At 52.2% G+C, this 57671-nt stretch carries 53 protein-coding genes (2 of these 53 only partly in view); 31 read left to right on the top strand and 22 right to left on the bottom strand.

Annotation, left to right across the window (positions count from 1 at the left end):
* The 3 genes from NDQ72_20200 to nhaD all read left to right on the top strand — a co-directional run.
* Positions 1–434: the 3' portion of an FAD:protein FMN transferase gene (locus NDQ72_20200; protein ID WKD28333.1), read on the top strand. Its footprint begins 667 nt before the window's first position; 434 of the gene's 1101 nt are visible here — the last part of the coding sequence; its start codon lies beyond the left edge, outside the window; its stop codon occupies positions 432–434.
* Between the two features lie 19 nt (positions 435–453).
* On the top strand, positions 454–1818 hold the full coding sequence (gene glmU / locus NDQ72_20195) for a bifunctional UDP-N-acetylglucosamine diphosphorylase/glucosamine-1-phosphate N-acetyltransferase GlmU (protein WKD28332.1): 1365 nt from the start codon (positions 454–456) through the stop codon (positions 1816–1818).
* Positions 1819–1973: 155 nt separating this feature from the next.
* Complete coding sequence (nhaD, locus tag NDQ72_20190; GenBank protein ID WKD28331.1) at positions 1974–3440, top strand: sodium:proton antiporter NhaD; 1467 nt, start codon at positions 1974–1976, stop codon at positions 3438–3440.
* Between the two features lie 102 nt (positions 3441–3542).
* On the opposite strand, the gene NDQ72_20185 is transcribed toward nhaD, so the two are convergent.
* From NDQ72_20185 to NDQ72_20175, 3 genes are all read right to left on the bottom strand, one after another.
* Positions 3543–4160: a CBS domain-containing protein gene (locus NDQ72_20185; GenBank protein WKD28330.1), complete on the bottom strand. Its 618-nt coding sequence runs from the start codon at positions 4158–4160 to the stop codon at positions 3543–3545.
* 102 nt (positions 4161–4262) lie between these two features.
* A complete protein-coding gene (locus tag NDQ72_20180) occupies positions 4263–5675 on the bottom strand; it encodes an ATP-binding protein (protein WKD28329.1) in 1413 nt (470 codons plus the stop codon).
* Positions 5676–5700: 25 nt separating this feature from the next.
* Positions 5701–6360 carry a response regulator transcription factor gene (locus NDQ72_20175; GenBank protein WKD28328.1) on the bottom strand — a complete coding sequence of 220 codons (660 nt, stop codon included), beginning with the start codon at positions 6358–6360 and terminating at the stop codon, positions 5701–5703.
* Positions 6361–6409: 49 nt separating this feature from the next.
* Here NDQ72_20175 and NDQ72_20170 point away from each other — a divergent pair, with 49 nt between their 5' ends.
* Both NDQ72_20170 and NDQ72_20165 read left to right on the top strand, forming a co-directional pair.
* Positions 6410–7324, top strand: coding sequence for a GNAT family N-acetyltransferase (locus NDQ72_20170; protein WKD28327.1), 915 nt, complete (start codon positions 6410–6412; stop codon positions 7322–7324).
* Between the two features lie 223 nt (positions 7325–7547).
* A complete protein-coding gene (locus tag NDQ72_20165) occupies positions 7548–8393 on the top strand; it encodes a c-type cytochrome (protein WKD28326.1) in 846 nt (281 codons plus the stop codon).
* Positions 8394–8493: 100 nt separating this feature from the next.
* Here NDQ72_20165 and rep read toward each other — a convergent pair whose 3' ends face one another.
* Positions 8494–10563, bottom strand: coding sequence for a DNA helicase Rep (gene rep, locus NDQ72_20160; protein WKD28325.1), 2070 nt, complete (start codon positions 10561–10563; stop codon positions 8494–8496).
* A 96-nt stretch (positions 10564–10659) separates the two neighbouring features.
* On the opposite strand from rep, the gene NDQ72_20155 reads away from it, so the two are divergent.
* Positions 10660–11136 carry a tRNA (cytidine(34)-2'-O)-methyltransferase gene (locus NDQ72_20155; GenBank protein ID WKD28324.1) on the top strand — a complete coding sequence of 159 codons (477 nt, stop codon included), beginning with the start codon at positions 10660–10662 and terminating at the stop codon, positions 11134–11136.
* 2 nt (positions 11137–11138) lie between these two features.
* Here NDQ72_20155 and pyrE read toward each other — a convergent pair whose 3' ends face one another.
* Positions 11139–11810 carry an orotate phosphoribosyltransferase gene (gene pyrE / locus NDQ72_20150; GenBank protein WKD28323.1) on the bottom strand — a complete coding sequence of 224 codons (672 nt, stop codon included), beginning with the start codon at positions 11808–11810 and terminating at the stop codon, positions 11139–11141.
* A gap of 152 nt (positions 11811–11962) precedes the next feature.
* On the opposite strand from pyrE, the gene NDQ72_20145 reads away from it, so the two are divergent.
* The gene (locus NDQ72_20145) at positions 11963–12730 is read left to right on the top strand and encodes an exodeoxyribonuclease III (GenBank protein ID WKD28322.1); all 768 of its coding nucleotides are present in this window, start codon (positions 11963–11965) and stop codon (positions 12728–12730) included.
* Positions 12731–12829: 99 nt separating this feature from the next.
* Here the strand turns inward: NDQ72_20145 and rph are convergent, their stop codons facing one another.
* Entirely contained in the window at positions 12830–13567 is a 738-nt protein-coding gene (gene rph, locus NDQ72_20140) for a ribonuclease PH (GenBank protein WKD28321.1), read from the bottom strand.
* Positions 13568–13710: 143 nt separating this feature from the next.
* Between rph and NDQ72_20135 the strand changes: the two genes are divergently transcribed.
* Positions 13711–14589: a YicC family protein gene (locus tag NDQ72_20135; protein WKD28320.1), complete on the top strand. Its 879-nt coding sequence runs from the start codon at positions 13711–13713 to the stop codon at positions 14587–14589.
* Positions 14590–14763: 174 nt separating this feature from the next.
* Here NDQ72_20135 and NDQ72_20130 read toward each other — a convergent pair whose 3' ends face one another.
* The 8 genes from NDQ72_20130 to NDQ72_20095 form a co-directional block, all read right to left on the bottom strand.
* Positions 14764–17298, bottom strand: coding sequence for a restriction endonuclease-like protein (locus NDQ72_20130; GenBank protein WKD28319.1), 2535 nt, complete (start codon positions 17296–17298; stop codon positions 14764–14766).
* Positions 17299–17352: 54 nt separating this feature from the next.
* The gene (locus NDQ72_20125) at positions 17353–19380 is read right to left on the bottom strand and encodes a hypothetical protein (protein WKD28318.1); all 2028 of its coding nucleotides are present in this window, start codon (positions 19378–19380) and stop codon (positions 17353–17355) included.
* Complete coding sequence (gene dcm, locus NDQ72_20120) at positions 19377–20597, bottom strand: DNA (cytosine-5-)-methyltransferase (protein WKD28317.1); 1221 nt, start codon at positions 20595–20597, stop codon at positions 19377–19379. Before dcm ends, NDQ72_20125 begins: the two co-directional genes overlap by 4 nt.
* The gene (locus NDQ72_20115; protein ID WKD28316.1) at positions 20584–20916 is read right to left on the bottom strand and encodes a MarR family transcriptional regulator; all 333 of its coding nucleotides are present in this window, start codon (positions 20914–20916) and stop codon (positions 20584–20586) included. Before NDQ72_20115 ends, dcm begins: the two co-directional genes overlap by 14 nt.
* A 464-nt stretch (positions 20917–21380) precedes the next feature.
* Positions 21381–21704: a DUF1016 N-terminal domain-containing protein gene (locus NDQ72_20110; GenBank protein WKD28315.1), complete on the bottom strand. Its 324-nt coding sequence runs from the start codon at positions 21702–21704 to the stop codon at positions 21381–21383.
* 444 nt (positions 21705–22148) lie between these two features.
* Complete coding sequence (locus tag NDQ72_20105) at positions 22149–23435, bottom strand: type II toxin-antitoxin system HipA family toxin (GenBank protein WKD28314.1); 1287 nt, start codon at positions 23433–23435, stop codon at positions 22149–22151.
* Positions 23425–23718, bottom strand: coding sequence for a helix-turn-helix domain-containing protein (locus NDQ72_20100; GenBank protein WKD28313.1), 294 nt, complete (start codon positions 23716–23718; stop codon positions 23425–23427). The genes NDQ72_20105 and NDQ72_20100 overlap by 11 nt, the downstream gene beginning before the upstream one ends.
* 188 nt (positions 23719–23906) lie before the next feature.
* A complete protein-coding gene (locus NDQ72_20095; GenBank protein WKD28312.1) occupies positions 23907–24386 on the bottom strand; it encodes an Lrp/AsnC family transcriptional regulator in 480 nt (159 codons plus the stop codon).
* Between the two features lie 136 nt (positions 24387–24522).
* On the opposite strand from NDQ72_20095, the gene NDQ72_20090 reads away from it, so the two are divergent.
* The 7 genes from NDQ72_20090 to aqpZ all read left to right on the top strand — a co-directional run bounded on the left by NDQ72_20090 (position 24523) and on the right by aqpZ (position 32829).
* Positions 24523–25563 (top strand): zinc-dependent alcohol dehydrogenase family protein, encoded by a 1041-nt coding sequence (locus NDQ72_20090; GenBank protein WKD28311.1) that lies wholly within the window; start codon positions 24523–24525, stop codon positions 25561–25563.
* Between the two features lie 139 nt (positions 25564–25702).
* Positions 25703–26212, top strand: a complete 510-nt coding sequence (locus NDQ72_20085) for a sigma-70 family RNA polymerase sigma factor (protein WKD28310.1) — start codon at positions 25703–25705, stop codon at positions 26210–26212.
* Between the two features lie 9 nt (positions 26213–26221).
* Complete coding sequence (locus tag NDQ72_20080) at positions 26222–27232, top strand: FecR domain-containing protein (protein ID WKD28309.1); 1011 nt, start codon at positions 26222–26224, stop codon at positions 27230–27232.
* A 142-nt stretch (positions 27233–27374) separates the two neighbouring features.
* On the top strand, positions 27375–29825 hold the full coding sequence (locus tag NDQ72_20075; protein WKD28308.1) for a TonB-dependent siderophore receptor: 2451 nt from the start codon (positions 27375–27377) through the stop codon (positions 29823–29825).
* Positions 29826–29829: 4 nt separating this feature from the next.
* Entirely contained in the window at positions 29830–31074 is a 1245-nt protein-coding gene (locus tag NDQ72_20070; protein ID WKD28307.1) for an MFS transporter, read from the top strand.
* 2 nt (positions 31075–31076) lie between these two features.
* Positions 31077–31520 carry a hypothetical protein gene (locus NDQ72_20065; protein ID WKD28306.1) on the top strand — a complete coding sequence of 148 codons (444 nt, stop codon included), beginning with the start codon at positions 31077–31079 and terminating at the stop codon, positions 31518–31520.
* A gap of 559 nt (positions 31521–32079) precedes the next feature.
* Positions 32080–32829, top strand: a complete 750-nt coding sequence (gene aqpZ, locus NDQ72_20060) for an aquaporin Z (GenBank protein ID WKD28305.1) — start codon at positions 32080–32082, stop codon at positions 32827–32829.
* Here aqpZ and NDQ72_20055 read toward each other — a convergent pair.
* Complete coding sequence (locus NDQ72_20055; protein ID WKD28304.1) at positions 32826–33437, bottom strand: DNA-3-methyladenine glycosylase 2 family protein; 612 nt, start codon at positions 33435–33437, stop codon at positions 32826–32828. The two genes, aqpZ and NDQ72_20055, sit on opposite strands and share 4 nt — an antisense overlap.
* Positions 33438–33637: 200 nt before the next feature.
* Between NDQ72_20055 and NDQ72_20050 the strand changes: the two genes are divergently transcribed.
* Entirely contained in the window at positions 33638–34837 is a 1200-nt protein-coding gene (locus tag NDQ72_20050; protein ID WKD28303.1) for an MFS transporter, read from the top strand.
* A gap of 7 nt (positions 34838–34844) precedes the next feature.
* Here NDQ72_20050 and NDQ72_20045 read toward each other — a convergent pair whose 3' ends face one another.
* Positions 34845–35540 carry an extensin family protein gene (locus NDQ72_20045; GenBank protein WKD28302.1) on the bottom strand — a complete coding sequence of 232 codons (696 nt, stop codon included), beginning with the start codon at positions 35538–35540 and terminating at the stop codon, positions 34845–34847.
* Positions 35541–35728: 188 nt separating this feature from the next.
* Here NDQ72_20045 and gmk point away from each other — a divergent pair, with 188 nt between their 5' ends.
* The 4 genes from gmk (at position 35729) to NDQ72_20025 (ending at position 39415) form a co-directional block, all read left to right on the top strand.
* Positions 35729–36361 carry a guanylate kinase gene (gene gmk / locus NDQ72_20040; GenBank protein WKD28301.1) on the top strand — a complete coding sequence of 211 codons (633 nt, stop codon included), beginning with the start codon at positions 35729–35731 and terminating at the stop codon, positions 36359–36361.
* Between the two features lie 89 nt (positions 36362–36450).
* Positions 36451–36711 (top strand): DNA-directed RNA polymerase subunit omega, encoded by a 261-nt coding sequence (gene rpoZ, locus NDQ72_20035; GenBank protein WKD28300.1) that lies wholly within the window; start codon positions 36451–36453, stop codon positions 36709–36711.
* Between the two features lie 44 nt (positions 36712–36755).
* On the top strand, positions 36756–38888 hold the full coding sequence (locus NDQ72_20030; protein ID WKD28299.1) for a RelA/SpoT family protein: 2133 nt from the start codon (positions 36756–36758) through the stop codon (positions 38886–38888).
* Positions 38889–39025: 137 nt separating this feature from the next.
* The gene (locus NDQ72_20025; GenBank protein WKD28298.1) at positions 39026–39415 is read left to right on the top strand and encodes a RidA family protein; all 390 of its coding nucleotides are present in this window, start codon (positions 39026–39028) and stop codon (positions 39413–39415) included.
* A 123-nt stretch (positions 39416–39538) separates the two neighbouring features.
* On the opposite strand, the gene NDQ72_20020 is transcribed toward NDQ72_20025, so the two are convergent.
* Positions 39539–40414 (bottom strand): SDR family oxidoreductase, encoded by an 876-nt coding sequence (locus tag NDQ72_20020; protein ID WKD28297.1) that lies wholly within the window; start codon positions 40412–40414, stop codon positions 39539–39541.
* 149 nt (positions 40415–40563) lie between these two features.
* On the opposite strand from NDQ72_20020, the gene NDQ72_20015 reads away from it, so the two are divergent.
* Positions 40564–41493: a hydrogen peroxide-inducible genes activator gene (locus NDQ72_20015; protein WKD28296.1), complete on the top strand. Its 930-nt coding sequence runs from the start codon at positions 40564–40566 to the stop codon at positions 41491–41493.
* Positions 41490–43568: an ATP-dependent DNA helicase RecG gene (gene recG, locus NDQ72_20010; protein ID WKD28295.1), complete on the top strand. Its 2079-nt coding sequence runs from the start codon at positions 41490–41492 to the stop codon at positions 43566–43568. The genes NDQ72_20015 and recG overlap by 4 nt, the downstream gene beginning before the upstream one ends.
* A 15-nt stretch (positions 43569–43583) precedes the next feature.
* Here the strand turns inward: recG and yccS are convergent, their stop codons facing one another.
* Positions 43584–45815 (bottom strand): YccS family putative transporter, encoded by a 2232-nt coding sequence (gene yccS / locus NDQ72_20005; protein ID WKD28294.1) that lies wholly within the window; start codon positions 45813–45815, stop codon positions 43584–43586.
* 232 nt (positions 45816–46047) lie between these two features.
* Between yccS and NDQ72_20000 the strand changes: the two genes are divergently transcribed.
* From NDQ72_20000 to NDQ72_19980, 5 genes are all read left to right on the top strand, one after another.
* Complete coding sequence (locus tag NDQ72_20000; protein WKD28293.1) at positions 46048–46866, top strand: DUF3100 domain-containing protein; 819 nt, start codon at positions 46048–46050, stop codon at positions 46864–46866.
* On the top strand, positions 46853–47347 hold the full coding sequence (locus tag NDQ72_19995) for a hypothetical protein (GenBank protein ID WKD28292.1): 495 nt from the start codon (positions 46853–46855) through the stop codon (positions 47345–47347). Before NDQ72_20000 ends, NDQ72_19995 begins: the two co-directional genes overlap by 14 nt.
* A gap of 10 nt (positions 47348–47357) precedes the next feature.
* On the top strand, positions 47358–48515 hold the full coding sequence (locus NDQ72_19990) for a M20 family metallopeptidase (protein WKD28291.1): 1158 nt from the start codon (positions 47358–47360) through the stop codon (positions 48513–48515).
* Positions 48516–48636: 121 nt separating this feature from the next.
* Entirely contained in the window at positions 48637–49557 is a 921-nt protein-coding gene (locus tag NDQ72_19985) for an NAD(P)-dependent oxidoreductase (protein WKD28290.1), read from the top strand.
* Positions 49554–51104 carry an aldehyde dehydrogenase family protein gene (locus tag NDQ72_19980; GenBank protein WKD28289.1) on the top strand — a complete coding sequence of 517 codons (1551 nt, stop codon included), beginning with the start codon at positions 49554–49556 and terminating at the stop codon, positions 51102–51104. The genes NDQ72_19985 and NDQ72_19980 overlap by 4 nt, the downstream gene beginning before the upstream one ends.
* Here NDQ72_19980 and NDQ72_19975 read toward each other — a convergent pair.
* The 4 genes from NDQ72_19975 to NDQ72_19960 all read right to left on the bottom strand — a co-directional run bounded on the left by NDQ72_19975 (position 51083) and on the right by NDQ72_19960 (position 54045).
* Positions 51083–52030, bottom strand: coding sequence for a LysR family transcriptional regulator (locus tag NDQ72_19975; GenBank protein ID WKD28288.1), 948 nt, complete (start codon positions 52028–52030; stop codon positions 51083–51085). The genes NDQ72_19980 and NDQ72_19975 overlap by 22 nt on opposite strands.
* 91 nt (positions 52031–52121) lie before the next feature.
* Entirely contained in the window at positions 52122–52478 is a 357-nt protein-coding gene (locus NDQ72_19970) for a hypothetical protein (GenBank protein ID WKD28287.1), read from the bottom strand.
* Positions 52478–52750, bottom strand: coding sequence for an HU family DNA-binding protein (locus tag NDQ72_19965; protein ID WKD28286.1), 273 nt, complete (start codon positions 52748–52750; stop codon positions 52478–52480). The genes NDQ72_19970 and NDQ72_19965 overlap by 1 nt, the downstream gene beginning before the upstream one ends.
* Positions 52751–52854: 104 nt before the next feature.
* Positions 52855–54045 (bottom strand): FAD-dependent oxidoreductase, encoded by a 1191-nt coding sequence (locus NDQ72_19960; GenBank protein WKD28285.1) that lies wholly within the window; start codon positions 54043–54045, stop codon positions 52855–52857.
* Positions 54046–54135: 90 nt separating this feature from the next.
* On the opposite strand from NDQ72_19960, the gene NDQ72_19955 reads away from it, so the two are divergent.
* The 4 genes from NDQ72_19955 to phoR form a co-directional block, all read left to right on the top strand.
* Entirely contained in the window at positions 54136–54714 is a 579-nt protein-coding gene (locus tag NDQ72_19955; GenBank protein ID WKD30450.1) for a chorismate lyase, read from the top strand.
* A gap of 34 nt (positions 54715–54748) precedes the next feature.
* Positions 54749–55639 (top strand): 4-hydroxybenzoate octaprenyltransferase, encoded by an 891-nt coding sequence (ubiA, locus tag NDQ72_19950; GenBank protein ID WKD28284.1) that lies wholly within the window; start codon positions 54749–54751, stop codon positions 55637–55639.
* 120 nt (positions 55640–55759) lie between these two features.
* Positions 55760–56449, top strand: a complete 690-nt coding sequence (gene phoB / locus NDQ72_19945) for a phosphate regulon transcriptional regulator PhoB (protein ID WKD28283.1) — start codon at positions 55760–55762, stop codon at positions 56447–56449.
* Between the two features lie 2 nt (positions 56450–56451).
* Positions 56452–57671, top strand: partial view of a phosphate regulon sensor histidine kinase PhoR gene (gene phoR / locus NDQ72_19940; GenBank protein WKD28282.1) — the 5' portion only. Its footprint extends 97 nt past the window's final position; only the first 1220 of its 1317 coding nucleotides appear in the window; it begins with the start codon at positions 56452–56454; its stop codon lies beyond the right edge, outside the window.

The following is a 57671-nucleotide window of genomic DNA, read 5'->3' as shown; positions in this document are numbered from 1 at the left end:
AACAAAGCCCTTGGCGTGTCGGGATTGAGGTACCACATAACGGCGTGCCAGAAGCACAGCATGTAATTCCTCTTGAAAATATGTCGGTTGCAACATCGGGGGATTATCGCAACTATTTTGAAGTCGATGGTGAGCGTTTCTCCCACACTATCGATCCTCGCACCGGTCGGCCGGTTAAGCATCAGTTAGCGTCTGTGTCGGTTTTTCACCCCTCTAATGCATGGGCCGATGCGTGGTCCACGGCTATCTCAGTCGCAGGTAGCGAAGAAGGGATGCAGATGGCAATTGAGAATAACCTCAATGTATTGATGTTAGTGAAAGAGAATGATCATTGGCGAAGCGTGGCCAGTCCCGCCTTCGTGGAATACTTCGATGAAGCGCTTATAGATGAACTGGGCATTGAAGCCTTGGAAGCTCCCGCCGCCAACCGCTAAACCGTTACAGGTGACTAAAATGCAAGACCTTGATGTCGTTATCCTTGCCGCTGGAAAAGGCACACGTATGCGCTCACAAACACCCAAAGTGCTGCATACGCTGGCAGGCAAATCGATGGTGCAACATGTGTTAGATACTGCCAATGGTCTTACGCCTACTCGCACGCATGTCGTGATTGGCCACGGTGCTGACCAACTACGCGAAGCGCTAGCAGAGAGCAATGTAACGTTTGCGGTTCAGGAAGAGCAAAAAGGTACTGGCCATGCGGTTGCCCAAGCGCAGTCTCAATTAGGTAATGGGAACGTGTTGGTTCTGTATGGTGATGTTCCTATGATCCGCCGTGAATCACTGATGGAACTTCTCAGCCACGTTGATGAGCAGCACATGGGGCTGCTAACCGTTACGTTGGAAGATCCGTCTGGTTACGGACGTATTGTGCGCAATGATGACGGTGAGGCAGTGGCTATTATTGAGCAAAAAGATGCCAGTGCCGACCAGCTTGCCATTACCGAATGCAATACCGGCATCATGGCGATGACCAGTGCTCAGCTTAAACGGTGGCTACCACAGCTTTCTGCCGAAAATGCCCAGGGCGAGTACTACTTGACTGATGTGATTGCGATGGCGGCAAATGAAGGCATCAAAGTGTGTACTGCCCAGCCAGCCAGTGCAGTAGAAGTTGAAGGCGTGAATAACCGTTCACAAATGGCTCGTTTAGAGCGCGCCTATCAACTGCAGCAAGCTGAGACGTTAATGGCCCAAGGCGTTGCATTGGCCGACCCAGAAAGAATTGATATACGCGGTAAGCTCACCTGTGGTCATGATGTGTTTATCGACGTGGGCTGCGTGTTTGAAGGTGACGTAGAGCTGGGTGAAGGGGTGCGGGTTGGACCTTACTGTGTGATTAAAAACAGCACGATTGGCGCTGAAAGCGTTATCGACAGCCATAGTGTGATCGACACAACCGTCGCTGCTGGTTTGAACCAAGTTGGCCCCTTTGCACGGCTACGCCCTGGCACACGCCTAGCAGTCAAAGCCAAGGTAGGAAACTTTGTTGAAACCAAGAATGCTGATGTTGGTGAAGGAAGTAAAATCAATCACTTAAGCTATGTTGGTGATGCCCATTTAGGTCGTGATGTGAATGTTGGTGCAGGCACCATTACGTGTAATTATGACGGTGTAAATAAACACCGCACCGAGATTGGTGATAACGCCTTTATTGGTTCCAACAGCGCCTTAGTGGCCCCCGTCACGGTGGGTAAGGGAGCGACTATTGGTGCGGGCTCAACCATTTGCAAAGATGTAGCGGAGCATGCATTGGCGGTTACTCGCAGCAAGCAACTAGAAAAAGCAGGGTGGCCGCGCCCCGTTAAAAAAAGCTAACTAGGTTAGTTTCTAACTGAATTGTGAGCTTCTAACAGTGCTTTACAAGATGCGGCTATTTGCCGCATCTTTACCTTGATCGCTGCGTTGCAGCACGTAATTAGTGTGCTTATCATCGTGGCGGTCTTTCTTAACCCTGCCAGGATCACTTTACTATGAAACCACCTAACGTCCTTGCAATGCGGCAGTCTACTTGCCGGTTTGCTTGGTTGTTGATCGCGCTATGTTTGTTTGCTTTTCCCACCCTCTCCTATGCCTCTTCTGGTTCTTTAGATCTTACCGCTTCGTTTGCAGGTATTGCCTCTGTTGTCATCTTCGTTCTTGCCTATGCCTTGGTAATGAGCGAAGAACTGATTCATATGCGCAAATCTAAACCAGTCCTGGTGGCCGCTGGGCTTATCTGGGCCCTGGTGGCGTGGGTCTATGTACAAGCAGGCATGCCTCATGAAGCGGAAGCTGCTTTTAAAGAAACGCTGCTTGAATATACCGAACTCTTGCTGTTCTTACTGGTAGCGATGACCTATATCAACGCCATGGAAGAGCGCCGTATCTTTGATGCCCTGCGGGCATGGCTTGTTCGCAAAGGCTTTAGTTACCGTAGCTTATTTTGGATTACGGGCTGTCTTGCCTTTGGTATTTCTGCCATTGCCAACAACATGACCACGGCGATGTTGATGTGCGCGGTTGTGTTGAAGGTGGCTGAAGGTGATAAAAAGTTTATTAGTCTGTGCTGTGTCAACGTAGTGGTAGCATCAAATGCAGGCGGCGCGTTCAGCCCGTTTGGTGATATCACCACGTTGATGGTGTGGCAGGCGGGTCAGGTACCATTTGGTGGTTTCTTTGCACTATTGATGCCTGCCATCGTCAACTTTATGGTACCTGCGGTGATCATGAATTTCTTTATCGTTAATCGCCAGCCTGCATCGCTCAAAGAGAATGTTTGGCTCAAACGTGGGGCGCGGCGCATTATCGTACTGTTTTTGATTACTGTGGCGATCTCAGTGCTGTGTCACTCAGTGCTTTATTTGCCTCCGGCGATGGGCATGATGTTTGGCCTTGGCCTACTGCAGTTCTTTGGTTACTACCTACGCCGCAGTTTGCCACGTTCCCTGGAGCGCAAGCGTGAGCGTTACTCACGTCGCGGTGACTGGAAGAAGCTTGAGCAACTGGGAAGTGTCGTTCCTTTTGATATCTTCAGCCGTATTGCTCGTTCAGAGTGGGACACGTTGTTATTCTTCTATGGGGTCGTGATGTGTGTTGGCGGCCTGGGTTTCATGGGCTATTTAAGTCTATTGTCAGAAACCCTTTACGGTAGTTGGAACCCGGTGTGGGCCAACGTGGTGCTGGGGATGATTTCAGCGGTCGTCGATAACATCCCAGTGATGTTTGCGGTGCTTTCCATGGCACCAGATATGTCGGAAGGCAACTGGCTGCTGATTACCTTAACTGCCGGTGTGGGCGGTAGTCTGCTTTCGATGGGATCGGCAGCGGGTGTGGCGTTAATGGGCCAAGCACGGGGTATTTATACCTTTATGGGGCACATACGCTGGGCACCCGCTATTTTGCTGGGCTATGCCGCCAGTATTATGGTTCATCTATGGGTTAATGCAGCGCTGTTTTAAATTAGCGGCTAATGCAGATAGGTAAAACAAACGCCCCTTATCAATTGATAAGGGGCGTTTTGGTAAAGGCTAGCGGGAGACTTGGCCAGTTTGTCTTCGAGACTATAAATCGTGCCCGGTAATGACTTTGCAAATATCGGCAAAGCTACTGGCCGTTGGCACTGCTGAAGAGGTGACCTGCATCGCGGTTTTATTACCCATGGCGTGTTGTATATCGGTAGCAGAAATAATACCGCGTACGCTTAATGGTTGATTTTGTTTATGCTCAGTAATCAACAAGTGCTGTTCTGTAAAACGCTCCATGGAAAGCACAAGGTCTTCAATCGTTAATGAGTTAAGTTGCTCAAAAGGCATCGCACTAAGTTTTTGCCAGGGCGTCATAATCATATCGGCTGTAATTTCCGTACGATCAAGGTTTCTCTGCTGCATCGCCAAGTTAATGCGCCGTGTTCCGATGACTTCTTTGGCGGTGAGTACGCCAATGCAGTGGTTTGCTTTGTCGAGAACAAACAATAGGCGAACACCGCCATGGCGCATTTTTAAATGGGCATCGTCGATGGGCGTATCAGCGGACACTGACTGAGGCGTGACTTGAGTAAAATCTGTTAGCACCGATAACGCAGGGCTTTCAGGTGTTAACTGTTTTGCTGTTGGCGTAATAAGCAGTGGCGTTTCACCAAACTGGATAAGTGGTTTGGGTGAGTGGACGAGCATATTCATTCAGGGAATCTCCGTTATGTGAATAGATAGGTCGTTAATGGCATTGCCTATCTTGTACTTTCACACTTGCACGGAATTCTTATGGGAATCTTAACAGCTCTCTTATGGCCGATTATTTTTTGGCTGACGCTGTGTTAGGGAGTTCCTGCTCAAGGTTACTCGCACGCGAAGCCCACCGCTAGGGGCATGATCGAGCTGTAAGACGCCTTGGTGGCGTTTGACCAAGCGCTCGACAATGGATAGCCCCAACCCCGCGCCAGCACTAGTCCCTGCACGTTGGAAGCGCTCCATCACCCGGCTGCGTTGCGCTGTAGGGATACCGGGTCCTTGATCATCAACAGTGACGATAACGTCTGTTGTCGATGCCTCAAGCGTGACCGTGATAGCACCTTGCGCAGGCGAGTGTTGAATGGCGTTACCGACTAGATTTTGCACTAGTGTTTCGATAGCGCCGGGTTCTTCTTCTATTGCCCAGTTAGCTGAGTCATCCGCGTCCAGTAACAGCTGTTGATGTCGCTCTGCGGCTAGCGGAGAGAGCTTTGCCAACGTTTCGCGCGTTTCATGTAATACATCGGAACAGCGATACTCGGGTAATGGTTCTTCTTCGGGGTCTAGGCGTGCCAGGGTTAATAGCTGTGAGACTAGCCGCGTTGAACGGGCTACTCCATTGCGTAAGTGGTGCAGGGCTTCCTCTCGGTCATCGGCGTTATCAGCAGTGAGCGCATTTTGCGCATGCAAATCAAGTACTGCCAAGGGAGTGCGTAGCTCATGAGCCGCATCGGCAATAAAGCGTTTTTCGCGAATACGCAGTTGGCGGAGCCGTTCCAACAGCCGGTTTATGGCGCCAGAAATGGTCTCCAGCTCTAGGGGAAGAGGATGAAGCGTCAGCGGTTTTAGGTGGTGGGGATCGCGGGCGCGGATTTGCTCTGCCATTCGCGATAAAGGAGCGAGTCCCCAGCCGATCGACCACCACAGTAATAGTGTCAGTAACGGTAGGCCAATAAGATCAGGTAATAAGGTGCGTAGTGCCACTGCACTGATCAGTTCACTCCGCGCGTCCTCTCGCTCGCCCACCACCACACGTTTGTCTGTGCCAGTGATTTCCAGGACGTAAATACGCCAGTCATGCTGGTTCACCGACAGCGTTGAATAACCTGGTGGTTGCTGGGTAAGCGGTGTGTCGGGGGCGCTGGCGGAACGCAGCAAAAGGCGGTCGCCTTCCCAAAGCTGAAACGCCAGCTTGCTTTCATAGCGATGGCCTGCAAAACGGTTATCGGATTGCTCGGCACGTAGCAGCGCGCCCTCCACGCTATTTAATAAAAGCGTACGATCGCTATCAGGCAGTGGTGCCTGTAGTAGCCCTTCTAGCAAACGGGCATTTTGTGCCAGGCTGGCATCATGAAGTTCTTCAATCTCATGGGCAGCATAGCGATAGCTAATAAAGCCAATCACTAGCATGCTCGCGCCAAACACAAGCAGCGCAAGCCCCAAGGTGCGCTGACGAATAGAACTCATAGGCTTGCCTGGTGCAGTTTAATCATCACGATTTATCCATGACATAGCCGATCCCTCTTACGGTGCGGATGACCTCAGGAAACAGCTTTCGCCGTAAATGGTGGATATGCACTTCGATAGCGTTGCTTTCGACATCTTCCTCCCAGCCGTAGACTAATCGCGTTAAGGTATCGCGGGTGAACACGCGACCTGGGTGGCTCATAAACTCCTGCAGTAGCGTTAGCTCACGGCGCGAAAGTGTGATCACTTGATGTTGATAACTCACCTGTAAGGTCTGCGGATCCAGGCTAATCCCGCGACAGCTGAGCAAGCCGCTGGCTTGTCCTTGGCTACGGCGCAACAAAGCACGCAGACGCGCTTTTAATTCTGCTACTTCGAAAGGTTTAGTGAGGTAGTCATCGGCACCCGCATCCAATCCTTCTATACGGTTATCCATCGCATCGCGGGCGGTCAGAACCAAAATCGGCAGTTGGCTGCCATGCTGCCGAATAGCGCGCAGCACTTCCATTCCATCAATCGTCGGCAAACCAAGGTCTAGGATGACCGCATCAAAGGGTTCATTTTTAAGCGCGTGGAGCGCGTTATTGCCATCGGCTAAATGATCTACCGTATAGTGCTCAGGTTTTAGCGCCATACGAATCCCTAACGCCAAACTCGGGTCGTCCTCAACCAGTAAAATGCGCATATCGATGGATGACTCCTTTCATTCACGGCGGGCTACTCAGGAACGTAACATGACACGTCATTCTTCTTTCGGCCACCGCTCCTTAGCCTGCGCAGTAAAGCAGTGCCCACCTGAACAACGGCGTGAAGCATTACTGCATTTAGCTGCGGTGCATGATCCTACGCAGCAGCCTGCATTACAGCATGCCTTATCAACGATAAAAGCTGGCTCTGACGCTGTTTGGCAGGGCCTTTGGATAGCCACCCAAGCGGGCCATATCGAAGCTGCCGCCTGGGTACAGCCATTGGCTAATCAAACGGCACAGCTTTGGCTGCCCAGGCAACATAATTCGGCAACTGATGCGCTGTTGAAAGCCTTGCAGGGCTGGGTAAACGAGCAGCCGATAGCGCTATGTCATGTGGCGTTAGCCGACGATGCGACCCACTGGGAAACGCCACTAGTCGCCCACAACATGCGGGTACTTGCCATCCTGGAGCACCTAATATGGCCGTGCCAAACCGTTCAGTCGCTCGCTAACCTGCTAACGCTAAGCCCCTTTGCTGAATTGTCTCCCGCGCAACAGAGGGCGCTGGTAGCGGACGTTAGTGAAGGCTCGTTAGACTGCCCAGGGCTTCGCGAAGCGCTCACCATTGACACCTTGCTTGCTGGATTTTATGACCAAGCGCCGCAGGCACCACAGCATTGGTATCAAGTGCGGCATCAAGGGCAAACCGTCGGCGTGCTGTTACTGGCGCCTAACCCTATGACCCAGCGCTGGTCATTGCAGTTGATGGGGTTGTTGCCTGAGTGGCGTGGCGGGGGAATGGGCAAGGCAATGATTCAACAAGCGCAGGCGTTGGCTAGCCAGTCGGGAGCCAGTGACATCACGCTGACCGTTGATGCGCAGAATATCCCCGCAAAGCGTGTATATGCTCAGGCAGGGTTTACGCGTTATGCTCAGCAGCGTTTACTGGCTTGGTGTTAACTAGGTGATCGTTAGCATCTTTTTTAAACTGCTGAATAAAGCACAGAGTACGGCATAGGTTGAATTGCCGCGCTTAGTAGCATTTTCTTACGCTTAGCGTTCTCGGTATACTAATGCGATATGCACGTCTTGGCGTCTCGGTTGCCGCAGGTTGATGATGTCGCTGCCGCGCGCAGGGGTTAAGCACAAAACGTTTTATGACAAAACTCAAGAGGTGGTGAGAGTGAAATCTAAGCTGATCATGAGCGGGCTGGCGGCCCTAGGCGTCATGGCAGGCACATCCGGTGCTTATGCCCAAGACGCAGCACGTGACGCAATCGCTGAGCGCCTAGCGCCGGTCGGTCAACTTTGCTTGCAAGGTCAAGACTGTGGTACCGCAGCAGCACCGGCCGCCGCTAGTGGCGGTGGTGAGATCGATGGCGCTGGTATCTATAACCGTATTTGTATGGCGTGCCACGAAACTGGCGCTGCTGGCGCTCCGGTGCGTGCTGATGAAGCCGCATGGGCTGAACGTACTGAGCAAGGCTTTGCCACGTTATTAGAGCATGCCATCAACGGTATTGGTGCAATGCCTGCTCGAGGCGGCAACCCCAACCTTTCTGACGAAGAGATGGAAGCGGCGGTGGCTTACATGGTTGAGCCTGTCATGGAAGTTCCCGAGCTAGGGGGCGGTGAAGAAGAAGCATCTGCTGAGGCGACTGAAGAGGGCGCCAGCGACGATACGGCTGTGGCAGAGGATAGCGGTGCCGGTGAAGAGACAACTGACGCTGCAGCTAGTGAAGAAGAAGCAGTCGCCAGTGAAGAAGAAGCTTCTAGTGGTGGCAGCGGTTTAGATGGTGAAGCGCTTTATGCCAGTGCTGGTTGTGTGGCTTGCCATGCTGCCGGTGTCGCTGGCGCGCCCAAGCTAGGTGATGCCGAAGCGTGGGGCCCGCGTATCGAGCAGGGTACCGATGCGCTCTACCAAAGTGTATTTAACGGCAAAGGCGTGATGCCGCCACGCGGTGGCAGCAGTGCCTCTGACGAAGAGATCATGGCCGTTGTCGATTACATGGTCTCAGCAGTGCAATAAACAGTTTTGTAATAATGGCTGTTAAATTTATCCACAGGTGGGTTTTGAAACCCCCTGTGGATATTTTTTTGTGTTTTGTTTTTTCTTTTCTTACTTGCCGTTAACCCAACAGAGAACGTAGCCCGGCAATCGCGTCTTGCCCGCGTGCCTGCTTTTTCTCGGGGTCTTCCTTATCGGCGCGTCCCTCCCACTCCAAATCATCAGCGGGCAGTTCGTCTAAAAAGCGGCTGGGCTGGCAATCCATCAGTTCACCATACGCTTTACGCTGGCGGGCTAGCGTCAGCGTTAACGTGCGTCTTGCCCGGGTGATGCCGACATAAGCCAAGCGGCGCTCTTCTTCTACCGTCTCCATTTCAATAGCGTTACGGTGGGGCAGCAAGTCTTCCTCTAAGCCCATCAAATACACATGGGGAAACTCCAGCCCTTTCGAGGCATGCATAGTGAGTAGTTGCACACGATCGGAGTCGTCTTCTTCGGCCTGTTGCTCAAGAATATCTCGAAGCACTAAGCGCGAAATAGCAGCTTCGACGCCATCGGTTTCCGTCGCAGTGGAATCATCAGCATCTTCGGGGTCGCGGTTTAGCGACTTTTCTAGCTGATCAATCAAAATCCATACGTTGGCCATGCGCCGTTCAGCGACAGTCGGGGCACTGGCGTTTTGGTACAGCCAGGCTTCGTAATCCATATCGCGTAGCATATCGCGAATGGCCGCGATGGCATCGTCTTGATCCATACGCTTGCGCACGCCATCAATAAAGTGAGTAAAGCGAGAAAGCCGCTCCACGGCCCGAGTTGGCAGCGTTTGTTCTAACCCCAGCTCGTGGCAGGCAGCAAACAGCGAGATAGAGCGTTCTGTTGCATAGTTGGCCAGCTTTTCCAGCGTGCCTGGGCCGATTTCACGGCGGGGCACGTTCACAATGCGTAAAAAGGCATTGTCATCGGCGGGATTAATTAACAGCCGCAGATAGGCCATGGTGTCCTTGATCTCGTTGCGAGAGAAAAACGACGTTCCACCGGAAAGCTTGTAGGGAATTTGGTAATGCTGCAGCTTGAGCTCTAATAAACGTGCCTGAAAATTACCCCGATAGAGCACCGCAAAATCTCGCCATTCTGCCTTCTCTTTGATGCGCCGAGTCAGCATCTCGCTGGCTACCCGCTCTGACTCCGCCTCTTCATGGCGGTTGACGATGACCCGGATAGGCGCGCCATCGCCCATATCCGACCATAGGGTTTTATCGTAAACGTGTGGGTTATTGGCAATTAACGTATTGGCCGCACGCAGAATAGTGCCGGTCGAGCGGTAGTTCTGCTCCAGCTTAACCACTTTCAGGCGTGGAAAGTCTTCGCCAAGGGTCACCAGGTTTTCAGGCCGTGCGCCGCGCCACGCGTAGATCGACTGATCGTCGTCGCCGACCACGGTAAAGGTAGCCCGCTCCGCCATTAGCAGTTTCACCAACAGGTACTGGGAAACGTTAGTGTCCTGGTACTCATCCACTAGCATGTAGTGGATTTTGTTCCGCCAGCGGGCCAGTGCCTCTGGATCGCGTTGTAGAAGTACCACTGGCAGTAGAATCAGGTCGTCGAAATCCACCGCGTTATAGGCTTTCAAGTGGCGTACGTAAGCTTCATAAACCCGTGCGGCAAAGTGCTCGTCATCATCCGCGGCAAACGAAAGCGCATCACTGGGCAGCACTAAATCGTTCTTCCACGTGGATATTTTGGCTTGCACGGCGTTGATCTGCTCAGCGTCTACCTGAGCGTCTTTGTTCATCAAATCGCGCAGCAGTGCTTTGGCATCTTCCGGGTCGAACAACGAAAAGCCCGGCTTGTAGCCCAGCGTTTTTAGCTCGCCGCGAATAATATTCAGGCCCAGATTGTGAAACGTCGATACCGTTAGCCCGTGGCCCTCTTTGCCCTTCAGCATTTGCCCAACGCGCTCTTTCATCTCCCGGGCGGCCTTATTGGTAAAGGTAACCGCCGCTATTTTGCGCGCGCTCATGCCGCACTCTTGCACCAGATAGGCAATTTTGGTGGTAATAACGCTGGTTTTACCAGACCCTGCGCCCGCCAAGACCAAACAGGGGCCATCGATATAGCGCACCGCTTCCTGCTGGCGCGGGTTTAGCCCTTTAATGCGGCTAAGAATGCTCTTTGGCGGTTGGGGCGTCATGGTGAAGGGTGACCTCTACAAGTGTTTCTTGGCAAATTCCATTACAATCAGCGGCGCTGGGCGAACGCACAATGAGTTAATAATAGGCAGGTGGTAATGTTTGAAGTAGCGCTATTTGAACCGCGTATGGCACCCAACACGGGTAACATTATGCGCCTGGTGGCTAACAATGGCTGCCGATTACATTTAATTGAACCGCTGGGCTTTGATCTCGAAGAGAAAAAGCTGCGGCGCGCCGGGCTAGATTACCGCGATCTCAACAATGTTACCCGCCATGCCGATTTTACGGCGTTTCAAGCGGCGATGCAGGGGCGCACACTATGGGCGATTACTACCAAAGGTACCCGTGCTCACAGTGACGCGACCTTCGCTCCGGGCGACGTATTGCTGTTCGGTTCAGAAACCGCAGGGCTTTCACCCCAGGTGCACGCTGCGCTGCCTGAAGAACACAAGCTGCGCATCCCCATGCAGCCCAATAACCGTAGTTTGAACCTTTCCAACGCGGTGGCCATCGTTAGCTATGAAGCGTGGCGCCAGCAAGGCTATGCTGGCGCATTAGGCAGTGAACAATAGGTTCAGCGACTACCCGTGATGCCATAGCGATCGCGATAAGCGCGCACGGCCTCGGCGTAAGCCAGCATTTCGCCGCCAGCATGCTCTTCAAGGTAAGTAAGCACTTGCTCTAAGGTGACAATACTGACAACCGGCATGCCGTACTGAGCCTGGACTTCCTGGATAGCGCTTTGCTCACCCTGGCCGCGCTCTTGGCGATCTAGCGCAATAATGACGCCGCCCGCGCGGGCACCGCTTTGCTCAATCAGGCTCATCACTTCACGGATCGCCGTACCGGCCGTAATGACGTCATCAATGATCAAAATATCGCCGGCCAGTGGCGCGCCGACAATATTGCCGCCTTCGCCGTGGGTTTTGGCTTCTTTACGATTAAACGCGTAGGGCATATCGCGGTCGTGATGGTCGGCTAAGGCCGCGGCGGTGACCGCCGCCAAGGGAATGCCTTTATAGGCTGGGCCAAACAGCACATCTGCCTGCAGGCCACTATCGACAATCGCTTGAGCGTAAAATCGGCCTAACTTGGCCAAGGCACGGCCGGTTTGAAACAGGCCGGCATTAAAAAAGTAAGGGCTTACTCGCCCCGACTTTAGCGTGAACTCGCCAAACTTGAGCACGCCCTGCTCAATAGCGAAGGCAATGAAATCGCGCTGATAGGGTTGTAGAGTGGTGGCCACGGTGGTTTTCTCTTGTCGATAGGAATGAAAGTAATAGGAATCTAAGTAAACGCAACAATAAAACGGGGTTAAATAGCAAGATTTGGTTTGTCTATTTACCCAAACGTCTAAACGTCGGGTATCATACAGCAGCGACGCAAAAGGGACGATTTATGAAAATTGCCAGCATCAATGTCAATGGTATACGTGATGCCGTCGACCGTGGCTTCCTGGACTGGCTGGCTCAGCAGGATGCCGACGTGATCTGCGTGCAGAACATCAAGGCAAAAAGTTTTGAACTGGACGACTATATTCTCTATCCGGAAGGCTACGAAGGCTACTTTCTGGATGCAGAAGAAGATGGTTTCTCCGGTGTGGCACTTTATTGCCGCAAAATTCCCAAGGCGATTATGTACGGCCTTGGGTTCCCTCAGTGCGATCACGAAGGGCGCTTTCTGCAGGCGGATTATGACCGCTTCAGTATCGCCACTTTCTTGATGCCTGATGGAAGTGATCAAAAAGCCAAACAGGCGTTTATGGAGCAGTATCAAGAGTACCTGACGAAGATGTCGCGCAAACGCCGTGAATACATCATCTGTGGTACCTGGCACGTTGCCCATAAAACCATTGATTTGGCCAACTGGTCGGACAATCAGCTTACCTCTGGTTTCCGCCCTGAAGAGCGTGCCTGGATGGATCAGGTGCTTGGCCCAACCGGCTTTATCGACACCTTCCGCGAAATTAATCGCGACGCGGGTGAATATACCTGGTGGCCAAAGCTCGACCAAGACGTGCCCCGTGAGCGCCAAGAAGGCTGGCGGATCGACTACCAACTGGTCGGCCCCAACTTCCGTCGCCATGTGGTTGACGCGTGGATTGATTACGATGCGACCTTCTCTGAGTTCGCACCGCTGATCGTTGAGTATGACTTAGCGCTATAAGCGCTCACTTTCCCGCGTCGCGTTACCCGTCTCAGCAACAGGCCAGCTTTTAAGCTGGCCTGTTTGCGTAAGCGCGTAAGTTATTCGCCAAGTAACGCCTTAGCCACGAATACCCAGTGCTTCGCGCTGTTTTGCGCGTAGCTCGGAGCCCGCTTTCTCCGCCAGATCAAGCATCGCATTCAGCTCAGTACGGTTAAACGCACCCGACTCTGCAGTACCCTGCACCTCGATCAGCTCGCCGCTTTCAGTCATCACCACGTTCAGATCGGTGTCGGCTTTGCTATCTTCCGGATAGTCCAGATCTAGTACCGGCACGCCTTTATAAATACCCACCGAAATCGCGCTAACCAGCTGTTTAAAGGGGTCACCTTTAATCTTCTTCTCACGCTGCAGATAGCGAATGGCATCCACCAGCGCCACGCAGCCACCGGTAATCGACGCGGTACGGGTGCCGCCGTCGGCCTGGATCACATCGCAATCCACGGTAATGGTGAATTCACCCAACTTCTTCAAGTTCACTGACGCGCGCAGGCTACGGCCGATCAAACGCTGAATTTCCAGCGTCCGGCCACCTTGTTTACCGCGCGTCGCTTCACGGCCACTGCGGGTGTGCGTGGCACGGGGCAACATGCCGTACTCAGCGGTGATCCAACCCTGATTTTTACCACGCAGCCAGCGCGGTACGCCTGCTTCTACGCTCGCATTACACAGCACCTTGGTATCGCCAAACTCCACCAGTACCGAACCTTCTGCATGGCGAGTGTAATCGCGGGTTATGCGAATTTCACGAAGCTGGTCGGCTTCACGACCGCTAGGGCGAACAACATCAGGACGCATAGCACCTCACATCAATTTAACAGTGGGAAAGCCCACTATTGTACACGTCAACGCCGCCACTGATGGGCCTATTCAAGGCAGACGTATCCACCAGCACAAGATCGGTTAGACTGACCTAAATGCGCGATGAACAGGAAACTTTAATGGCCAACCCACGCCACGTACACAGCATGACTGCCTTTGCCCGCACCGAGCAGGCTGCCCCGTTTGGCACTCTGCAGGTAGAAATCCGCTCGGTGAATCAGCGCTACCTGGAACCGCACTTTCGCCTGCCCGACGCTCTACGCGAGCTGGAGCCAGTGCTACGCGATGCCTTACGCACGCGCCTAGCGCGGGGCAAGGTAGAGTGCAGCCTGCGTTTTGAAGCCGCCGAAGCCAACCAAGCCCCTGCGGTTAACGCCCAGCGCTTAAAAGAAATAGCCGATGCCCTGGCCGCTATTCAGCAACAGGTACCCAGTGCCGTGCCGCCCACCACGCTGGCGTTGCTTAACCAACCCGGCGTTATGGAAACCCAGCACCTCGACCAAGACGCCATCAAAGCCGCCGCCAAAACGCTATTTGATCAAGCACTGAACGAGTTGATCGACGCCCGCGCCCGGGAGGGCGAAAAACTTGCTGAGATGATCACCACTCGGCTAACGGCTGTGAGTGAACAAGTCGCCACTGTGCGCAGCCTGCTGCCGCAAATTTTAGAGCGCCAGCGCGCCCAACTTTTGGAACGCTTAGAAGTCGCCAAAACCGAACTCGACCCGCAACGCCTGGAAGCCGAACTGGTACTGGTCGCGCAGAAAGCCGATGTAGACGAAGAACTGGACCGCCTCACCGCACATATAGCAGAAGTGAGCCACCAGCTCGCCCAAAAAGGCCCCAAAGGCCGCCGGTTAGACTTCTTGATGCAAGAGCTCAACCGCGAAGCCAACACGCTGTCGTCAAAATCCGTAGTGGCGGAGACGACGCGTTGTGCAGTGGAGTTGAAGGTGTTGATCGAGCAGATGCGGGAGCAGATTCAGAATATTGAGTAGGTTTTTTATTCATCTAATAAGCCCTGTTATTGACTTGTAAATACAGGGCTTTTTTTATTGTATTTTACAAATAAAGTTGTCATTACCTATTTTTAATCGCTAATAAAATAACGGATAAATAATACTTTAATCAACAAGTTAGATTTAAATTTTGTTATTATCTTTTATCTCCCATTACACCATGGCCTCTTCATAAACTTCCTCTACTTCAGAAAATTGCTTAACATTCTCTATTCGCGTTAAGGTCGTCAGTTTCATCGAGTTTCTTATGGGACGATGTGGAACATGGGTAACTGGGCTTTGTAGCGTCAGTGGCTTACCTAGTTCAAACAAATAATACAGATCATCAGCGCCTGATTTTTTACCCGCTTGCTCTTCGCTAATAGCATAGCGTGGTAATACGGATACTCGCTTTACCGGCCATAACTTATCTATTTGCTTGGTAGCTCTTTGGATGTCAGATGTCGATGCTAAAGCCAAGTAGCAAATTTCTTCAGCAATATGCTGCTTAAATTTAGCCAAGAAGGTTTTTTGCGGTAGGTGATACCACTGTGCAGTACCCTGCTCAAATGCGTTAAAGTAACTACTGTCGCGGCCTCGCTGGCCTCCCAGTGCAACTGTCATAGTTAGGTCAGGATAAAGAACTTGGCGCATACCGTAATAAGGTATACGCGCTGCTTCCTGCATATATAAACGCTCTGCCATACCAGCTATAGGGTAAATGGTTTCATCATGCTGCGCAGTTTTGCTGCTTGGGGCTGTACCGATTTGCGCCTGCAAAAAGTCAAGCAACCACTTGTGACCACAGTAGCTGTTCTCGGTTTGCGAAGGTAAAAGAGCAAACGCGCCTATGCTGACCTCTTCAATCGCATCAGCATATGGGTTAGTGTCATTAACTTGATCAAAAAAACCTGGGTACAAAGCAAAGGCACCAAATACTGGCCGGCTTTTCTTCTGGAGTTTGGCTGCAGTGTAGTCATTTGATTTCTGAGTCTTGTTATCGGGTACAGACAAGCGAATTAACGCATCCCGATAACGGTGCATTTGATTAATAGCATCGTCGGGTACGTAATCTGTTTGCGAAATATTTTCTTCGCTGTTGTCAAAACGATTTTTATTAGTTTTAATGCGGTATTTCGCATCGAATAACCAGATAAACTGCTGCTCTTCGTCTGAACCATCCGTCTTGGGCAAGGTGACTTCTAATACAATATCTGGTTCTTGGTTTACCAAGTAAGAACGAATGGACAGCCCTTTGTTGGTGAACTTTGGTTCATGAGCCAGCCTTGCCGTGACACCATCATCGCGTTTAAATTGAAATGCACCGGCGAAACCATCTTTTAGCTGATATTCGAAAAACTCATTTTGTGACAATGTTGCTATGCTATTGCTGACTAATTCAAAGCCAAGATTCTGCTCTAAAATCTGTTTCAGACACAGAAAACACCATACCTCATAAATTTCGGCCACCGATTTCATTGAAATGCTCGACTGATTGCCAAACACATCCAAATAAAACCTCAGTTCTTGCCACACTCGGTATACCGCGCTGTACCCTGTTTTTTGTTGCAGCACAAGAGATTCATGGCTTAGACCACCGTAAGCACTTACCTCTTTTAAGAAGCTTAGATTCAGAACCTTTTGTATCGGTAGTTGCCAGCTATGCAGTTCATTTAAAAAAAAATTCGATAAGCGTTGGCGTTCTGGTGCTTGATTGCTAGCACGCAGCGTAGCCTCAAACTTGGCCAGTTGTCGTTTACACTGGGTAACCGCCATCTTAATAAAACGGTTTTCAGGTGTATCTACGCTAAGCTGCTTCTTCTCTACCCGATAACGTTTATCATATTGACCATTGGCAAAGTCTCGCTTAACTTGCTCAGCGAGCCTGTAGGGTAGGCGCCCTTTTAATTTTGCCGCCTTAACATTGGAAATTGTTGGTTGTAAACGGCTATGCGGGGCAGCACAGATTAACTTTAGGCCTTGTTCAAAGCGTTCCCTTAAAGCAGCAAAGTTGGCCAGCCACATCAGTGGAAAGTGCCCTCGTTGTTTGCTGGCTGCTGCATCTTGCTCGGTTTTTTCTACCAAGCTAAAGCGCCAAAGCGGGTAAACAGCATCAATTGCCTGGTACATGGCTGGTAAATCGTGATGTAGCGCCATCTTGGTAGGCAACACTTCAAAAGCAATATGCTGTGTGTGGGTTTTACCTTCTGCCTCAAATGATAGTGGTAAGCGCATCCAGCCAACATCATTGCCAGTATTAATGGTGCCTGTTAAACGTGCGGGAATAGGCCCCCGTTGTTTGGCAAAGCGAAACGCTTCGCTGACGCTTTGGCTACGATGTACCAAGTATGCATCGGATACGGCTTGCAAGAACACCCATTCAAACTGATATTGAGTATTTTCAAAAAACAAAGGTGTATTTAAAGTGAATGTTGAGCATTTTTCAGGCGCAGTGACACTTGTCGCCAAAACAGTTTGTGCATGGCTGTTATCAAGTTCAAGGCTACTGTTCTGCTCATCAATAACTGCGATATCAACAAGTTCAACTTCTGGGGCAAAGCGAAGGGCTGCATCGCTCTCTGCATACTCAAGCGTTAGGCTGGCTCTTTCGGCCACAGTGGCCTGATACACTTTTGCGCGCGCGCTGATATCGTTAGCCCAAACCGAAAACTCAAAATCAGGTGTTTGTAATCGTATTAACTCAGGCATTCCTCGCCACTCCTTTCGCTTTACCTCTACCGTGCTTAGCGTTACAGCCAAAAATCACGGCCAGAAACTCGTAAACGTCACGCTATCCAAGCGTTGTTTCATCCATGAGAGCTTACCTTTTGAGCGACAAGCAATGCGCAGTACTTTCTCGTCTTCTGTTGCTTCTACGTCCAGTGCTTGTTCTCTATACAGATCGGGTCGCTGATGGGCCGAATCATTATTGTCATCAGCATTCCAGATAGGCGACAATTGCTCCGTCAATACGTTATTCAGCTCCGCCAACATATCTCCACCTGCTGCTGTAGTTAGCTTATCGCTATCTCCTTCAATCCTAGGCAGTACTTTACACATCATAAAATCATCCCATACGGCTTTCAGGGTTAGCTCGTCCTGTGGCTGGGTGCTGACTACGGCCAGTAATAACTCATTAAGTGCACGGTAGGCCAATTCAAACGGGGTGGTCTTCAATACCGTATTCACGGCACTCAAAAATGCCAATGTTTGCGATCCATCGGCATCACAGGTATTGGCTAAATCATCTTTTCGCGCTTGTGACCAAATAGGGTAACCGAGTGATTTGTTATGACTGGTTGGAGCAAAGAAAGTATCGTAATCATTGGGGAAAAATTCACCAAAATCAAAGCTTAGGGCGCGATCGATTACTTTGCGCGAAAAGCCATGGGTGGTTTCATCCATATTAACCGTGCCAGCAACCATTAAGTTGAATGGAATTGCTAAGCCATACTGACAGATTAGCTGCCAAAGATCGTCGTAGTCTGGTAACTCAAAGCCCAAATCGACTCTTAATTTATCCGTATCCGCAACGGCGCTAATCGTAGCAGGCTTTAATAATGCATCGCTGCTGTAAATGAAGGTATCTTCATCCCAATCCCATTCACGGGTTTCGAGCACCGATAGGTAATCGGCAAAATACTGCTCAACAGGTGCAAGATTCATTTCATCTAAGCATAGCCAATAGGGCAACACGGCTTGTAGAGCACCACGGTCACCACTGACCACCAGACGCTCGCCATGGTCATCACTATTTTGTACATCAATCGTTAAGTTACTATCGGCGATGGCACGCCAGGCTTTGGCAATAAATTGAAGTACATCTGTAGTAATATATTCCGCCTGGCCGCTACTCGAGAGTCGAGAAATATACCCCAATAGATCACTCGGTTCATGCCAATCAGGGCGCACCGAAGTTAAACAATAGGTTTCATTAAATTGGCCCGTGGATTTTGCCTGCTCACGAACAAAGCGGGTTTTGCCAGTTCCTGAGATACCAGCCAGGAGTAGGAAGGGTTTGGGCAGAGAAGAAAGAGTGGTATTGTTTTTATATTTCAGAAACTCTGCTAATTTTTTACAAGCACCACTATACATCGAATTATCATTCTTATCTGCCTGCAACCAATCATTTATTTTCTTTAATTCATTAAGTGTATTTAGTACTTGTTTGTGGTTTAGTTTATAAAGATTTTCTTCGTTTATATTAATTCTAGATAAATATTTGTTACAAAAGGTGATTCCTGTTTCCGAATAAGATGACGCAGTTTTTTCAGGTAAGCCATTTTTTACCATCCAAATTCTGAAAGATTCTTTTATGTTCTCATTGTTTATTACCCCTGATTTTGAAGGAGTACTAACCATTATATTATCCCAGTTTTCAAGAGCAAACTTGATATAATTTTTATCAAAAAAAGTATTTTTTTCAGGAGATTCATAATTTTTTCTGCTTAAAAAGCCAATTAATTTTGCAATTAGCTTTGTCAAAGCTTTGGTCTGGCTGCGACCGGCTGAAGATATTATTTTCAGTTCTTCGTCGCTAGCTGACTTATATATCTCTCTGTATGATTTTTCTTCATATTGATAAAAGTTTTCTTTTCTTGTTGATACTTTCTCCCACGCAGAAACAACTAAATCAAAATTGTTTAGCAAAAATAAAAGGAAAAGCCTGATGCTCTCCGGTGATATGCTGAATGCCTCATTCTTCGAGTTAGTGTATGTTAATAATAAAGTTTTTTCTGATTTTATCTTCTGATCATCCTGAATCAAGTCACAGTATTTTTGAAAATTCATAGGGCATCCCTTATAATCTTTTTAGCTATTTCCTCGATGATTGGAACAACTACAGAGTTACCGAATTGTTTGTACGCAGGTGTTCGAGATTTAGGTACGATAAAGCATTCAGGAAATCCTTGGAGTCTGGCGCATTCTCTTGGAGTAAGGAGTCTTGGGTTTTTATTTTTCTGAGGGATTAAGCACTCTTTACCATCTTTACCATAGCGAGCCACTATTGTGTTAGAAGGTTTGTCAAGATTAGCGGTATGAGCCGTAAAACCGGTACCTCGCTCTATATTTCTCTTTGTTCTATTCATATGACCAAGCCATAGCCTATCAGATATTGTATATATATCATCAACATCATTTTCAAGTATCAAGCTAAGGGGTTTCGGCTCACCATGAAAATCTGGAAAACAGAATTCAACTGATATATCAGACCGTATGGCCACCATATAACAACGAACTCTTCTCTGAGGAACAACTGAACTAGAGTCAATTACTTTGTAATAAAAATTATAGCCACTCTTCTCAATAGTTTCTTTTATTGTCTGAAAAGTGCGACCTTTGTCATGCCTTTCTAAGTTTCTAACATTTTCAAGAAAGACTATTTTCGGCTTTTTAGAATCAATAATACGCATTACATCAAAAAAAAGAGTTCCTTGAGTATCGCAAAGAAAGCCATGTTTCTTGCCAACAGAGTTTCTAGCCGATACTCCTGCATTTGAAAATGGCTGGCAAGGGAAACCAGCTAGTAAAACATCGTGCTCAGGTATTTCCTCTTCATCTATCTTTGTTATATCGCCAAATGGAAACTCACCATGATTTACCTTGTATGTTTTTTGAGCGGACTTATCATATTCCGAAGAGAAAACACAAGCGCCTCCGCTGCGCTGAAATCCTAGCCTAACACCGCCAATGCCAGCAAAAAGGTCAATGAATCTAAATTTTGCATCCAAGTCGGGCTTTAGCTTTAAACCGCTGAATACTTCATCAAAAAATGATTCCCTCGATAAGAACAAGTTTTTCTCTTGCAAAAGTGATAAAGTTTTTTCTTTGAGCTTCTTTGGCTCAGCCAACGTGAGATTGCAATAAAATTGACTATCAGTTGCGAGTGCATGCAACCACTGGTCAATAACCGCATCAACGTCGCTTTCTTGGGGCACATGAGAAAGCGCTAAGGGTTTGATGAGCTCTTCTGCTTGTTGGAGGGTCTTGGATCTATTTTTCATCATTCACTACGACTAAAAAATCTTGATGGGTGGTTTTAGGGCAGAGCATTTTTTTTGCGCTCTGCATCTCTACCAGATTGTATTTTCCTAAAGTCTTCAGCGTTCTCGATACATTACTTACCGCCCGACCTGTCAGTTCGGCTAGCTCGGTGACTGACTGTGGCTGCTGTTCAGTGATCACTTTTAATAAGTGTTGGTTTTCTTTAGACAGCACGTTGGCGATTGATTTTAGTGAGTCAAACCAAATATCTACTGGGTAATTTGGGTCAGGTGTTTGGCCGCGTATGCCAATCACACAGCGCTTTCGTCCCGTGCTTTCCATAACGCTCTCTTTGACTAGTTTGTTAAAAACTGTACACATATACATAGGCCGGATATCTTATCAACTGGTGATAATTGAGCAAGTGAATTTTCCTGTTAAAACGGCATGGCCAGAAGGCACTGGGGCGGTATTATCGGGTGTGTGGGCTTCAATCTATCGATAGATATCGCTCAACGAGGCCGCGGTACGGGCTCCAATAAGAATGGAGTGCGGAAATCACCACTGGTCATCAATGCTTTAATGGTGCAGTGGGCAAGTTAATAATGCGCTGCTGCTCTGAGAAATCTTGATTTGCATCGGTGCTATCTACGTAAAGTTATAGGCTCCCCTGCATGCAGAGTAAGCAAAGGGGCAATTTGCAAACAGTAGGGTGATTTTAAAAAAGCGTTGTCATAGTCAAAGCTAAAATCGAACCAGGAAAAGCTTAGGTACTATGTTCCCATTTTGTATTGGATTATGGGAATTTAGTCCCATCTATGCATTTGCTCTGCAGCTTTGGTTGATCGCTTCGTGCAAATACCCCGTCTCGGGCTTGGGCATTGTCTATTCGCAGCAGGGTGCGATAGTGAGTCCAGCTCAATTCGGTACGCACTGCGTTCCGTTTTGGAAAGCTTTGATAAAAACTGGCGCATATTGCGTAGATTGCGAACATCAAAGCCTTTACCCAGCCGCTCGGTGAGCTGTTGCGAAAGCTGCTGGAGCTGCTGTTTGCCGTATTCGGCGCGGCTACTGCCTTGCTGCTCATGCTCGACAATCAGACGGCCTATTTCCCAGTAGCTTTGTACCATGGCCGTATTTACGGCTTAGCGCACCTCCAGTTTTTGTTGGAGAACGGAGGGTTGGCGACGGCGAAATCGAAGGGTTTCAGCTGGCCGTTAGTGTCCTTCCACTGAGGGGCACTCAGCGTGCTGTCTTGCGCACATAGTCTTTGTACTGGCTGGCATCCATACCGCCGCGCAATTCATCGCAGCTTGCCCAAAGGGATGAGTAGAGCTCGTTCTTCTTAATGGCCATTTGGGATCCTTACATTACGGTCGTGTCGGCGCCAAGCGAGCCGCCACACGCTTAAAATGTCGTGTACTTTGCAATCAAACAGCACATAAAGCTAATGGGGTGCATCAGTATCAGCTTGGTGCTTCGAAAATTGGTGCTGATTATAACTTTTTGGGCGAGCGATAACGCTTGTATGCGGGACGTATTCCTCGCCATTTATCTTCTTTAAACAGTCATCGTTAACTGAGTAAAAGCTCCTTGTTCTCCTGCCACGCTTGATTCAATCGCTGGGTGATCAGCTCAATCGTGCTGGCTTTCACACCAAGGTCTTTTGCCACGGTTGGGAAAATGCTCATAACGTCTACGATCTCCTGAACATACGGCTGAGCCTGTTTCCAGTTGGCAAAGCCTGCATGCCCAGCTAGCTGCTGAATGGCTTTTAGAGGCGGCTGTTTACCGTAGCCTATGTAAGCAGTCGCGTGTTCTGCATAAGGGTGAGGGCTAAACGTTACGTCATAGAAAGGCGCTGGTTTCCATTCGCCTCGGTCGTCCTGCAAAAACGCCCAGTTTTTACTGTGATCATCCTGATTGCAGGCAAACAGGTTAAACAGGGCGCGTCGGAATTGGAGTTGGCCGACGGCGGGGGATTTACACAGCTGGCGGCTGGCTTTGATAAGGTCGGCGTAATCAAGACTAGGAGTTCGAAAGTCGGCATCCAGCAGACCACAGGCGCTATGCATATGCAGACGCCCCGCAGGGCTTTGATTAATCCAATCAAACCGTTTGATGGCAAGCCAAGCGCGTTCCCCCTGAGGCGTCGGTATGCGCAGCAACTGCCATTCCGGCGGCTCAAGGCCTGCCTTTTTAGCCAACTCCAGGTATACCGCTTCGCATAGGCCTTCTTCGTGACCCAAAGGCAAATGTTGGGAGGTAAACTTGACCAGCCACGCGTCATCCTCTGGCCGGGCCTTGGTTCGGCACTCGCTGAATTGGCCTGGAGCCATAAAAAGCTGTGCTTTTGGCCTTGCCCCACCGGAGCTACCCGCTGCGACTAGAGCACTTAGTACGTCTTCGGTTTGCCCATCAAAAACGGCTTGTGCTTGGAGTCCGAGTGTCGCTAGGTGCTCATTATCGCTTTGTGTCGGCGCAGCATCTGATGTTGGCTCAAAGGCCAGTGCGCCCATGCCGCGCTGGCCAACAAATGCCAGTCGATCCATCGCCGTAAGCTGCATAGGCGCTATACCATGCTGACGGAATACCCGGTCTTGTAGCAGCAGTCCCCACCCATCGGGTAAACAGTCGCCAAATACGCCGTGCAGTCCTTGATGCGGTGTTTTAGGGGCTGGCTGAAGCGCTAGGCCGTGCTGTAACGTAAAGGGCGATAGGTTGCCATGTCGTTCCTCATAGCCTTTCGCGTACTGAAAAAATACCCCCTGGCGGTTTTGCGCTAATACGCCCGCAGCAACCTGTTCCCCGGTTGATAGCGTGCGGGTCACGTTCAGCCGTTGCGTGGGTTTAAAGGCCATCTTTGAGCACCTCTTCGATAGAGGAAGGTGTCTTTGTGTTGAATGCGTCTTGTTGGGTCAGCGCATATAGCCGTGCCAAGTCGTCTAGGCTTTGCCATAGCAACAGCAGTTGGCGAAACGATATTTGCCCGGTGAGCTCAAATTTTTTGATGGTTGGGGCAGGCACACTGCTGCGCTGTGCCAGCGCCGCACGGGATAGGTTGGCCTGCTCGCGTAAGTGGCGCAGGTGAGTCGCAAAGGCTTGCTGGACATCGGTATCGTCTAACAGCAGAAAACGGTGCATAAGCTATGCATTCCTACAAAGGATATTACTGTATCCATTTTAGCTTTTTTAGACCTATTTTGGATACTACTGTATCTGTTTTTCTGTTTATTACTTATCGTACCACGGCCTGCTGCAGAAGTTATTCAAGTGCGTAAAGCCTGCTGGTAGCCTATTTCCTATTTTCACAACCTACCCGACTAATTCGCTTACAGGCCTAGCAACTCTCCAACCGGCAAGTGACTTGTCGCCTTCATTTCTCGCAGGGAGATATGGGAGCGGATGCTTGATATCCCCGGTAACTGGCGTAACACCTTTTCCACGAAGCGGCTGTAATCATCAAGGTCGCGGGCGATCACCTGCAAGAGAAAGTCCGCCTCACCGGTGGTGTTGTGGCAGCTGAGCACCCGGGAGCTGGCCTGGATAATGCGTTCAAACTCCGCAGTGGCCGCCTCGCTGTGCTGGGTGCAGGTGATCTGCACAAACGCCAGCACGTTGCCGCCTAGCTGTCGGCGGTTCAGTGTGGCTTGATAGCCTTCGATCACACCTAATTCTTCCAGGCGTTTATGGCGTCGCCAGCAGGTGGCTTCGCTCATTCCCAGCCGCTCGGCCAGCCTGGCGTTGGATAGCCGACCATCGGCTTGAAGGCTATCGACTATTTGAGCATCTACTTTATCCAGTTGACTCATTTGAAACACTCTTTCATGGTGAGGTGATTAATGGAAAGAGTGCTTCAAAATCAGTCTGTGTGTCCATTTATCAGAAAAGTAATTTCAGGCGCGGTTAGTTATATTAAAAACAATCAATACCGCGCAGGAGCCATTTATGAAAGCCGTTGTTTTTGAGCAATTTTCCGCCCCACCACAGATCCAGCAACTGCCTGACCCCACCCCCGAGCCGCATGGGGTTGTGGTGAAAGTGATGGCGACAGGCGTTTGCCGCAGTGACTGGCATGGCTGGGTAGGGCATGACACCGATATTCAACTTCCCCATGTGCCGGGGCATGAGCTTTCCGGTGTTGTCGAGGCCGTGGGTAAAGACGTAAAAACATGGCGCATTGGCGACCGCGTCACGGTTCCCTTCGTTGGTGGATGCGGCACTTGCCCTGAGTGCCACTCAGGCAACCACCAGGTGTGCGATAGCCAGTTCCAGCCCGGCTTCACGCACTGGGGCTCCTTTGCTGAGTATGTGAGTATTCACTATGCAGACGTCAATTTGGTCGCGCTGCCAGAGACATTGGATTTTGCAACGGCGGCGAGCTTGGGATGTCGGTTCGTTACCTCTTTTCGGGCAGTGGTTGATCAGGGCAAAACAGCGGCAGGGCAGTGGGTGGCCGTCCACGGTTGCGGCGGGGTTGGTCTATCCGCTGTGATGATTGCCAACGCCGTCGGCGCCAATGTGGTGGCCATCGATATTTCGGAAGACGCGCTTCACCTGGCTCGTCAATTGGGTGCCGTTGCCACTGTGAATGCTGCCAAGATTGCCGATGTGGTTGAGGCAGTGGCAGAAATAACCCAGGGAGGTGCTCATGTCTCTCTGGATGCATTAGGCCACCCGACGACCTGTTTTAACTCCATCAGCAATCTGCGCAAACGCGGCAAGCATATTCAGGTTGGGTTGATGTTGGCTGAGAACAGCACACCTGCTATTCCCATGAGTAAGGTTATTGCCCACGAGCTTGAAATACTGGGCAGCCATGGCATGCAGGCGCACCGTTATGACGCCATGCTGGCGATGATCCAGTCTGGAAAGCTGACGCCTGAAAAGCTTATCGGCAAGCGTATTACTCTTGAACAATCGATTGATGCGCTGATGAACATGGATAAGTTCGAAGGGGCAGGTGTGACGGTGGTGACGGAATTTTGATAAAGCGGGCTTCTGCGTTGCCGCTTTGGCGGTTCTGGTCTTGGATTCACGCCAGAATTGCTTTTACTTTCACCAACGGACTACAATGCGAGTGATTATTATTTATACTCCATAAAGCCTGCTGCTCAAGGAATACCCTGTGTCCGGCACTGATACCGCCGAGTCCAACGATATCCACCAATTGTACTGCGACCACCATGCTTGGTTGCATAATTGGTTGCGTCATCGTCTTGGCTGTTCGCACCACGCAGCGGATCTGGCCCATGATACCTATTTGCGAATACTGAAATCCCGCCGAACGCCAACCGCCGATCAAGCTCGTTCCCACCTGATACAGATTGCCAAAGGACTCGTGATTGATCGGTATAGGAAACAGCGTATCGAGCAGGCTTATCTGGATGCGCTTGCCCAGTGTCCTGAGGCATTTACGCCCTCCCCAGAAGAAAGTTGGCTGGCCATTGAGGCGTTAGTGAGAATTGATGCGATGCTCAGCGGATTAAAGCCCCTGGTTCGAGAAACGTTCTTGTTGTCGCGCTTTGATGGCCTCACGTACTCGGCGATTGCCGTTCAGCTGGGTATTTCTGTTGCCACCGTCCGCAATTACATGCTTCTTGCGGTGCAGGCCTGTGTGGCCGCTACCCAGGAGTAGAAGCGTCCAATGAGTCACCCAGGCGACACTACCTCTCATGGAAACGACTCCTGTGAGAACATGGAAAAATGCCACAGCAGCGAGTTACAGGCCGCCATGGAGTGGCAAATAATTCTCTGGTCTGGCGAAGTCACGCCTCAGGAACGGCAAGCGTTCACCTCTTGGCTGAATGCCAGCCCCAGTCATCAGCAGGCTTGGCAGCAGCTCCAGCAGATACACGATCCCTTCAGTCATATACCGAGTGACATCGCAGGTAGGGCCTTACGAGCAAGCGGCCCGGATACTCGACGTCGCCAGCTTCTGCTTGGTTTCGTCGTCTTGGTTGGTATTGGCGGCAGTGGCTATGGTATCCAGAGAACCTCTCATTGGCAGGCCGCAACCGCCGATTACACGACCCGGCGCGGCGAGACACGCAGCGTCACGTTGCCGGATGGAACCGCTATCACGCTTAACACAGACAGCGCCGTTGACGTCACCTTTACGGATAGCCAGCGAACACTGCACCTGCGTCAAGGTGAAGTTATGATCGCAACGGCACCGGATCGGGCAACGGTTGCACGCCCCTTCATGGTCTCAACCCGAAGCGGTCAGGTTCGTCCTATCGGCACCCGATTCTCGGTTCGTCAGTATGACGATGCTGCCGGTAGCGTCCTGGTTCAGGTGCTGGAAGGTGCTATTGAGCTCACCTCCCGGTCGAGTTCGGGCATGCGGATTAATGCCGGTCAACAGGCTCGTTTTGACCAACACCAGGTCACCCTACCCACGCCCGCTGATATGGCCAAATCAGCTTGGACACGCGGCTTATTGATTGCTGAACAGCAGAGGTTAGATGATTTTCTCGCCGAGCTGGGGCGCTATCGCGTCGGCGTACTACGTTGTGATCCGGCTGTCGCCAGCCTCGTCGTTTCCGGCGTGTATCCGTTGCGTGACACTGACCAAGTTCTGCAAGCACTAGAACAGGCATTGCCTATTCGCATTCATACGTTGACCCGTTACTGGGTAACGATCTCTGCCTCCTAGCGAGATCGCCTACTTTTTTCCATAAAATAATTTCCATAAGCTGATTTTCATAAACTTTTTTTTCATAACCCTTAGCACTTTTTCATTCTCGTTCGGGATTACTACAGAGGCTTAATATTTCTGTCACCCATGAGGATGAAACATGCCCTCCCGATACGACACATTGCGGCGCAGAGCATTAGCTCAGGCCGTCCTGCTGGCTTGCCTAGGCAGCGTTATCATCGCGCCTGCATCCGCACAACAGGTTGGTAGTGGTTCCCGTGCGGAACTGCTCACAGAGTACAGCACCCCAGGAGGCAGTCTTGATCAAGTGCTGAACCAGTTTGCTTCCACCGCCGGCATACTGCTGGCCATTGATGGTTCTTTGACGGCGGGTCGGACCAGCCGGGGCTTGGTAGGTACCTATAATGTTCGAGAAGGGTTGGAGGCAATTCTTGCTGGAACAGGACTGACTGCCGAGCAGACGGCGCCAGGACAATTCAGGCTGCTTGTTGCCAATGAAGCCACGACCACTCTGGCACCAATTAATATTTATGCTGAGCGCGTAGCGGAATCCGCCCGAGGGCCTGTAGAGGGCTATGTTGCACAACGCAGTGCAACCGCGACCAAGACCGATACTTCAATTTTGGAGACGCCACAGTCAGTGTCGGTCGTCACTCGTGAACAGGCTGAATCCCAAGGTGCCTTGAGTCTTGCGCAGTCGCTGCGCTACTCCTCGGGTATCGCTGCTGAAATACGTGGGTCTGCAACCCGATATGACATCCCCTATATCCGTGGCTTCGGCTCCCCCAGTGACCCGATCCTGTTTCAGGATGGCCTGCGTCTTCCGCGAGGGCCGGGGTATGCAATTCCACAAGTGGAAGCCTATGGCAGCGAACGTATCGAGCTACTAAAGGGCCCCTCATCAACTCTTTACGGAACCGCTATGCCTGGAGGGCTAGTGAATACCGTGTCCAAGCGCCCGACCGAGGAACCCAGGGGAGAAGTTGAATTCCAGGTGGGCAGTAATGACCACTCCCAGGCAGCGCTCGACGTATCCGATGCAGTCAATCAGGATAAAACCTTGCTGTATCGCTTCGTTGCTCTTGGCAAGGTCGCCGACACCCAGGTCGTTAACACGGAGGAAGAGCGTTACTACGTGGCTCCCTCACTAACTTGGCGCATAAGTGATAACACTGACCTGACGGTTCTAGCCAGCTATCAGAAAGATCCTGAAGGTGGTTATTACGGCATTCTGCCAACGGTGGGTTCGCTTTGGGACAGTCCCGCGGGACAGATTCCCAGCGATTTTAATGATGGTGATCCAGCTTTCGCTGAATTCGACCGGGAACAGTACTCTCTGGGTTACGAGTTTGAACACCGGTTTAGTGACGATTGGGCCATCCGCCACAATTTGCGCTATCTGAATGTCGATTCGATTACCCAGGACGTCGCTACACAATCCCTGGCTGCCGACGGCCATACCATCAACCGCTACGCCCTTGCGACGGATGAGTCTGCAACCGGCTTGGCGTCCGATCTGCAGGTTCAAACCAATTTCCTAACGGGCGCGTTGGAGCACACGGCATTGATTGGTTGGGATCACCAATCCCTTGACTCTACGCAAAAACGACAGTTTGGTATGGCTCCCTCCATTGATTATCTAGATCCCCAGTACTCTATCGCCAACTCACTGGTACTTGCCCCCTTTGTCGATCAGCAGCAAAGCATCGATCAAAATGGTATCTACCTTCAGGATCAGATTCGTTTTGATCAGTGGACATTACTGTTGGGCGGCCGCTATGAGCGTGTCCACACCAGAACCGACAACAACTTGGCCAATACTAGCCAGTCCCAAAATGACAGTGAATTCAGTAGCAAGCTGGGCCTACTGTATAGCTTTGATAACGGCCTAGTGGTCTATGGCAGTTATTCGACGTCTTTCCTGCCGGCGAGCGGAACAGACTATCAGGGCAATGCCCTTGAGCCGACCACAGCAGAACAGTACGAGGTGGGGCTTAAGTATCAGCCCACTGGGCTGGACGGCCTGTTCACCCTGGCCTATTTCGATATTACCCAGCAGGATGTGGTGACGACGGTTAATCCGCTCATGCGCTATCAAACTGGGGAAGTCACCTCCAGGGGGGTAGAGCTAGAAGCTAAACTCGAACTGGACACGCAGACCAACCTCATCGGGGCAGTGACTTACACCAATGCAGACATCAGCGAAAGCGTTGGCGTTGATAGAGGCGATGCTCCGGTTGCCATCCCTGACTACACCGCATCCTTGTGGATTGACCACCGTTTCAGCCAACCGCTCTTCAGCGGCCTGACCGTTGGTGCTGGTGCCCGCTACGTGGGTGAGTCAACTGGTGGTTACAGCCCCAACGCTTTTACCGCCGGCGCCCAAAGACTGAGTGTCCCCGATTACACGCTATTAGACGCACTAATACGTTATGACCTGAGTGTTTTAGATCCGCGCTTGGATGGCGTGAACGCACAGCTCAACGTCTCCAACCTGACCGATAAGACTTACGTGACCTGTTTGGGCAACAACTTTTGTAATTATGGCAACGGACGTTCGGTCTACGCCACCTTGAAGTACCAGTGGTAGCCCTATGAAAACAGACCAAACAAGCGGCCTCGACCGATACGAAGCGCTGGGAGAGCCAGTCGCAGCAGCACACCAACCTTGGGTACTGCTTGGGATCAATGCTCTGTATGTAGGCTTTGGTTTGATCATGGGGGTGGTGAATGGGGGCATGCCAGCCATTATGCGGGATCAGGGGCTGAGTATTGCCTCCACCGGTTGGCTGTACTTGCTTTACCTGCCTTTCGGGTTGACCTTCTTGTGGGCTCCTATGATCGACAGGGTTGGCTTGCCGCTGATTTCTCGCCGGCTGGGCTGGATTGTGGCTATGCAGAGTGCCGCGATCCTCCTTTTGATACTTATCGCCCTGTCTGAAGGTATTCCGTGGTGGCAATTGTTTGGTCTGGGCCTGTTAGTGTCGCTGGCCATTGCCACAATGGACTTGGCGCTGGATGCCATGGCGGTTAAGACCATTCTCCCTGCATGGCGCCCGGTCGCCTCTGCTACCAAGCTGGCTGCTCTGTCCCTGGGCGCCATGCTAGGCGGAGGAGGCTTTGTGGGCTTCTTTGATCAGCTAGGCTGGCAGAATGCTTTCCTATTGCTGTCGATGGTCATGGGGTTGCTGCTGTTATTCGCCCTACCGTTGGGCCGTTTTGATGCCGTCTCCAGCCAGCCAGACTCCTCTCATGGTCGGGCCAGCCTGTTGAAGCTGCTGTCTGTGGCTGATTCACGCCGTCGCGTACTGTTGCTGACGCTAACCTGTTGCATCATCTTTCCGCTCGCCGGTCTAAATCGACTGATGCTCATCGACCTTGGGGTCAGTATTCAACAAGTGGGCTGGATCGTCGGCACCCTGGGGCCGCTGACCATGATGGCGACCTCTGCGGTATCTATCCCATTGATGAAACTCGCTGGACTGACTCGCACCATGTCTCTGTTCGCAGCCGTCTCATTGTTGTCGCTGGTTGCCATGGGATATGGCTTTCTTCAGCTAGTACCGACCCTTGCTATGGCTGGTGCTATCGCCATTGGTGCTGGTGTCAGCGGCATCTACGTCACCGTTGCGGCCAAAATTCTGGGCTGGTCAGAAGGGGCACAGCCAGCGACCGACTACGCCGCCTATTACGGCATTAGCCGCTTTGCCAGCACGCTGGTCACTGTAGGGGCTGCCAGCCTGATATCTCTGATTGGCTGGGGACTGTTCTACGCCATCGGTGCGCTGGCCCTGCTGCTAGTCATCAGCGTTTTACGACATCTTTACTCAGAGGAATAACTATGTCCAACATGACTCAGAAATACGTGCCATTCCAGCAATCGGTGCCGGATCGAGACTTATTTGATATTGGTGATTGGCCGACGGCTTTTATCCGTTTCCCAGAGCTGAACGAGGAAAACCGCGTCTCCCGACTTCTGGCTGGACTGGACTGCCTGTTATCCCAGGAAGTGCCTTTCGTAGCGGTGTGGACGCCACCTAGCCATGATCATGATGACGAACCTCACGAGGACGAAAAGACAGCAATCCTCTGGATCAAAAAACATCGCGACCGCCTGAATCACTTCTGCCAAGGATATGTTTACGTTACCCAGGATGAGGCGCTAAGAGCGCTTCTTGAAGAGCGTCTCAAAACTGTCTCAAGAAAACTGTATCAGTTTCCCATGAAGGTGGTGCAGACTCGGCAACAGGCCTCTGAACTGGCGGTAGAGCTACTTGGTACCTAAGCCTTAGGCTCTTCGCCCTGCGTCCGAAACAGGATCTGCCGTTTCACTATCTAGGCTAGGGCTTAGTCAGCTTTGAATGTTTCATCCATAGAGGTAGATAACGCACTCTTTTAGCACCCGTTACTTTTCATCTATAACGGGTGCTTTTGGTGTTTTTAACGTTTTTTTGGAATCTAAAAAGATGGTATTAAAGAAACACTTATTATCAATCTAATTGATTCATGATTTTTTAGCGCATAATGACTAATACGCTAATTGTTTCTTTTTGTTTATTTTAAAGTCGCTGGTGATATTTTGTTGCCCATTTTCAAAGGCTGTTATATAAAAGCTTGTCTTTTCTTTAGGTGCTTGGTTAAGTTGTTTTTACACTAATTTGTTGTAAAATAAATTAACAATATGCCTAGTGTTTAAGAACTAGTTTCTCTCTTTAAGTTAATTAAAAAAATGGCGTGCACTGAGTGCACGCATTACTGCGTACACATCAATAAGCGTCTTTATGGGTGCTTAACTCGCTGGCGCAGTATTCCCAATGATGCTTGGTCATTAGAGGAGTAGGGATATGAAAAAGTACGTAGCGGAGTTAATTGGTACGTTCTGGCTAGTATTGGGCGGTTGTGGCAGCGCGGTGTTAGCAGCGGCTTTTCCAGAAGTCGGCATTGGCCTATTAGGGGTGTCGCTGGCCTTTGGTTTAACGGTTGTTACGATGGCGTATGCGATTGGGCATATTTCGGGGTGCCATTTAAATCCTGCGGTATCGGTAGGACTTTGGGTGGGAGGGCGCTTTCCTGCTAAAGAGCTGCCTTACTATATTGGTGCGCAAGTACTGGGTGCCGTTGTTGCCGGTGGCGTGCTGTATCTCATTGCGAGTGGCCAAGCTGGGTTTGATGTGTCGGCTGGGTTTGCATCTAATGGCTATGGAGAGCATTCACCCGGCGGTTATAGCATGACGGCGGCGTTACTAACGGAAGTCGTAATGACCATGATGTTTATCTTCATCATTATGGGGGCAACCGATGGTCGTGCACCTGCAGGGTTTGCGCCGTTGGCGATTGGCTTGGGCTTAACGCTAATTCACCTGATCAGCATTCCGGTGACCAATACCTCGGTGAATCCAGCGCGTAGTACGGGCGTTGCTCTATATGTAGGAGATTGGGCGACGGCTCAGCTGTGGCTGTTCTGGATAGCGCCTATGATCGGCGCAGCGTTAGGGGCACTAGCGTATCGCTTTATTGCTCAGCCTGAGGCACTCATAGCGCCGCCATCGCCTTCTGATCATGACGATGATCTAACGGGTAAGATCGTTCCCTAAAGCGGTTCTCCACGATAGTAGTGCCATAAAAATAGCGAACCCACGCTACGCCAGGGGGCCCAGTGTTCGACTAACTGGCGAGCCTGTTTAGGCGTGGGTTTGTCTTCCAGTTTTTTTAGACGGCCAAGCGCTATACGTAAGGCAAGGTCGTCGGCGGGAAATATATCCGCGCGTTGGAGCGAAAACATCAGGTAAATTTCGGCGCTCCAGCGTCCAAAACCACGTAGTTGAGTGATGGCGGCAATCGCCTCGTCATCGCTCAGCATGGCCAGCCCATCGGCGCTGAATGTGCCTGCAAGCTCTGCCTCCGCCAACCCTTTGGCATAGGCTACTTTGCGCCAGGAAAGCCCTGCATCACGCAGCGCTTGGTCTTCAACGTCGATAACTGCTTGCGCGTGCAATTCAGGTAGCAATGAAGTGACACGCCCCATAATAGCGCGCGCTGCTTCCGTCGAAATCTGCTGGCTAACAATCGTATTAAAAAACGTTGCGAAGCCTTGATCGCGTTGGCGCGGCGCAGGTGCTCCCACCAGTGGATAAGCACGGGCAATATCGGAGTCTGCTTTAGCCAGTGCCTCCATGGCGTACTCGATAGTCTCTAGTGTCATGAACATTTCACCTGCTTATAAGTTTAAAAACACACTAACAAAATTAGGATATTAGCGTTGTAATCCGTCGGAACTGCCTCGTTCGCTCGCTAACTTTTTTGGTGTTGCGTATTTCTACTTTTGTCTAATCCTGCGATCATTTGCAGCTATACAAGACCGTTTTGTTAAGCAGGTGTTGAATGCGCCTGGGGGAGAAAAGTATGCAGGCGTCGTCATCGGGATTGGCACGTAACCCGCGGCTGGCAGAAGTCGTGTTGGCGTTAGGCGGGTTTGGTATTGGCACCAGCGAATTCGTCATTATGGGGTTAATGAACCGTGTTGCGGAAGATCTCGCCGTTACGGTGCCTCAGGTGGGCTATGCCATCAGTAGTTATGCCCTGGGCGTAGTTGTGGGCGCGCCGCTGATATCTGCCTTTGCAGCGCGGGTACCTAAGCGTGCGTTGCTCATTGTGCTGATGTTGGTCTTTGCCGTCGGTAATATCGCCAGTGCCATGGCGCCGGGATTTTGGTCATTTGTTGGGCTGCGCTTTATTGCCGGGTTACCCCACGGTGCTTACTTTGGCGTAGCCGCTTTGGTAGCGGCTGGCGCAGTGCCGATTGATCAGCGCGCACGCGCTATTTCTCGGGTAATGATGGGCTTGACGTTGGCGATTCTGATTGGCGCGCCGTTAGGCACCTGGACAGGTAATCTGTTTGGTTGGCAAATCGCCTTTGCAGCCGTAGGCATTATTGCCCTGTTGACCGCGCTATTGATTCGTCTGTGGGTGCCTGTACAGCCGTTCGATGCCTTGGCAAGTCCGCTACGTGAACTGTCGGCATTGATAAAGCAGCGTGTGTTGGTGACGGTGGCCATTGCCTGTATTGGTTGTGGCGGTATGTTTGCTATTTTTAGTTATGTGATGCCTACGCTTACGCAGCAAGCGGGTATGAGTGAAGCGCTGGGGCCGCTAGTGTTGGTCATCTTTGGTCTTGGCTCTATCGCTGGGAATTTAATTGGCGGTCGTGCAGCGGACAAGAACCTGATGCGCGCGATTCCCGCTACCTTGGTGTGGTGCGCTGTAATTCAAGGATTGTTCTATTTTGCTGCCAATAATGTTTGGACGGGGCTGTTATTTGTGGGATTAGTCGGCTCTAGCATGGCGCTAGCACCTGCGCTGCAGACCCGTTTAATGGATGTGGCAGAAGATGCTCAAACGATGGCGGCTTCGCTAAACCATGCCGCTTTTAATGGGGCTAATGCATTAGGAGCGTGGCTAGCAGGACTGGTGATTAGCGCAGGTTTTAGTTGGTCGAGCACAGGGTTAGTCGGTACCGGTTTAGCCCTTTGCGGGCTAGTGATTTTTGCTTGGGGGCGCTGGCTTGAGAAACGCACTTTCGCTACGGCTGAACGTTATCAATGAGTGTTTACTAACGACATAGCCGAAAGCCGCGCATGCCGAGGTGAAAATGATCAGCATGTGCGGCGTTGTAGTCTGGACCCAACACGTTACCAAAGGTGTCGCAGGCGCCATCTCTCGCTGCTCTTAGAAATTCCCCGGTTTCGCCTTCGTCATCCCAGTGATTGATTAGCGTAATGAGCTGGCCGTTTTCAAACTGAAACCCCACCACATCCAGTGCTTCAGCGGTGGCGTGTTCACTGCGCCTGCCTGTTTCGCGGCCATAGACGTTACGACAGGCAAAGCTGCCAACGTGATTGACTTGGGCCACACGGCTACCCATGATTTCCAGGGCGGCAGGTTGAAGGGCATGGCGCTCGTACATTACCCAGGCAAGCGCCATTGGGCAGCTAGCGACAAAGCGTTGGTTAAAACGAACACTGCTAGACTGCATACGCACGATATTCGTCAGTGGGCAGCTAGCGGTTGGGGAATAATCGGCTAAAGGTGTGTAACTAAGCTCGCTTTCTGGCACGGTGTCCAGTGCGGCTAAACAGGCACCCCGGTCATCGTTTAGACGTTTGAGCTTTAGCTGGGTGATGGGTGTTATTGGGTCATCGATATAGAGTGGCGCCCAGGGGGCCCAATGGCGGGGAATCTCAATCAAGCCTTTTTGGAACGCTACGCCCAGGGCAATTAAGCATAAAATAACGATCGTACTGCGCATAACGACCTCCTTGTGACTGCGCCGAAACGCTACAGTCCATAGCATAGGTGTGCGATACTGCGCGCTACTATATACACACTACAACGCATAGCCGTTGTCTTGTTTATCTTCATCAACGATCTTTCGCTGACTATCATTTCGCTATCTATCTTTTGCTAACTATTTTTTGCTAATTAGGGAAGCGCTTCATGTCCCAGGGTACGCTTTTTATTATTTCTGCCCCGTCGGGTGCTGGTAAAACCAGCTTGGTCCGCGAGCTGATCGAGAGCCTGGATGGTATTCAGGTCTCGGTATCACATACCACGCGAGCTAAGCGCGAGGGAGAAGTGGATGGTGTGAACTACCACTTTACTCACGTAGCCGACTTTGAAGCGATGATTGAGCGCGGTGAGTTCTTTGAGTATGCCAAGGTCTTTGATAATTACTACGGTACGTCTCGCTGTGCGGCGCAAACTGTTCTGGACGCGGGGCAAGACGTTATTTTAGAGATCGACTGGCAGGGCGCTCAGCAGGTACGTGAACAAATGCCTTCGGCAGTGTCGATTTTTATCTTGCCACCCTCGCGTAGCGAACTAGAGCGGCGTCTTTCTAGCCGCGGAACCGATGAGCACGCAGTGATTGCTCGGCGTATGCGTGATGCCGTTAGCGAAATGTCCCATTTTGATGAATATGACTACTTAGTCATCAACGATGATTTCACCACAGCACTGCAAGAGTTGCAGTCGCTGGTGATCAGTCGCCGCTTAACACGTGAGGCGATGCAGGTGCGTCATGCACCACTACTCGATGCGCTCTTGTCACAAGCGCCTAGCGTCGAGTAATCTAGCAGATTCCATTACCACTTTTTTTGCTGGGCCCGCGGCGTTTCACCACAACGCTGGCCCAGCGTTGTCATTACAGGAAGGCCCCCATGGCTCGCGTAACCGTTGAAGATTGTCTGGAAAATGTTGAGAACCGCTTCAAGCTGGTGATGATTTCTACCCAGCGCGCGCGCCAGCTTGCCCGTGGCTCCCGTGAAGCGCAACTGCCCTGGGAGAACGATAAGCCTACCGTTATGGCACTGCGTGAAATTGCCGCAGGTCTGGTAAACCACACCGTGCTAGATGAACCGGTTGAAGCCCCGGTCCGTACGCGCCCAGCAATGACGCCTACGACACATATCGACGACTAAGGTTTACTAGAGACTGGACTTAGAAGCGACTAGGGGCGCGGTAAATGTTCACCATTGATGACCTGGCCGATCGACTTGGCGGCTATTTACCTCCAGACGAAATACAGCAGGTCAAACGCGCTTTCTATTATGCCGAGCAAGCCCACGACGGCCAGCGCCGTCGCTCAGGTGAGCCTTATGTGACCCACCCGTTAGCGGTCGCTAATATATTGGCTAATATGCACATGGACCATCAAAGCTTGATGGCGGCCATGCTGCACGATGTCATTGAAGATACGGGTGTTTCGAAGAAGGCGCTGTCTGCGCAGTTTGGTAAGCCTGTCGCCGAATTGGTGGATGGTGTTTCCAAGCTGACCCAGATCACCTTTGAAGACAAAGCCGTCGCCCAGGCGGAAAATTTCCAGAAGATGGTGTTAGCGATGTCGCGGGATATCCGCGTCATCATCGTAAAATTGGCTGACCGTCTGCATAACATGCGCACGCTGGGAGCATTGCGCCCAGATAAAAAGCGCCGTATTGCCCGAGAAACGCTGGAAATTTATGCCCGAATCGCGGGACGTTTAGGTATCAATACGATTCGTGTTGAACTTGAAGACCTCTCTTTCCAGGCTATTCACCCAATGCGTTCAGAACGCATCAAGCGCGCGGTGGCCAGCGCGCGGGGGAACCGCCGGAGTGCGATGCGAGAAATTCAGTCATCGCTACAGCAGAGCCTAGACGATGAAGGGCTTAAAGGTACTGTGATTGGCAGGCAGAAACATCTGCTGTCGATTTATAAAAAGATGCGCGACCAGCGTAAGCCGTTCGCGGAAATTATGGATGTCTTCGGATTTCGCATTATTACCGAAGATGTCGCTAGCTGCTATCGCATCTTAGGCGTGGTGCATAATCTCTATAAGCCCGTACCAGGGCGATTTAAAGATTATATCGCTATCCCAAAAGCCAACGGCTACCAAAGTCTTCACACCACGCTGTTTGGTCAGGGCGGGATGCCCATTGAAGTGCAGATCCGCACCCGTGAGATGGAGGCGATGGCTAATAATGGCATCGCTGCCCACTGGCTCTATAAAGCAGGGCAAACAACCCACCCCATTGCCGAAGGCAGCCATGCCCGCGCCCGTGCTTGGGTAAAAGGGCTGCTGGAAATGCAGCGCCATGCAGGGGATTCGCTAGAGTTTATTGAGCACGTCAAAAACGATCTTTTCCCAGACGATATCTACGTCTTTACTCCCAAAGGCGACATCATGGAGCTGCCTCAGGGCGCAACGGTGATCGACTTTGCTTACAGCGTACACACCGATATTGGCAATAACTGCATTGCTTGTCGTATTGATCGCCATTTAGCCCCGCTCTCGACGCGTCTTGAAAGTGGCCAAACGCTGGAAATTATTACTGCTCCTGGTGCACGGCCTAACTTGGCATGGCTCAACTTCGTCACGACAGCAAAAGCGCGTTCCGCGATACGTCATGCATTGAAGCACCAGCAGCAGGCAGAAGCGGTTATCTTAGGGCGACGGCTGTTGAATAAGGCGCTGGCGCCGTTTGAAACCAGTCTGGAAGAACTTAATGAAAGTGTTTTTGCTAAAGCATTGAAAGAGCTGGACGTCGTTTCGCTAGATGCTTTGTTAGAGTCACTTGGCTTGGGCAATCGCATGGCCCATGTGGTGGCACGGCGCTTGGTTGATGTCTCTAATGGCGGCAACTCTGACTACGTTCTCAGTGGGGATAGTGAAAAAGCCGTCGTTATCAGCGGTAGCGAAGGTATGGTGATTAATTTTGCCCGCTGCTGTCATCCGTTGCCGGGCGACCCCGTTGTCGGCCACTTATCCGTTGGCAAGGGGCTGGTGGTGCATCGCAGTGAGTGCAAAAACCTAGGTGATCGCAAAAACGACCCAGAGAAGCTGTTTGCCCTCGAGTGGTCGGACAGTATAGATGAAGACTTCCCGGTCGCGCTGCGCATTGAAATTGAGAGCCGTCGTGGGCTGGTGGCCGAGCTGGCGGGCGTGGTGACCGATGCCGACGCTAATATCGAGCGTATCGGCATTGAAGAGCGCGATGCGCGGCTTTCAATCGTTAACTTAACCTTATCGGTAAAAGGCCGAGTGCATCTTGCGCGCATTATTAAGCGTATTCGCAACCTTCCTAATGTCGGCAAAATAACTAGAATGACCAATTAATCACCCGTTAGTAGGCTGCTGGCGATGGGCTGGCAGCAACTGCTATGGCGGACCATTACAATTACTGTTTAACGCTATCATCCTATCTATCACTTACCTCTAAAAATATATTAAACACGACAGGAGAGTGCTATCTCATGAGCAACAAAGCAGTTATTAATACTGAAAAAGCCCCCGCTGCAATCGGCCCTTACTCTCAAGCGATTAAGGCTGGCAACACAGTGTATCTTTCGGGCCAGATCCCGCTGAACCCAGAGACAATGGAAATTATCTCTGACGACTTTGAAGCACAAGCGCGCCAAGTATTTACCAATCTGCAGGCGGTGTGTGAAGAGGCTGCCGGTACGCTTGGCGATATCGTCAAACTCAACTTATACCTGGTTGATTTGGATAACTTTGCGATCGTGAACAAGGTGATGGAAGAGTTCTTCTCATCGCCTTTCCCTGCCCGTGCAGCGGTCGGCGTCAAAGCGTTACCCAAAGGCAGCCAAGTAGAAGCAGAAGCTGTGATGGTCATTGGTGACTAAGTCTCTGAGCCTAATGCCTTAAGCAACTGTATTCAGCAACTATCTTCACTAAAAACGGGCGAGCACTCTATTATCAAGTGCTCGCTCTTTTTTTGAAGATCGTGCAAAGGAGCATCACAACGATTAGGCTTTTTGTGGTGTTAAGAAGCCGCCCTCTTTTAGCACCTGTGCGTAGCCTTCTTTGTAGGTCGGATAGCGGAATTCATAACCCGTTTCACGGATACGGCTATTATCGCAGCGTTTGCTGGTGCGGCGGCGCAGTGGTGACTGCATGGTCTCGGTAGATTCAACCTTGAGCTGTTTGGCTAACCACGCCATCACGTTATGCAGGGTGACAGGCTCGCAGTCGCTACCTAGGTAAAGGTCGGCGAGTGGCGCGCCTTTTTCCTGACAACGAATTAAGTGCGCCAGAATACCGGTGCAGTCATCACGGTGAATACGGTTGGAGTAGCTGACCGGCGTAACTGCCGCGATGCGGCCTTCTGCGACCTGATGAATCAAACGATCACGCCCAGGGCCGTAAATCCCCGAAAAGCGCACGACCGTGCCGGGAATCGGATGGTTAATCAGCGCTTGTTCAGCATCGCACATCAGTTTGCCAGAAAAACTGGTCGACCCGGTTGGGCTGTCTTCATTTACGACTTCGCCTTCCTGCTGGCCATAGACACTGGTCGACGACACAAAAAAGACGCGTTTCGGTGGCGTTTTATGTTGTTCCAGCACGCCAAGCACACGATTGAGGCCATCCGGATAGGCGCTTTGGTAGGCACTTTCTTCGAAACGGTCAGCGCTGACGGTATAAATAACGTAGTCAGCATGAGGTAGAGCGTCAGCACCTTCGAGATTGTTAAGATCAAGCGCCAATGGCTCAATGCCCGTATCTTTTAATGCCTCGACCTGACGGCGCACGCCGATAACATGATGGCCTTCGCTGAGCAGCTCGCGTCCAAGCGTTATGCCGATATCGCCGCAGCCAATAATCAGTACCGTTAGCTTCACCTTGGTCACTCCTCTTGATTAATATTCCCTATCAGATACAAAGTCCCTATGAGATGTGCCATCTTCAATAGGGTTTGTTTGTCCTTTTCCATCTCGCTATAACGATGACCTGTAACGAGCTGCAACGAGAGGATGCCACTGGCACCACTATGACTTTAACAGAACTACGCTACATCGTAACCCTTGCCCAAGAACGTCACTTTGGTCGTGCCGCCGAACGCTGCCATGTTTCGCAGCCAACGCTCTCAGTGGCGGTAAAAAAGCTTGAGGACGAGCTTGATACACCGTTGTTTGAACGTTCCAAATCAACCGTGCAGGTCACCCCGTTGGGTGAGAAGATCGTTGCTCAAGCCCAGCGCGTGCTGGAACAGAGCCGGCTTATCTACGAAATGGCGAATGCTGGCAAAGACCAGTTGGCTAACCCGCTGCGCATTGGCGCAATTTATACGATTGGCCCCTACTTATTTCCCCATCTAGTGCCAGCACTGGCTAGCGCCGCACCGCAAATGCCGTTGTATATCGAAGAAGGCATGACCGGCTCTCTGCGGGCAAAGTTACGCAGTGGCGAGCTGGATGTGATTATTGTGGCGTTGCCTTTCACCGAGACCGACGTGGTTACCAAGCCGATTTACGATGAGCATTTTGAGGTATTGATGCCTGCCAGCCATCGCTGGGTAAGTCGTGATGCGATTCACAAAGAAGATTTGTTAGAAGAGCGCTTGTTGTTGCTGGGGGAAGGGCACTGCTTCCGTGATCAAATTTTAGAAGCCTGTCCGGCAATTACCCAGAAGCTTAACAGCCCAAATAATACGTTGATTGCAGAGGGGGGATCATTGGAAACCATTCGCCATATGGTGGCATCTAAATTAGGCATTACGGTACTGCCACAGTCGGCGCTGGGCACTGATCAGTATGAAAATGCCATGTTAGTGAGCCGGCCATTTGTTGAGCCTGCGCCTTCGCGCACCGTTGCCATTGCGTGGCGGGCAAGCTTTCCTCGCCCCAAAGCAATTGATGCATTAGCCAAGGCGATTAGCCACTGTCAGCAACCTGTACACACTGCTAGTCCGTCCTCATGAGTGACCTTTCTGCACCGGTTTCGTCGCTGAAAGGGGTTGGTGAGGCGCTTGCGCTAAAGTTGGCGCGATTGGGCATAGACTGCGTAAGCGACCTGTTATTTCACCTGCCGCTGCGCTACCAGGACCGTACACGGCTAACGCCCATTGGCCTGCTGCGCGCAGGGAGTGAGGCGGTGATAGAAGGCGAAGTCACCGCGTGCGATGTTGTTAAGGGGCGTCGGCGTAGTTTGTTAGTCAGAGTGCGTGATGGCAGCGGTATTTTAAGCCTACGTTTTTTTCATTTTTCGCCTGCCCAGCAGCAACAGATGCGCCCCGGTGTTACGGTGCGTGCATTTGGAGAGGCGCGCGCGGGGGCAACAGGGCTGGAAATTTACCATCCTGAGTATCGGCTAAGCGGCGGTAACGATACACCGGTTGAGGAGTATTTCACGCCGATTTACCCGACCACTGAAGGGTTGCATCAGACGCGTTTTCGCGCACTTACCCAGCAAGCGCTGGCGCTACTGCAGCGCTCCCCTGAGCTGTTACCGGACGTCATTCCAGATGCCCTGCGCCAGCGATTCAGCCTGCCTGGGTTGCACGCTAGCCTGCAACTGCTACATCAACCGCCACCGGATGTGGACATTGAGCAGCTTGCCCACGGCCATCATCCCGCCACACGTAGGTTAGCGCTGGAAGAGCTACTGGCCCACCAACTCAGCCTGCGTGAAGTGCGGTTACGTATTCAGGCGGATGGTGCGCCATCGCTGCCCTCGGGCCGCAGCCTGCAAACCCGCTTTTTAGCCCAATTGCCGTTTGCCCTTACCGGTGCGCAGCGCCGCGTGCTGGAAGAGATTACCCTAGACCTTGCGCGGCCCGCCCCGATGCTACGGCTCGTGCAGGGCGACGTCGGCTCAGGAAAGACGGTCGTTGCGGCGATGGCAGCACTCTCGGCGCTGGCGGGCAATTGCCAGGCGGCGATGATGGCCCCCACGGAAATTCTTGCTGAACAGCACTATCGGGCGTTTAAAGCCTGGTTTGAACCGTTGGGTATCGAAGTGGCTTGGTTGGCAGGCAAGCTCAAAGGTAAAGCACGGTTAGATGCCAAAGCCGCTATTGCTGATGGCCGTGCCCGTATGGTGGTGGGCACCCATGCGCTGTTTCAGAGCGACGTACACTTTCAGTGTTTGGGGTTAGCAATTATTGATGAGCAGCACCGCTTTGGTGTTCATCAACGCTTGGCACTGCGCGAGAAAGGCGAAGCAGGTGGGCTAACGCCGCATCAACTGATCATGACCGCGACACCAATTCCTCGTACGCTGGCCATGAGTGCTTACGCTGATTTGGATGTATCGGTAATTGATGAGTTGCCGCCAGGGCGTACGCCGGTTAAAACCGTGGTGGTGTCTGATGAGCGGCGGCCTGAAGTGGTCGAACGCATTCGCAACGCCTGCAGTGATGGGCGCCAGGCCTATTGGGTGTGTACGCTGATTGAAGAGTCTGAGGTGCTGCAGTGTCAGGCCGCCGAAGTCACCCGCGATGAACTAACCCAGGCGCTGCCAGAACTCGCTATTGGTCTGATTCATGGGCGCATGAAGGCCAGCGAAAAAGTCGCGGTGATGGAGGCCTTCAAAACGGGCGAGCTCGACCTGCTGGTGGCCACTACCGTTATTGAAGTGGGCGTAGATGTCCCCAATGCCAGCCTGATGATTATCGAAAACCCGGAACGCCTGGGGCTTTCTCAACTGCACCAACTGCGCGGTCGAGTAGGGCGCGGCAGCACGGAAAGCTTCTGTGTGTTGCTTTACCACCCGCCGCTTTCGAAAAGCTCTCGGGAACGCCTGGGGGTAATGCGCGAAACCACCGACGGTTTCCGTATTGCCGAAAAGGACTTGGAAATTCGTGGCCCCGGCGAAGTGCTCGGCACTCGCCAAACCGGCCTTGCCCAGATGAAAATTGCTGATCTTGAGCGTGATGCCGACCAGCTAGAGCGCGTCACCGCCCTTGCCCAGGGGCTGCAAGGCAATGCCGAAGTTACCGCCGTATTAGTGCGGCGTTGGCTAGGCGAAGCCGCCGGACGCTACGGGCAGGTGTAGGGAGTGATACAACGCTTAAGCGGCGGTGTTCGCTGCTTGGTGACTCTCTACCGGGGTCTCCGTTAAGCGGTTGGCGGCTTCACCAAGTGGCCCTAGCTGCGCGGCAATTAGGCGTAGCTGGCTTTGGATGGGACGGTAAAGGGCAATGGCTTGTTCGTCTCCCTCTGAGCCCTTCTTATCGAAGGAATCTGAGGCATTCTGCTCTAGCTGCGCGAGTAGGTCGTTGACTTGATCAGTTAAGGGCGTGATGGGTTGGCGCTTGTTGAGCTGTTCTGCCAGTTGTTCCAGCAGCTCGCTGATGCGCTTGGCAAGGGGCACCAAAGCGGCGTCGTCCTCATCTTCAGCCAACTGGTGGCGGTGAGCGCCAAGAGCAGATAAGTGGCTTAGTAGCGTGTTAGACAGCACTAGAAAGCGTAGGCCGCTGTCGGCGTCCTGTTTGCGATAGTGCCCCGGCTCGTGGAGCATATTGGTGAGCAGCGTTGACAGTGCTGCATCGGCGTTGTGAGCATTGCGGCGGGCTAACCGGTAAGCCAAATCGTCCTGCTTTCCCTCTTCATACTGGTGAACAATCTCATCTAAATAACGGCGGTGGTTGGTGAGGACTTTTGCGGCCTCCCGATACAGCCGACGCCCTTGCCAGTCCGGCAGAATAAAAAATACCGCTAGCCCAGCAATCAACGAACCCACCAAGGTATCCAATAGCCTAGGTAAGATCAGATTAAAACCGTCGCCGACCTGGTTAAAGCTGCACAGTACCAGCAGTGTGATTGAGGCGGTGGCGATAACGTAGTGACGCTCGCGGTTGGCAAAAAAACACACGCCCGCAGCCACCGCAATCATGCTTTGTATGCTGGCTTGGGGGAACAAACTAATGGATGCCCAACCGGCAATGAGGCCAAGCACTGTGCCGAGGATGCGCTGTGACAGAAAGCGACGCGTGGTGGCAAAGTTAGGGCGACAGACGAACAACGTGGTGAGTAAAATCCAAAACCCCTGTTCAGGGTCAAGCCACTGGAGCAGCCCATAACCCACTAGCAGCGCGGTGGATAAGCGCACCGCATGGCGAAACGTGGGTGAACCCAGCGTCAAATTTAGCTGAACGCGTTTCCACGCTTCTAGCACGCTAGAGGGGGAGCGGTCGTAAAGCGAGCTATCACGACGATCATCGTCGGTGTCTGGGTTGTGAGCACTGGCAATCTGAGCTTCCAGGATAGACAGGTTATCGGCAAGTGCATTGAGCGGATGCATGAGCGGACGCCATTCCGGCTTACCGTGCTCGCTTAGGTTGTCGATAGAAGCGCGTAGATCGGCCAGCGCTTGCTCACTCTGCTCATGGCCAAAGGGACGGTTAAGCAACAACGATTTGGCTAGCTGGCGGCAGGCACGGCCTTGCTGGTCTAAGAGTCGCTGGCAACGAAAGAGCACGTCATGGTGAAAAAACGCTTCGGTGAGCGCGCTATAGGGGTAGTGGGTAGAGCTTGCCCGCTCGTGTATATCCTGGGCGATAAAGTAAATCTGTAAGTAGCGGTTCAACTTGCGGCTGCCTCGCTGCCCCTCTAAGCGGCGGAAAATCATCTCTTTTGCTTGGTTGAGGGCATCGACGACTTTGCCATTTTGCCTAGCTAGCGCCACGCGCCGCGCCTCTAAATCGACCTCGCGGACAGGCTCAAACAACGCAGACTTCAAGATTAAAAACTCACCTAGCGCTTTATATACCCGCGCCATGCTTTGTTTAACTGGCTGGCGCGAAAAAAGGGCGCACCATAGGATTGAGATAACCCCGTACCACGCGGCTCCTGCAAGCAGCAGCAATTGCCGGGAAGCCACGTCTTCATCCACGCCACCGTGCTGTTCAATGTTGATCATTGAGTAGATCGATAGGATTAACGTGCCTGACGCAATGGTCGCGTACCGCTGGCCAATGGCACCCAGCATAATTAACGTGAAGGTAGAAACTGCCAGCCCAACTGCAAACAACCACGGCCAGGGGAAAAGCCACTGAACGACAAACGAGGCCGATGCAAAGCAAGCAAGTGTCACCACCAGCGCCTGTAAGCGCCCCTGCCAACTGTCATCGGTTTCAGAAAGCGCACTCGCAATAATGCCCAAAAACAGCGGAATCACCAGCGCGATGTCACCTGCAAAACCGCTAAACAGCAGTGCCCCGCTGAACGCGATAAACACGCGCAGGCTGTAGGCAAACTTATCTAGGGTCCATAGACGCCGCAAAGGCAATGAAATAGGCATAAAGGCTCTGGTGGGTAAATTTTATACTTTAGTATAACATAGGGTTGGTAGGTGTACGGTGCCATACTCCTCTCTCAACCCCTTCAAGGTTAGGCCATTGTCGCTTTAATTTATTATTGCCCTCTAGTCCAAACTGTTGGAGTGTTCTAAAAAATAGCGCACTAAGGTCCTATGATTGGAACGGCAACCTTTCGATACTCGGAGTGACTCTAAAAAAAACAGGGACACTCCTATGGATCTCAAGTTAATGCTGGATTGGCGTCTTCACCTTACGGTGATAGTGACGTCAATGTTTGCCGAGTGGGTCGGCATCGTGCGTATTCCTCTCGGGCCGGGAACACTACTGTTACTACCGCTGCTCTACGCTTTTGTGATCGGCGTACTGTTTAACCCTCATCTTTTCTCGGCAATGGGCAAGGTGATTCCCAAGCCGGTCAGCAATGCGGCTGGCCCGATTATTCTCATTGCCATCCTGCCGTTTATCGCCAAATTTGGTTCCACCATTGGCCCTGCGATCGAGCAGATTATCGCTGCTGGCCCCGCGCTGATACTCCAAGAGTTAGGCAATCTGGGCACCATGCTGATAGCGCTGCCCTTTGCAGTATTAGTCCTCAAGATGGGCCGTGAAGCGATTGGCGCTACCTACTCTATCGCCCGTGAACCCAATATTGCCATTATTTCAGACCGTTACGGGCTAAGAAGCCCTGAGGGCATCGGGATTATGGGGGTGTACGTTGTGGGCACCATGTTCGGTACGCTCTACTTCGCTTTAATGGCGGGCTATATCGCTTCGCTGGATATTCTTGATATTCGTGCTTTGGCCATGGCCTGCGGGGTGGGCAGTGGCAGTATGGTGGCGGCGTGTTCGGCAGCTTTAGCCGAAGCGGTACCGGCATCTAAGGACGAACTACTCGCCTTTGCCGGGGCAAGCAACCTGCTTACTTACGCTACCGGTCTGTATATCTCACTATTTATCGCGCTACCGATCACCGAGTGGATGTACAAGCGCTTAAAAGGCTCGCGCCAGGAGGTTAGCCATGAAAACTCATGAGAGCCCAATCGATCAGTTCGATGCTGAGGCGTTAAAAGAGCTACGTCCCGAAAATCAGCTGGGTAAAACCGCGTTGGTTCTGGCAGCGGTGTGTGTGGCGGCGTGGTTTAGCAATATCGTCAACGGTTCGCCTTTATTAGACGCGCTGCCCGGCATGTTAATTCTCTATGTCATGGTCATTATCGGCTTGGTGGTTGGGCGGTTTTGTCCTTTTTACCTGCCCAGCGTGGCCTGGGTGTCGCTGATTAGCATTATCGCGACGCTGCCGTTCTTCCCTGGTAATGGTTGGATCATCGCACGGCTGGCTGAAGTGGATTTTCTGGCAGTGGTCACGCCGGTATTGGCCTATGCAGGGCTGGCGCTTACCGGGCGTGAATTCGCCATGTTCAAGCAAACCGGCTGGAAGCTGGTAGTGGTAGCGCTGCTAGTATTTACCGGTACCTTTATTGGCTCTGCCGTTGTCGCCCACGTGATGCTTTAAGGATAAGACGATGACTGCTTCAGTAGACTTACCGGATAGCGCAGAACTAAAAGCGTGGCGTCATGATTTCCATCAGCACCCGGAAACCGCGTTTGAGGAGCATCGCACCAGTGCGCGTATTGCCGAGCTGCTGACTGAGTGGGGCTTTGAAGTAACCACCGGTATTGCTGGCACGGGGGTGGTGGCCGCTCTGGATGGACAACAGGGTGAAGGTAAAACGATCGGCCTACGGGCCGATATTGACGCCCTGGATATTCGCGAAGAGACGGCGCTTGCCTACGCCTCGCAAACACCTGGCAAGATGCACGCCTGCGGCCACGATGGCCACACCACCATGCTGCTGGGCGCCGCCTGGGCGTTAAAGCAGCAGCCTGATTTTAAAGGCCGGGTGGTGTTTATCTTTCAACCTGCTGAAGAGAACGCCGGCGGCGGGCGGGTGATGGTTGAAGAGGGGCTGTTTGAACGCTTTCCCATGGATGCCGTGTACGGCCTGCACAACTGGCCGGGGCTGCCGGTTGGCGTTGCCGCGGTGCACGATACCGACGTTATGGCCGCCTTCGATATCTTTAGCCTGACGCTGACTGGCAAGGGTTGCCATGCGGCGATGCCCCATTTAGGTACTGATACGGTGTTGGCGAGCTGCCAACTGATTAGCCAACTGCAAGGGTTGGTGAGTCGCGAAACGCCGCCTGATAAAGCAGCCGTGCTGAGTATTACCAGTATTAACGCCGGTGATACCTTCAACGTGATTCCCGAGCAGGTGGCGCTTCGCGGCACGCTGCGTTGTTTTGATATGGCACACAAAGAGCATTTGGAAGCGCGCTTTAAGCAAGCGATTACCAACTTAGCTGAGTTTCATGGTTTAACCGTTGAACTGGACTACCAGCGCTGCTATCCCGCCACTATCAATACCCCTGAACATGCTCAGCACTGCGCCTCGGTGCTGGAAAGCTTACTCGGTAGTGGCAACGTGATCCGCAACCCGTCACCCAGCATGGCGTCTGAGGATTTCTCATTCCTGCTTGCCGAGCGCCCAGGTGCCTATATCTGGATGGGCAATGGCGAGGAGTCCGCTTCGTTGCATAACCCGCACTATGACTTCAACGATGCATTGTTGCCACTGGGGGCGCGCTACTGGGTGGAGCTGGTAAGAGCATTACTCGTCTAAATTCCTGACTTAATACACGTTATTCGCTCTCTGATGCCCACTGGGTAGGGGAGCGTCTACCCCAAATATCACCACCGAACATAGCGTCTTGTTACTTAAAAGGCGCTTTGGGAGTTTTACGATGTCATTACAAACTGAGCCCTCGGCAACTGGGTCTTTAACTATTACTGTCATCGGCCTGGGGCAGATGGGCGGTAATATGGCGCTGACGCTTAAAGCCGCCGGGTTTGCGGTAACGGGAAGCGATGTATTTGAGCAAGCACGGTCGCGTCTTGCTGCACAAGGGGTACCCGCGGTGGCTCCCGAAGAGCTACTCGCAAGCGACGTTTACCTGCTGTCGTTGCCTACCTCCGCCCATGTGCGTGAGGTGCTCGAGCAATCGCCTGGCCTGATTAACCTAGCGCCGAAAGGTAGCGTGATTGTTGATACCTCCACCAGTGACCCCGCCGTGACGCGTGAACTGGCAGAAAAAGTTAGCGCAGCGGGTCTTCTATGGTTGGATGCACCGGTTAGCGGAGGCCCGAAAGGCGCTGCTAGTGGCAAGCTAGGGATGCTATTGGGAGGCGATGAACGCACTATCGAACGGGTATTGCCGATGCTGGAAGCGATGTCAGCCAAGCGCACCCATGTGGGCGGCCCGGGCAGCGGCCATGTGGTCAAGCTTGCCAATAATTACCTGTGTGCCGCGCACTTGTTAACCACCGCCGAAGCCGTTGCTATGGCAGCCAAAGCGGGCGTTGACCCCGCCGCCTGCTTGGCGGGACTCAATAGTGGTTCTGGGCGTAGTGCGGTTAGCGAGGTGAACTTCCCCGAGTGGGTGCTGAGTGAGCGCTTTGACTCAGGGTTTACCACCGGTTTGATGCGTAAAGACCTGCGTTTAGCGCGAGATGCCTCTGAGCAACTGAATATACCCTCGCCGCTGTTACAAGCCGTGGTCGATGCCTGGCACGCCAACGCCGATCACCCCGCCGATAGCGATGACTTTAACCATATCACTACACCGATATTAGCTCGCGCTACTCAAGCGGAGGGTAACGAATGAACACACTTAGCCAACATGCCTGCGACCATCTTGTTGAACTGCTTGAAGGTTTTGGATTAGCCGCTGCCACACCGCTGAGTAACTGGATTGATGGTGATTTAGTGGTAGGAGAGGGTGAAGTGATCACCTTGAGCAATCCGACCACTGGCGAAACGCTGGTGAGTTATCACGATGCGGGAGCCGCGCTGATTGAGCGTGCCACCCAAGCCGCTGAGCGTGGCCAGCGCGAATGGATGGCGTTAACCGCCAGCGAGCGTGGACGGCGCATGAATGCCGCCATCCGTGGCCTGGAGGGCCATGAAGAGGCGCTGGCTCAGCTGGAAAGTGTAGTGGCTGGCAAGCCGATTCGTGACTGCCGCGCTGAAGTAGGCAAAGTGCGTGAGATGTTCGAGTATTACGCGGGCTGGTGCGACAAGCAGCATGGCGAAGTGATTCCGGTGCCTACTTCGCACCTTAACTATGTGCACCACGTGCCCTATGGCGTGGTGGGGCAGATTACCCCCTGGAACGCACCGATGTTCACCTGTGCCTGGCAGTTAGCCCCGGCCATGGCGGCGGGCAATGGCGTGGTGCTAAAACCTTCCGAGCTGACGCCGTTTTCATCGGTGGTGATTGCCAAGCTGCTTGAAAGCGGCGGGCTTCCTAAAGGATTGATCAATATCGTCAATGGGCTAGGCAAATCGACCGGCGCAGCGCTAACCGATCACCCTGCCATCAGCAAACTGGTATTCGTGGGCTCCCCCCAGAGTGGCCGTATGATCGCCGAGGCTGGTGCGCGGAGACTGGTACCCAGCGTGTTAGAGCTGGGAGGCAAGTCGGCTAATATCGTGTTTGCCGATGCCAAACTGGATGAAGCCGTTGCGGGTGCCCAGGCGGCCATTTTTGCGGCGGCTGGACAGAGCTGTGTGGCCGGATCGCGGCTGTTGATTGAGCGCTCGGTGTTTGAGCAGGTTACCAGCCGTTTGGCGCGGGCGGCGGAGCAGATTCAAGTGGGCCTGCCTAGTGACGAAGCAACGCGCATGGGGCCATTGCAGAATCGCCGCCAGTTTGAGCAAGTGACGCGTATGATTGACGCTGCAGTAGCCGCTGGCGCGCGGCTGTTAACGGGGGGTAAACGTCCATTAGGGCTGCCCGATGAGGCTCACGGCTACTTTATCGCCCCTACGGTGCTGGTCGATGTCACACCGGATATGGAGATCGCTCAGCAAGAGGTATTCGGCCCGGTGTTGGTGGCGATGGCCTTCGACACTGACAATGAGGCTGTTCAACTTGCCAACGAGACACGCTTTGGCTTGGCTGGTGCCGTTTGGAGCCAGGACGTTGCGCGGGCGCATCGCGTAGCCGGTCAGTTGCGAGCGGGTACGGTGTGGATCAATAGCTACAAGGCGATCAGCGTTATGTCGCCGTTCGGAGGCTTTGGCGATAGCGGCTTTGGGCGCTCCAGTGGTTTGGATGGCCTGCGCGAATACACGGTGCCGCAAAGCGTTTGGGTAGAAACCGCCCCCGAAGCCAGCGTGGCATTTGGTTACGGCAGTGGTGTTGGTTGATCGCTCACCGCCAAGCCTGGGGCGCGAAAGGCCTGCATCCAGCGTTGTAGGTGGCGTAGCAGCAGAACGCTAGCTTTGGGCTGCTGTCGACCTACCCGCGTGACCATGTGGGCCTGGGAGCGCTGAAAAAGCGGATTATCTACCGGGCGCGCTACTAACGTGCCGAGCTCTAAATCATGGGCGACGGCAAAGGCGGGCAGCAAGGTAATGCCCATACCGCTACGCACGTATTGCGCCAGAATCACCATGGAGTTGGTGTTCATCGCCATGCGCGGGGCTATACGCGATTGCTGAAAGGCTTGGTCAACCATTTGGCGCACCCCATGGGTGGTATCCCACATGGCCATCGGCTGTGTGCTTAACTGAGTGAGCGTAAGCGGTGTGGTGTGATTGGCTAAAGGATGGTTGGGCGCCAGGATAGCCATCAGTGGCTGCGGGCTAGATGACCAGAAACGCAGCTGGGGATGGGTACGCTCATGGAACATCAAGCCGATATGGCTGTGATCGCTGATAATGGCATCAATTATCCCCGATGTGCCTGCGGTATGGATATCGAGCTGAATGCCCGCATAGCGTTGGGTAAATTCATGCAGAGGGGACGCCACTAGGTCACTGACAAATCCTTCACCGACGGTGAGCGATATCTTGCCGGTTTCCATGCGTTGGTAGGATTCAAGTGAGGCAATAAAGCCTTCATCAAGAGCGCCGCGTCGTTCGCAGTACTCAAGCAGCATTTCGCCTACCGGGGTAGGCGAAATGCCGTCGCGATGACGCTCCATCAGGGTTGCCCCCAAGGCTTCTTCCAGCAAGGCAATTTGCCGGCTTACCGCCGAGGGGGCAATGTCCAAGCGCGCCGCTGCGCGGCGCACTGAGCCAGACTCAAGGGTAACGCGAAAGTAAACCAATCGCTGATGAGGAATATCCACTGGTAGCTGCTATGCCTCTGCACTGGCTCTGTATAAATCGTTACCCTAAGGGTCCCCAAGCCTCGTAGTTTTCTCTAAACCGATAATAACGCTATAGGTACTTAAGTAGTTTCTGCAGCTTATTCATATCGGCAGAGTCGCCCACTAGGCGGACTTCACCGGCTACCATGCCATCTAGAAATGCCTGTTGCGTCGGCTTTTTAAGGATTTTCAACGCGGCATCCTGATCGCGAAAACGAAGCTCAAGGTCTAGGTCAACGGGTAGCCCTTTGCCGGTATCAATGCCTTTCGGCGCCATTCGATAATACCGGGCAATGCTGAGGTCTTCCGTGGCAACGCCCCAGTCCAGACCGCGCATTCGCTCAAGTTGCTCACGAAAGCGCGGCTTGCGTCGCAGGGCTCTTTTAAGCAGTAAGCTCAGTAGCCACAGCGTCAGCTTGAGTTTCATTAGGAAACGGCGTCCTTAAGCGCTTTGCCCGGCTTGAACGCAACGTTTTTGCTGGCAGGAATCTGTAACGGCGCGCCAGTTTGGGGGTTTTTGCCAGTACGTGCGGCACGCTGGCGTACGGTAAACGTTCCAAAACCAATCAGAGCGACATCTTCGCCTTTGGCAACGCTGTTAGTGATTTCGTCCAAGATAACGTTCAGGACTTGGCCTGCTTTGTCTTTGGATAGATCAGCGCTTTCAGCAATTGCGGCTGCGAGTTCAGGTTTGCGCATAAAGGTATCTCCCTATGTGGAAATCAAGCGTAAGTTCATCTGTGTTGTTAGAAGCACTGCCCAGCTGGTTAACTTTTTTAGCCTAGTCGCTAAGGCGGCGAAAATCAGCCTAGCAGCGCAGGTGCTACTCTGGAAAGCTCCACTTTCCTTCTCACGCAGCTGCCTGTCAACGCAAATCCAATCAAACGACCGTCTTTATTTTCAGCAATCGCTGTCATTTCACCGCTTTCTCCCTCAATTCTCCACCGTGCTGGTGTGGTTACCGGTGGGTAGGCAACCACGGGTAGTAAGGGCGTTTTCACAATGACGGGCCACGCCCCAAAGCTGACGCTGGTTGGTTTTCCGGCGAGTGTTGACGCCAGCGCTTTTACGCTCGCCTGCAGGGGCTGCACGTACATAGCGTTAACTCCCTCAACGCAAGCCACATCGCCCAACGCAAATATGTTTGGTCGAGAGGTGCGTAGCTGGCGGTCAACCACAATACCGCGATGGCTAACCGTCAGCCCGGCTGCTTCGGCAAGTTGAGTGCGCGGAGCTAAACCCGTGGCGAGTAACACGATGTCGGCAGCATAAAGGTCGCCATTATCAAGACGAAGTGATAGGACGTCATCTACGTTAAGTGCCAGTGTTGTTAGGTTATGCCCTAAGGCAAGTTGGATGCCTGCCTCTTGGAAAGCATCCGCCAGCGCTTGGCCGAGTGGTTCTGGGAGCAGACGTTGCAGCGGGGTACTTTCTGGCGCAATGAGGGTGACTTGGTGGCCGCCAGCATGGAGATCATTGGCGAACTCGCAGCCCACCAGCCCAGCACCGACAACCGCGACACGTTTAGTAGGCGCTGCGCCTAATGCGGCATAAAAGCGGCGATATTCGTCTAAGTCGTTGATGGTGAAGCATCGTTTGGCGACACTTTCAGGCACGCTGAACGGCGTATGGGGCGCCGCACCAGTGGCTAGCACCAGATCGTTATAGTGGAGCTGTTGGCCATTACTGAGTTCTACGCATTGGTTATCCACATGCAGGTGTGCGACCTGGGTGTGGGTAATTAACTCAGCGTTCAGCTCTTCTGCGACGCCGCTGGCGTCACGTTGGGCGAGTTGGTCTGGCGTTAAGCGTTTCGCAAAGCCAGTAGAAAGCAGCGGTTTACTGTAATCATCGCCACTATCGGCACTGATAAGGGTAATGGCACGTGTATCGCCTTGTCGGCGTAGGGCGCGCGCAAGGCCAATCCCCGCCATGCCGGTGCCAATAATAATCAGTGCCGAATGGGAATATCGCGATATCTCGTGTGAGGGCATGCAGTCACCAAAAGTCGGCGGAACAAAAGCCTGTGAGGTCACCATGTTACACTAGCTTTCTGTGTATTGACCGCCTTGGAGACTTTGGTGATCGCCCCTACTGTTCGGCAAGCTTGCCTATTTCCTCATCGACTATTTCCTCACTGGCTCCCTGTTGCTGCGGCTCGTCCTGCAATGAGCGCTTCGTGGTGGCAGTGGGTGGCATCGACGGACTCCTTAACGACGCGGTTAACCGTCGCAGGCGGCACAAACGCATTTCGGGTGCAATTGTTACGTCAAACGATTGGCTTACCTCTGCGGGACGAAGCGCTAGCGCTGGGAATTGAACCGCGCCGCTATGCATGGCTGAGGGAAGTAGCGTTGTGTGTCGGCGATAAGCCCTGGGTAGTAGCACGCTCGGTAGCGCCACTTAGTCAATTACAAGGTAAGGGGTTAGAAGGGCTTGGCGAGCGTTCATTAGGCAGCTGGTTGTTTCAACAACCTGACCTGGTGCGTGGGCCACTCTACGCCACTCGCCATCAGCCACGCTTTGTCGCGGAACACTCTGCGTCGCTTTTAGACAGCGTATGGGGGCGGCGCTCAGTGTTTCAGCACAGTGGGCTATCGCTGTTAGTGCAGGAATACTTTTTATCGACCATGGCAGATGATCTTGCCCTGTCTTCGCGCTAGGCTATCGCCAGCGTTTTCTTTTTGAGAGGTAAGCATGGACCGTTCTCTGTTGAGGCCAACGGGATGGGCTCGGGTGGCTGATTTTTTACATTTAACGCGATTGGATCGCCCGATTGGTACTTGGCTATTGATGTGGCCCACCTTATGGGCATTGTGGATAGCAGCAGAGGGTGTGCCTGGGCGGAATGTTCTGCTGATCTTTATTGCTGGCGTTTATGTGATGCGCGCCGCGGGCTGCGTGGTTAATGATTACGCTGATCGTCATTTCGATGGCCATGTAAAGCGCACTAAACATCGTCCGCTAGCCACTGGTCGTATCAGTGAAACCGAGGCGCAGCTGCTGTTTATCGCGCTGGTAGCCACTGCTTTCATTTTAGTGCTATTGACCAATTGGTTTACGGTGCTGTTGTCGATAGGGGGTGTTGTATTAGCGTTCATTTACCCGTTTATGAAGCGCTACACCCATTTACCTCAGGTAGTGTTGGGGGCTGCGTTCTCTTGGGCGATCCCCATGGCATTCGGTGCGGTATTGGGTCATGTGCCGTTTGAAGCATGGCTATTGTTTAGCGCGAACGTGCTGTGGACCGTTGCCTACGATACCCAATACGCCATGGTCGATCGCGACGATGACCTGAAAATTGGCATCAAATCTACCGCGGTGCTGTTTGGTAGCGCTGATCGTCTGATCATTGGTGTACTGCAAGTGGCGGCACTTGGACTACTTGCCTGGGTAGGATGGCGTGTTGGTTTAGGTGGCTTTTTCTGGCTTGGGCTAGCCGCTATGGCCGCTACGTTTGTCCACCAACAACGCTTAATCGCTGGCCGTGAGCGCGACCGCTGCTTCCAAGCATTTCTTAATAATCATTGGTCTGGCTTGTTAATTTTTGCAGGTATTGCACTAAGTTGGTGGCCAATAACTGGCTAAATATCCTCTATGTCATAAAATTGTCATCGAGTCATGGTGTTATCGTCACTGACATGTCTTTGAACTGTTTTTTAAACTATTTTTTTAATTAGTTTTCATTGAACACCGTGAGGCCCTGGAATGACCGCCAAGACCGTTTTGATTGTCGATGATGAGGCGCCTATTCGCGAGATGATCGCAGTGGCGCTGGAAATGGCTGACTATCGCGTTCTTGAAGCGGATAACGCCCAGGATGCCCACGCGATGATGGTTGACCACCAGCCAGATCTGCTTTTGCTGGATTGGATGATGCCGGGCACCAGTGGTATTGAGCTTGCAAGGCGCTTAAAGCGTGAAGAAGCCACCGCCGAGGTGCCTATCATTATGCTGACCGCTAAAGGCGAAGAAGATAACAAGATTCAAGGGCTTGAGGCTGGGGCGGATGACTATATCACCAAGCCTTTCTCTCCCCGCGAACTGGTGGCGCGCTTAAAAGCAGTATTGCGACGTACTACCCCCCGAGGTGTCGAAGATCCTATTGAAATTAATGGCTTGCTATTAGACCCAGTGAGCCACCGTGTGAGTGCTTACGGTAAGGCGTTAGAAATGGGGCCGACGGAGTACCGTCTGCTGCAGTTTTTCATGACGCACCAAGAGCGCGCCTATACACGTAGCCAACTGCTCGATCAAGTGTGGGGCGGTAACGTATACGTTGAAGAGCGGACGGTAGATGTTCACATCCGACGTCTACGTAAGGCCTTAGGAGAAGCTCACCAGAGTCTCATTCAAACGGTGAGAGGCACTGGGTACCGTTTTTCCGCGCGGGTGTAACGGTGCGCCTGTGGAGCCGAGAACTATGGCGAATTGCGTGGCTGGCCGCTTTGGGCGCTTGTCTGGGGTGGTTGCTGGGTATGCCAGGTCTTGGAGTTGCTGCGGGGCTTGCCGTTTGTCTGGTGTATCAACTGCGCCAATTGCGAGCGCTCTTTAAGTGGTTAACGCTTCATCCTCATGATGAACCCCCTGCTGCGAGCGGCATGTGGGGCGAGCTTTTTGATCGCTTGTATCGCTACCAAAAGAGCCAACGGATTACTCAGAATCGCTTACGTGCCACCCTTGCACGTATTCAGGAATCATCCGAAGCGATGCGTGACAGTGTCGTTATGCTAGATCGACATGGCGACCTGGAGTGGTGGAACAGTGCCGCGACAGAAATGCTGGGCTTGCAAACAGCCCACGACCGTGGCCAGCACATTACCAACCTGCTTCGTGACCCGCGATTTATCAGCTACTTTAATGCACGTAAATACGGTGAGCCGCTGACCTTAACGTCGCCCATCGATGAACGGCATATCCTTCAATATCAAATTACTCTCTATGGTGATGATGAGCGCTTGGTAATGGCGCGAGATATTACCCGCTTGCATCGTTTAGAGCAGATGCGTCGTGACTTTGTCGCCAATGTTTCCCATGAACTACGCACACCGCTAACGGTATTGATGGGTTATTTAGAAACCTACAGCGACTTAAAAGAGCAACTTCCACCACGTTTGGGCCGAGGTATTGCTCAGATGGAAGAGCAGACGAAGCGTATGCAAAACTTAGTCAATGATCTGCTACTGCTCTCTCGGTTAGAAATTGATCAAGGTGGCGAGGATCATCATGCGTTGGCGTTAGGGCCAATGCTCGACGCCATTCGCCGCGATGCGCTAGCGCTCTCTAATCAACAGCACAGTGTTCAAGTCGCGCTTGAGAGCGATGCCCGTCTGATCGGCAGCGAGCAGGAACTGCATAGCGCTATTTCAAACCTAGTGTTTAACGCTGTGCGGTATACGCCAGAGGGTAGTCAGATAACACTTCGCTGGAAAACCATGCCCAATGGCAGTGCTTGTATTGAAGTTGACGACGATGGTGAGGGAATTGACCCTGTGCATATTCCACGCTTAACCGAGCGTTTCTATCGCGTTGATAAAGGGCGTAGTACCGCAACGGGTGGTACCGGGCTTGGTCTAGCGATTGTAAAGCATGTGTTGCTAAGACATGACGCATTGTTACA

Origin of the sequence: Halomonas sp. KG2, from assembly GCA_030440445.1 — a bacterium.
Taxonomy (GTDB): Bacteria; Pseudomonadota; Gammaproteobacteria; order Pseudomonadales; family Halomonadaceae; genus Vreelandella.
The sequence above is the reverse complement of the archived record's forward strand: the minus strand, read 5'-3'. Positions and strand labels throughout refer to the sequence as shown.

Bases quoted from the DNA above. Each gene is read 5' to 3' on its own strand.
- glmU (WKD28332.1), top strand. From the start codon at position 454: ATGCAAGACCTTGATGTCGTTATCCTTGCCGCTGGAAAAGGCACACGT.
- nhaD (WKD28331.1), top strand. From the start codon at position 1,974: ATGAAACCACCTAACGTCCTTGCAATGCGGCAGTCTACTTGCCGGTTT.
- NDQ72_20185 (WKD28330.1), bottom strand. From the start codon at position 4,160: ATGAATATGCTCGTCCACTCACCCAAACCACTTATCCAGTTTGGTGAA.
- NDQ72_20180 (WKD28329.1), bottom strand. From the start codon at position 5,675: ATGAGTTCTATTCGTCAGCGCACCTTGGGGCTTGCGCTGCTTGTGTTT.
- NDQ72_20175 (WKD28328.1), bottom strand. From the start codon at position 6,360: ATGCGCATTTTACTGGTTGAGGACGACCCGAGTTTGGCGTTAGGGATT.
- NDQ72_20170 (WKD28327.1), top strand. From the start codon at position 6,410: ATGACACGTCATTCTTCTTTCGGCCACCGCTCCTTAGCCTGCGCAGTA.
- rep (WKD28325.1), bottom strand. From the start codon at position 10,563: ATGACGCCCCAACCGCCAAAGAGCATTCTTAGCCGCATTAAAGGGCTA.
- NDQ72_20155 (WKD28324.1), top strand. From the start codon at position 10,660: ATGTTTGAAGTAGCGCTATTTGAACCGCGTATGGCACCCAACACGGGT.
- NDQ72_20145 (WKD28322.1), top strand. From the start codon at position 11,963: ATGAAAATTGCCAGCATCAATGTCAATGGTATACGTGATGCCGTCGAC.
- rph (WKD28321.1), bottom strand. From the start codon at position 13,567: ATGCGTCCTGATGTTGTTCGCCCTAGCGGTCGTGAAGCCGACCAGCTT.
- NDQ72_20135 (WKD28320.1), top strand. From the start codon at position 13,711: ATGGCCAACCCACGCCACGTACACAGCATGACTGCCTTTGCCCGCACC.
- NDQ72_20130 (WKD28319.1), bottom strand. From the start codon at position 17,298: ATGCCTGAGTTAATACGATTACAAACACCTGATTTTGAGTTTTCGGTT.
- NDQ72_20125 (WKD28318.1), bottom strand. From the start codon at position 19,380: ATGAATTTTCAAAAATACTGTGACTTGATTCAGGATGATCAGAAGATA.
- dcm (WKD28317.1), bottom strand. From the start codon at position 20,597: ATGATGAAAAATAGATCCAAGACCCTCCAACAAGCAGAAGAGCTCATC.
- NDQ72_20115 (WKD28316.1), bottom strand. From the start codon at position 20,916: ATGGAAAGCACGGGACGAAAGCGCTGTGTGATTGGCATACGCGGCCAA.
- NDQ72_20110 (WKD28315.1), bottom strand. From the start codon at position 21,704: ATGGTACAAAGCTACTGGGAAATAGGCCGTCTGATTGTCGAGCATGAG.
- NDQ72_20105 (WKD28314.1), bottom strand. From the start codon at position 23,435: ATGGCCTTTAAACCCACGCAACGGCTGAACGTGACCCGCACGCTATCA.
- NDQ72_20100 (WKD28313.1), bottom strand. From the start codon at position 23,718: ATGCACCGTTTTCTGCTGTTAGACGATACCGATGTCCAGCAAGCCTTT.
- NDQ72_20095 (WKD28312.1), bottom strand. From the start codon at position 24,386: ATGAGTCAACTGGATAAAGTAGATGCTCAAATAGTCGATAGCCTTCAA.
- NDQ72_20090 (WKD28311.1), top strand. From the start codon at position 24,523: ATGAAAGCCGTTGTTTTTGAGCAATTTTCCGCCCCACCACAGATCCAG.
- NDQ72_20080 (WKD28309.1), top strand. From the start codon at position 26,222: ATGAGTCACCCAGGCGACACTACCTCTCATGGAAACGACTCCTGTGAG.
- NDQ72_20075 (WKD28308.1), top strand. From the start codon at position 27,375: ATGCCCTCCCGATACGACACATTGCGGCGCAGAGCATTAGCTCAGGCC.
- NDQ72_20070 (WKD28307.1), top strand. From the start codon at position 29,830: ATGAAAACAGACCAAACAAGCGGCCTCGACCGATACGAAGCGCTGGGA.
- NDQ72_20065 (WKD28306.1), top strand. From the start codon at position 31,077: ATGTCCAACATGACTCAGAAATACGTGCCATTCCAGCAATCGGTGCCG.
- aqpZ (WKD28305.1), top strand. From the start codon at position 32,080: ATGAAAAAGTACGTAGCGGAGTTAATTGGTACGTTCTGGCTAGTATTG.
- NDQ72_20055 (WKD28304.1), bottom strand. From the start codon at position 33,437: ATGACACTAGAGACTATCGAGTACGCCATGGAGGCACTGGCTAAAGCA.
- NDQ72_20050 (WKD28303.1), top strand. From the start codon at position 33,638: ATGCAGGCGTCGTCATCGGGATTGGCACGTAACCCGCGGCTGGCAGAA.
- NDQ72_20045 (WKD28302.1), bottom strand. From the start codon at position 35,540: ATGCGCAGTACGATCGTTATTTTATGCTTAATTGCCCTGGGCGTAGCG.
- gmk (WKD28301.1), top strand. From the start codon at position 35,729: ATGTCCCAGGGTACGCTTTTTATTATTTCTGCCCCGTCGGGTGCTGGT.
- rpoZ (WKD28300.1), top strand. From the start codon at position 36,451: ATGGCTCGCGTAACCGTTGAAGATTGTCTGGAAAATGTTGAGAACCGC.
- NDQ72_20030 (WKD28299.1), top strand. From the start codon at position 36,756: ATGTTCACCATTGATGACCTGGCCGATCGACTTGGCGGCTATTTACCT.
- NDQ72_20025 (WKD28298.1), top strand. From the start codon at position 39,026: ATGAGCAACAAAGCAGTTATTAATACTGAAAAAGCCCCCGCTGCAATC.
- NDQ72_20015 (WKD28296.1), top strand. From the start codon at position 40,564: ATGACTTTAACAGAACTACGCTACATCGTAACCCTTGCCCAAGAACGT.
- recG (WKD28295.1), top strand. From the start codon at position 41,490: ATGAGTGACCTTTCTGCACCGGTTTCGTCGCTGAAAGGGGTTGGTGAG.
- yccS (WKD28294.1), bottom strand. From the start codon at position 45,815: ATGCCTATTTCATTGCCTTTGCGGCGTCTATGGACCCTAGATAAGTTT.
- NDQ72_20000 (WKD28293.1), top strand. From the start codon at position 46,048: ATGGATCTCAAGTTAATGCTGGATTGGCGTCTTCACCTTACGGTGATA.
- NDQ72_19995 (WKD28292.1), top strand. From the start codon at position 46,853: ATGAAAACTCATGAGAGCCCAATCGATCAGTTCGATGCTGAGGCGTTA.
- NDQ72_19990 (WKD28291.1), top strand. From the start codon at position 47,358: ATGACTGCTTCAGTAGACTTACCGGATAGCGCAGAACTAAAAGCGTGG.
- NDQ72_19985 (WKD28290.1), top strand. From the start codon at position 48,637: ATGTCATTACAAACTGAGCCCTCGGCAACTGGGTCTTTAACTATTACT.
- NDQ72_19980 (WKD28289.1), top strand. From the start codon at position 49,554: ATGAACACACTTAGCCAACATGCCTGCGACCATCTTGTTGAACTGCTT.
- NDQ72_19970 (WKD28287.1), bottom strand. From the start codon at position 52,478: ATGAAACTCAAGCTGACGCTGTGGCTACTGAGCTTACTGCTTAAAAGA.
- NDQ72_19965 (WKD28286.1), bottom strand. From the start codon at position 52,750: ATGCGCAAACCTGAACTCGCAGCCGCAATTGCTGAAAGCGCTGATCTA.
- NDQ72_19960 (WKD28285.1), bottom strand. From the start codon at position 54,045: ATGCCCTCACACGAGATATCGCGATATTCCCATTCGGCACTGATTATT.
- ubiA (WKD28284.1), top strand. From the start codon at position 54,749: ATGGACCGTTCTCTGTTGAGGCCAACGGGATGGGCTCGGGTGGCTGAT.
- phoB (WKD28283.1), top strand. From the start codon at position 55,760: ATGACCGCCAAGACCGTTTTGATTGTCGATGATGAGGCGCCTATTCGC.